Source organism: Streptomyces sp. NPDC047315, assembly GCF_040643215.1.
In the GTDB taxonomy this organism is placed as follows: domain Bacteria; phylum Actinomycetota; class Actinomycetes; order Streptomycetales; family Streptomycetaceae; genus Streptomyces.
Genome location: NZ_JBEYTZ010000005.1, coordinates 230,686 through 287,122 on the forward strand (window position 1 = coordinate 230,686; position 56,437 = coordinate 287,122).

The window sequence follows — 56,437 nt, forward strand, 5'->3', positions numbered from 1 at the left end:
GCGGGTCCTTGACGAAGGTCCGCGACATCGCGGACACGTGCACCAGACCGTCCTGGTGGACGCCGACGTCCACGAACGCGCCGAAGGCGGCCACGTTCGTCACGACGCCCTCCAGCACCATCCCGGCCGCCAGGTCGCCGATCTTCTCGACGCCCTCTTTGAACGTGGCCGTCTTGAACGCCGGCCGCGGGTCCCGGCCCGGCTTCTCCAACTCGCGCAGGATGTCCGTCACCGTCGGCAGGCCGAAGGTCTCGTCCACGTACGCGTCCGGCCGCAGCGAGCGCAGCACGGCCGTGTTCCCGACCAGGGCCGCCACATCCCCACCGGTCGTCTTCACCATCCGACGGACCACCGGATACGCCTCCGGGTGCACGCTGGAGGCGTCCAGCGGGTCGTCGCCGCCGCGGATCCGCAGGAAGCCCGCGCACTGCTCGTACGCCTTCGGGCCGAGCCGCGCCACGTCCTTCAGCGCCCGGCGGGAGCGGAAGGGGCCGTTCGCGTCGCGGTGGGCGACGATGTTCTCCGCGAGCCCGGCGCCGATGCCCGACACCCGCGACAACAGCGGCGCGGACGCCGTGTTCACGTCCACCCCGACGCCGTTCACGCAGTCCTCGACGACCGCGTCCAGCGAGCGGGAGAGCTTCACCTCGGACAGGTCGTGCTGGTACTGGCCGACGCCGATGGACTTCGGGTCGATCTTCACCAGCTCCGCCAACGGGTCCTGGAGACGGCGCGCGATGGAGACGGCGCCGCGCAGCGAAACGTCGAGACCGGGCAGTTCCTGCGAGGCGAACGCGGACGCGGAGTACACCGACGCACCGGCCTCCGACACCATCACCTTGGTGAGGTTCAACTCCGGGTGCCTGCTGATCAGCTCGCCCGCGAGCTTGTCCGTCTCCCGGGACGCGGTGCCGTTGCCGATGGCCACCAGGTCGACCGAGTTCTCCTTCGCCAACCGCGCCAGCTTCGCCAGCGCCTCGTCCCACTTGTTCGCCGGCACGTGCGGATAGATCGTGTCGGTGGCGACGACCTTGCCGGTCGCGTCGACGACGGCCACCTTCACGCCCGTGCGGAACCCGGGGTCGAGCCCCAGCGTGGCCCGCGTCCCGGCCGGCGCCGCCAGCAGCAGATCGCGCAGGTTCGCCGCGAAGACGCGCACCGCCTCGTCCTCCGCCGCCGTGCGCAACCGCAGCCGCAGATCGATCCCGAGGTGCACCAGGATGCGGGTGCGCCACGCCCAGCGGACCGTGTCGGCCAGCCACTTGTCCGCCGGCCGGCCCCGGTCGGCGATCTGGAAGCGCCGTGCGACGCGGTTCTCGTACGTGGTGGGGCCGGGGGCGTCCGATGGCTCCTCCGGCTCCAGGACGAGGTCGAGGACGTCCTCCTTCTCGCCCCGCAGCAGCGCCAGCACGCGGTGCGACGGCAACTGCCCGAAGGGCTCGGCGAAGTCGAAGTAGTCCGCGAACTTCGCGCCCGGGCCCTGCTCGGCGTCGCCCTTGCCCTCGCGCACCTTGGAGACCAGCCGCCCCCGGGTCCACATCGTCTCGCGCAGCTCGCCGATGAGGTCCGCGTCCTCGGAGAACCGCTCGGTGAGGATCGCCCGGGCGCCCTCCAGCGCCGCGGCCGGATCGGCGACGCCCTTGTCCGCGTCGACGAACGCGGCAGCCGCCGCGGCCGGCTCCACCGACGGATCCGTCAACAGGCCGTCGGCCAGCGGTTCGAGCCCGGCCTCCCGGGCGATCTGCGCCTTCGTCCGCCGCTTCGGCTTGAACGGCAGATAGATGTCCTCCAGCCGGGCCTTGGTGTCCGCGGCCCGGATCTGCGCTTCCAGCGCCTTGTCCAGCTTGCCCTGCTCGCGCACCGAATCCAGGATCGCCGTACGACGGTCCTCCAGTTCGCGCAGATACCTCAGCCGCTCCTCCAGGGTGCGCAGCTGGGCGTCGTCGAGCATCTCGGTGGCCTCTTTGCGGTACCGCGCGATGAAAGGCACGGTCGACCCGCCGTCCAGCAGTTCCACGGCGGCCTTGACCTGCCGCTCCCGTACGCCGAGCTCCTCGGCGATCCTGCCTTCGATCGACATCGTCACGGTTCCCCGACTCGCCTTCCATGCTGGCTGTGCTTGCGCCTGCATTGTGCCAAACCGTTCCCCGGGCCGGGCCCGACCACGCGGCCCGCGGCCGGAACCGGCCCGCCGCGCGGACTCGGGCAGACTGGCTCGATGATCGACACCGCCAGGTCCACCGGACCGAACGATCTTCCCGACGCGGCCACCGCGCACGCCTGGGCCGCCCTGGGTGGCGCACCCGAAGCAGCGGCCACCGTGACGTTCCACCCGGCGCCGGGCGCGCTCCAAGCGCGGCTGCCCGTACGGGAGTTGGCGCGCGCCACCGTCGGCGTCTGCTCGCTGGCCGCCGCCGAACTCCTCGCCCGCCGCAGCGGGACGCCGGTGCCCGCCGTGCGGGTGGACGAGGCGGCTGTGGCCACCGCGTTCGTCAGCGAGCGGCACGTGCGCATCGACGGCCGCGCCCCGGCGTCCTTCGCACCGCTGTCCGGCTTCTGGCGCGCGGCGGACGGCTGGGTGCGCACCCACGCGAACTATCCGCACCACCGCGCGCGGTTGCTCGACGCCCTCGGCATGCCCGACCCGGGGGACGACTCGGCGCGGGCGCGCGCCGCCCTCGCCGCCGAGCTGGCCGACCGCTCGTCCCGTGCGGTGCAGGAGGCGGTGTACGCGGCCGGCGGTCTCGCGGTCGCCGTGGCAGCCGCGCCGCCGGGCGTCCTGAGTGCCGGGCTCCCCTTGGTCGAGACCCGCGACCTGGGGGCGGGCGCGCCCCGCGAACTGCCGTCGGCGGCCCTGCCCGCCCAGGGAGTGCGGGTCCTCGACCTGACGCGGGTCATCGCCGGGCCCGTGGCCACCCGCACCCTCGCCCTGCTCGGTGCAGACGTCCTGCGGGTCGATCCGCCCGGCATCCCCGAGGATCCCGACGCGCACGCCGACACCGGCATCGGCAAGCGCTCCACCCTGCTCGACCTCGCCGCCCCCGCGGACCGACGCGCCTTCGACGCCCTCCTCGACGAAGCCGACGTCCTCGTCGGCGGCTACCGCCCCGGCGCCCTCGCCGCGTACGGACTGACCCCCGACGCACTCGCGGCCCGCCGCCCCGGCCTGATCGTCGCCGAGCTGTGCGCCTGGGGCCACGAGGGGCCGTGGGCCGGCCGGCGCGGCTTCGACAGCCTCGTGCAGGCCGCCAGCGGGATCGCCGCCGTGGAAGCGGACGCCGACGGCCACCCAGGCGTGCTGCCCGCGCAAGCCCTGGACCACGGCACCGGACACCTGCTCGCGGCGGCCGTGCTGCGGGCGCTGACGGAGCGCCACGCCACCGGCGGCGGACGGCTGATCCGGCTCTCCCTCGCGGGCACCGCGTCCTGGCTCCTGAACGGCCGCGACACCGCGCAGCCCGCGGGGCCCGCTGCCGCGCCCGACCCCGAACCCTGGCTCACCGAGACCGCGTCGCCGTACGGCACCCTCCGCCACGCCCTGACGCCGGTGCACTACGAGGGCGCGCCCCGCACCTGGCGCCGCCCGCCCACCCGTTGGGGCACCGACCGCCCCGCCTGGGCCTGAGAGGGCCACCGGCGCCCGATGGCAGGAAAGGTGGGGTGCTCGTCATTGCGGCCGTGACCGGGCCGTACGGAGGATGGAGCCATGACCGAACGAGCCGTCCTCGTGGTCCTCTTCGACGGGGTCCAGAGCCTGGACCTGACCGGACCCGTCGAAGTCTTCAGCGGCGCGGACGCGATCGCGGGGCGCACCGCGTACCCGCTCGGCACCGCATCGGTGGACGGCCGGCCCGTACGCACCTCCAGCGGGCTCACCCTGCTGCCCGACACGGACCTGGCGTCCGCTGCCGAGCCGCACACCCTGCTGGTGCCGGGCGGGCCGGGCACCCATGCGCCCGCGCCGGCCCTCGTGGACTGGCTCCGCGAACACGGGCCGCGCGTCCAGCGCCTCGTCTCGGTCTGCACCGGCGCGGAACTGCTCGCGCACGCCGGACTGCTCGACGGCCGGCGCGCCACCAGCCACTGGGCGCACTGCGCCGACCTCGCCCGGGCGCACCCGGCGGTGCAGTTCGACCCCGAGCCCATCTTCGTGCGGGACGGCAAGATCGCCACCTCCGCCGGCGTGACCTCCGGCATCGACCTCGCGCTCGCGCTCGTCGAGGAGGACCTGGGGCGGGACGTGGCGCTCACCATCGCCCGCCACCTGGTCGTCTTCCTGCGCAGGCCCGGGAACCAGGCCCAGTTCAGCGCCCAACTCACGGCCCAGACCGCGCGGCGCGAGCCGCTGCGGGACGTCCAGAGCTGGATCAGCGAGCACCCCGCCGGAGATCTGTCCGTCGAGGCGCTGGCCGCCCGCGCCCGGCTGTCCCCGCGCCACTTCGCCCGCGCCTTCCGCGCCGAGACCGGAGTCACTCCCGGCCGGTACGTGGAGCGGGTACGCCTCGAACACGCCCGCCGGCTCCTGGAGGAGACCTGCGACGGCGTGGAGGAGGTCTCCCGGGCCAGCGGATACGGCACCCCGGAGGCGATGCGCCGGGCGTTCGTCCGTGCGCTCGGCACCGCACCCGCCGAATACCGCCGCCGGTTCCACGTGCCTGCTCCCGCGGGCACCGACTGAACCCCGAACCCAGATCGACGCAAGGAGAACCATGCAGATCGCCGTCCTGCTCTACGACCGCTTCACCACCCTCGACGCCGTCGGCCCCTACGAACTCCTCGGGCGGCTGCCCGGCTCCGAGGTCGTCTTCGTCGGCAAGGAGGAAGGGCCCGTCCGCGGCGACCAGGGCACCCTCGCACTCGTCGCCGACCGGACCCTGGCCGACGTGACCAGCCCCGACATCCTGCTCGTGCCCGGCGGGCCGGGCGACGAGGCGGCGCGGGCCGACGGGGAGGTCACCGAGTGGCTGCGCACCGTGGACGCCACCACGACCTGGACCACGTCCGTGTGCACCGGCTCCCTGCTGCTCGCCGGCGCCGGACTGCTGGACGGCCGGCGCGCCACCAGCCACTGGCTCGCCCTGGAGGAACTGGGGAGCCTGGGCGCCCGGCCGTCCAGGGAACGCGTGGTCTTCGACGGCAAGTACGTGACCGCGGCCGGGGTCTCCTCCGGCATCGACATGGCGCTGCACCTGCTCGGCAAGATCGCCGGCGACGACGTCGCCCAGAGCGTCCAGCTGCTGACCGAGTACGACCCGCAGCCGCCGTACGACGCGGGCTCGCCGGACAAGGCGCCGGCGCACCTCGTCGCCCAGTGGCGCACCGGCGCGGCCGAGATCATGCAGTGACGCTCCGCTAGGTTCGTGCCCGGGGGCCCGTCCGCTGTCCCTTCGGACGTTGCCGCCGTTTCCCTACGGGCCGCAGACGCAACGACACAGGCCGCCGCCCGGCGAAACCGCGCCCGGCGGGGCATCCGCTGACGGGCCGGGGGCGGTCAGGTGGTCCAGGTGAAGCGGGGGGCACGTCGCTCAAGGAACGCGGTGACGCCCTCCGCGGTGTCGCCGCCCGGGCCCGACTGCTCGGTCGCCTGCCGCTCCCAGTGCGCGTCCCGGTCGGTGCGCCCGGTGACGAACTCCTTCGTCGCGACCTGGGTGAGCTGGGAGCGCGCGGTGAGGGTCCGGGCGAAGTCGGCGACCCGCGCGTCCAGTTCGCCGCTCGGCAGCACCTCGTCGACCAGCCCGGTCCGCAGGGCCCGCGCCGAGTCGACCAACTCGCCGGAGAACAGCAGGAACTTCGCCGTCGAGGGGCCCACCAGCGCGGTCAGCCGACGGGTCGGCGCCGACGGGTACACCACTCCCAGCTTGGCGGGGGTGATGCCGAACTGCGCGCCCTCCTCCGCGAACCGCAGGTCGCAGGCGACCGCGAGCTGACAGCCGCCGCCGACGCAGTGCCCGCGCACGGCGGCGAGCGTCGGCTTGGGGAAGGCGGCCAGCGCCTCTTCCGCCCGGCCGGCCAGCTCCTGGAGGCGCTGGCCGGGCTGCTGCAGGGCGGCGACGTCCGCACCCGCGCTGAAGGTGGCTCCCGCGCCCCGTAGCACCAGGACGCGCACCAGCGGATCCCCGGCGAGCCGGTCGAGGAGCGGCGGCAGGGCGCGCCACATCTCCGGGGTGAGCGCGTTGCGCTTGGCGGGGCGGTCGATGACGACCGTCGCGACGCCGTCGGCGACGGTGTGCGAGACCTGGGGCTCCGTGCCGGAGCGGGCTGCCTCCATGCGCCGGATGCTATCCGCAGCGGGGCGACCTACGATCAAGGAGGGGTGAGGAGGCAGAGGGACATGGCCGGTACCACCCGCTCTCCCGGGCCGGAGGAGCCCAGGAAGCTCAAGCGCAACTTCGGCCTGTTGGCCGTGCTCGGCACCATCCTGGTCATCGCCGGAGTGGTGGGTCTGATCTACACCGGGGTCGCGACGCTCACCTCGATGCTGCTGTTCGGCTGGCTGCTGCTGATCGGCGGCCTCGTCGGGCTGGTGCACGCGATCCAGTCCCGGGGCAGCGACTACTTCTGGCTGGCCGTGGTGGTCGCCGCGCTGAACATCGCCGCCGGCATCGTCGTCATCCGCCACCCGTACGGCTCGGCGGAGGCGCTGACGCTGTTCGCCGCGCTGCTCTTCCTCACCGGCGGGCTGTTCCGGCTGGTCGGCAGCCTCGTGGTGCGCGGGCCGCAGTTCGGTTGGACGGTGTTCCAAGGCGCCGTGGGGCTGGTCCTCGGCATCCTCGTGCTGGGCAACTGGCCCGAGAGCAGCCGTTACGTGCTGGGGCTGTTCTTCTCGCTGGCGCTGCTCTTCGACGGTCTCGGCCTGATCGCCATCGGCGTCGGCGGGCGACGGATCGTGCGCATGGTCACCGAACCGGACGCGCCGGGGTGGCCCGCCGACCGGCCGGGGAACGGTCAGGGGCGTTCACCGCTCTGATCGCACCGTGCTCACGCGGTCAAAAACCATCGATTGGCGTTGTTTTCCGGTCCGGTCGGCGGTCCGTACCAGTGCGCCGCCAACACTCTTTACCCGAGGGTCAGTGTCAGTGCCAGTCGAGCCGATCGTGGGGGACTGAATCGTATGGAGAGCCGCGGAAGCGTCCCGGCCTGGCCGTCCACGGGCAACGGCGGGGGGTCGGAGGCCCGCGGCGGCGTCTGGCGCTTCACCGTGCCCACGGCCGACGCGTCCGTGCCCGAGGCCCGGCACGCGGTGCGCGACCTGTTGGGCAGACAGGGACTCGCGGCCGGCGACGACGTCGTGCAGGGGCTGCTGCTGATCCTGACGGAGCTGGTCACCAACGCCGTGAAGCACGCGGCCCTGCTCTCGCCCGAGGTCGCCGTGGAGGTCGCCGTAGGCGGGGGCCGGGTCCGGGTCGCCGTCGAGGACGACCACCCCTACCGCCCCACGGCGCTGGAGACGGACTGGCGGCACACGGGCGGGCGCGGGCTGCTGCTCGTGCGGGAGATCTCCCGGGAGGCGGGCGGGACGTACGACGTCGAGCCCACCGCGGGCGGCGGGAAGGTCGTCTGGGCCGAGCTGCCACTGGCCGCGGTACGGCCGGGCGGCGGCGCCCCGCTCCTTCCGGGGCAGGTGCCGCCGCCCGTACCGAGGTCGGTCACCAGCCGCCGGCCGGACCCGTCAGCTCCCTGATCGCGGGCCGCGCCGCGTCCAGCACCGTCATGAACCAGGCGGAGAACGGCGCCGACGCGTGCCGCTCGGCCAACTCGTCGGGCGTGACGAAGACGGTGTCGTCCACCTCCTCCGGGTCGGGGGCGGGCGCGGCCTGCACCATGCCGACGAAGAGGTGGTTGTACTCCTGCTCCACCAGGCCCGATTCCGGGTCGGGGTGGTTGTAGCGAACCGTTCCCGCTTCGGCGAGCAGCGAGGGGGACACGCCCAGCTCCTCGTGGGTGCGCCGGGCGGCGGCGGCGAAGGGCGCCTCGCCGGGGTAGGGGTGTCCGCAGCAGGTGTTGGACCAGACGCCGGGGGAGTGGTACTTCCCGAGCGCGCGGCGCTGGATCAGCAGCCGCCCCCGCTCGTCGAAGAGGAAAACCGAGAAGGCGCGGTGCAGCCGGCCGGGCGGCTGGTGCGCCGAGAGCTTCTCCGCGGTGCCGATGGTGGTGCCGTGCTCGTCGACCAGTTCGAGCATGATCGCTGGTGGGGCTCCGTTCGACGCGCTGTTCGACGCGTTGTTCGGGGCGGTGGCTGGTGAGGTCGGCATAACCATCCTTCGCATCGGTGCTCGGCCCTGGGGGCCTGCCCAGTCTGCCGCACAAGAGCGGCTTGTCCGCACTTCGGCGGAGCGGGCATGTTCCCTGCGCTACCCTCGCGCGGACCCCCGGGGGCGGCACCGCGCGCCGGACGCCCTGCGGCCCCCCGATACCGGATCGTGCCCCGCTCCGTACGGTCGGAACCGTACGGAGCGGGGTCGAACATGCGATCCGTCCGAAGCCCGCCCGCGGCCGGGGCGGGGCCTGCCCTCAGTGGCAGAGCTTGGCCTCGTGCGCCGCGTGGCCGACCGGCTCCAGTTGGAAGGTGCAGTGCTCCACGTCGAAGTGGTCCCCGAGGCACCCCTGGAGGTCGTGCAGCATCTTCTCGTGCCCCACCGCGTCCAGCACGTCCTGGGCGACCACCACGTGCGCCGACAGCACCGGCATGCCGGACGTGATGGTCCAGGCGTGCAGGTCGTGGACGTCCTCGACGCCCGGCAGCGCCAGTACGTGCGCCCGCACCTCGGCCATGTCGACGTTCTTGGGCGCCGCCTCCAGTAGCACGTTCAGCGTCTCCCGCAGCAGCTTCACGGTCCGCGGCACGATCATCAGGCCGATCAGCAGCGAGGCGATCGGGTCCGCGGCCTGCCAGCCGGTGAGCAGGATGATCACGGCCGAGACCAGCACCGCGACGGAGCCGAGCGCGTCGTTCAGGACCTCCAGGTACGCGCCGCGGACGTTCAGGCTGTCCTTCTGGCCGCGCATCAGCAGCGACAGCGAGATCACGTTCGCCACCAGGCCGACCAGCGCGAACGCGATCGTCAGCCCGCTCTTGGTCTCGGCGGGGGTGATGAACCGCTCCACCGCCTCGAACAGCAGGAACGCACCCACGCCGAGCAGCAGCAGGCTGTTCGCCAGCGCCGCCAGGATCTCCGCCCGGGCCAGCCCGAAGGTGCGGTTGGTGCTGGGCGGACGGTTCGCGAAGTGGATCGCCAGCAGGGCCATAGTGAGCCCGATGCCGTCCGTCGCCATGTGCGCGGCGTCCGCGACGAGGGCGAGCGAGCCGGTGACGACACCGCCGACGATCTCCAGCACCATCACGCTCAGCGTGATCGTCAGCGCGACGCGCAGCCGTCCCTTGTAGGCAGCGGCGGCCGTGCCGGTCGGCGGCCCTCCGTGCGCATGCCCGTGATCGTGCCCAGCCCCCATGAAGAACGCCTCCAGGTCGTCGGGGAAATCTCCCTGCCGAGACCTCAGTGAACTACGGGTGGGGGGTATGTGGCAACACGGCACTGAACACCGTTGTCATTCCCCTGACCTGCGGAAACGAGCCTGCAGGTCAGCCGGGTGCAGATCGTCCGTACGGGCGGCGCCGGCCCGCTTTGGCGTCCCTTTGGAGCCGTGGCGAACCGCGTCGCAAGCCGGCCGGAAACACTCGGGCCCCGACCGAGGAGGCTGCCTCGATCGGGGCCCGGCGATCTCGCCGTACGGTTGGTCAGCGCGCCTGCGGGTGGCGCAGCAGCCAGCCTTCCCACGCGGACTCGACCATCTCCCGCACCCCGCGCCGGGCCCGCCACCCCAGCTCGTCGGCGATCAGGTCCACCGCGGCGACGGCCCGGGCGGCGTCGCCCGGGCGGCGCGGCTCGACGACCGGCTCCACGTCCCGACCGGTGACCTCGGCCACGACCCGCGCCAGCTCCCGCACCGACACCCCGACGCCGCGCCCCACGTTCACCGTCAGGTCCCCGGCGCCGTCCTCCCGGGCCAGCCGGGCGGCCACGGTCAGATGGGCGTCCGCGAGGTCCGCGACGTGGATGTAGTCACGGATGCAGGTGCCGTCCGGCGTCGGATAGTCGTCGCCGAAGATCCGCGGGGCCTCGCCGCGGGTGATCCGGTCGAAGAACATCGGGATGATGTTGAACACCCCGGTGTCCGACAGCTCGGGACTGTCGGCGCCGGCCACGTTGAAGTAGCGCAGACAGGCCGTGGAGATCGAGTGCGCCCGGCCCGTCGCCCGCACCAGCCACTCGCCGGCCAGCTTCGTCTCGCCGTACGGGTTGATCGGCACGCAGGGCGCGGACTCCGGGATCGGGTCCACGTCCGGCACCCCGTACACCGCCGCGGACGACGAGAACAGGAACCTGCGCACCCCGGCCGCGACCACGGCCTCCAGCAGCACGGTCAGCCCGTACACGTTCTCCCGGTAGTAGTGCAGCGGCTGCTCGACCGACTCCCCGACCTGCTTCTTCGCCGCGAAGTGGATCACACCGGAGACACCGTGCTCACGCAGGACCCCGTCCAGCAGCTCCCGGTCGCGCACCGAACCGCGCACAAGCGGAACCCCGGCGGGCAGGCGCTCGACGATCCCGGACGACACGTCGTCCAGGACCACGACCTTCTCACCCGCCTCCGCCAGCGCGCGCGTCACGTGCGCGCCGATGTACCCCGCCCCACCTGTGATCAGCCATGTCATACGAACCACCCTATGACCTGTGGGCCCCCGAACCCCGCGGCGTGACCTGCAAACGGGGCGGCCCGCACCTCGCGGTTTGTGAGGTGAGCCTCTGATCGACAATGATGATCTACCGACGGGTCCTCACCGCGCGTTCCCCGCGTCGAGCGGGTGCAAACAGCCAGTGAACTCCCGCCCGAACACATCCGATAGCCTCTGCCGACGAGCTGCCGCCCGTGCACCGGGCCGAGCCGCCGGCATCCGCACCCTCGGTCCCAAGGAGTGAGTTCGTCTGTCGACCGCCATCCTCACCGGTCCGTCCGTGCCCGGATCGTCGCTTGAGGGCGATCTGCGGTCGTTGGGCTTCGACGTACGGGTCTCGCCCGGCGCCGACGAGACCGCCGCGCTGCTCGCCGCCGCCCCCGCCGCGGACCGCGTCGCCGTCGTGGACTCCCGTTTCGTGGGGCACGTGCACGCCCTGCGTCTCGCGCTCACCGACCCCCGCTTCCCGCTCGCCGCGATCCCGGGCGCGATCACCGCGCAGCCCGCGGCCCGCGACGGGCTGACCCGGGCCCTCGCGGACGCCGCGCCGGCCGCCGGCGGCAACGGCGCCGTCGCGACCTCCGAGCGCACCGACGCCCTGCCCGACTCGCTCGCCGCCGCACTGGAGGCCGAGGGCGCCACCGTGCACCGGCCGGAGCTCGGCTCGCTCGTCGCGACCGTCCCCGACGACCCCCAGGCCCGCAACGAGGCCCGCCAGGCCGTCGCCGCCGTCGACGACGAGGCCGTGCGCCTGCGCTCCGCGGTCAAGGCCCGCGACGGCTTCTTCACCACCTACTGCATCAGCCCGTACTCCCGCTACATCGCCCGCTGGTGCGCCCGGCGCGGACTGACCCCGAACCAGGTCACCACCGCCTCGCTGATCACCGCGCTGATCGCGGCCGGCGCCGCGGCCACCGGCACCCGCGCCGGCTTCGTCGCCGCCGGCCTGCTGCTGCTCTTCTCCTTCGTCCTGGACTGCACCGACGGGCAGCTCGCCCGCTACTCGCTCCAGTACTCGACGATGGGCGCCTGGCTCGACGCCACCTTCGACCGGGCCAAGGAGTACGCGTACTACGCCGGCCTCGCGCTCGGCGCCGCACGCGGCGGCGACGACGTGTGGGCGCTGGCGCTGGCCGCGATGGTCCTGCAGACCTGTCGACACGTCGTGGACTTCTCCTTCAACGAGGCCAACCACGACGCCGTCTCCAACACCAGCCCCACCGCCGCGCTCTCCGACCGCCTCGACAGCGTCGGCTGGACGGTGTGGGTGCGCCGGATGATCGTGCTGCCGATCGGCGAGCGCTGGGCGATGATCGCCGTGCTCACCGCCGTCGCCACGCCCCGGATCGTCTTCTACGCGCTGCTCGTCGGCTGCGCCTTCGCCGCCTGCTACACCACCGCGGGCCGCCTGCTGCGCTCGCTGACCCGCAAGGCGAAGCGGACCGACCGCGCCGCGCAGGCGCTGGCGGACCTCGCCGACTCCGGGCCGCTGGCCGAGGCCGTCGCCCGCGGCGCCCGCTCCCCCGCCGCCAGGCTGCCCGCCTTCGCGGCGCCCGTGATCGCCTTCGTCGGCGGCGCTGCCGTGGTCGCCGCAGCGGCCTTCGCCGACTACGGCTCGTACGTCCCCGTCGGCGCCGCCGCCCTGTACGTCCTCACCTCCGGCCTCGCCGTCGCCCGCCCCCTCAAGGGCGCCCTCGACTGGCTGGTCCCCCCGGTCTTCCGGGCCGCCGAGTACGGCACCGTCCTGGCGATCGCCGTCCGCGCGGACGTCCCCGGCGCCCTGCCCGCGGCCTTCGGCCTGATCGCGGCGGTCGCCTACCATCACTACGACACGGTGTACCGCATCCGCGGCGGCACGGGCGCGCCCCCGCGCCTGCTCGTGCGGCTGATCGGCGGGCACGAGGGCCGCACCCTGGCCGTCGTCCTGCTGGCGGCCCTGCTGAGCGCCACCGACCTCACCATCGCGTTGACGGCGCTCGCGGTCGCCGTCGCCCTCGTGGTGCTGGTGGAGAGCATCCGGTTCTGGGTGTCCTCCGCCGCACCCGCAGTACACGACGAAGGAGAACCCGCATGATCGGCCTCGTACTGGCAGCCGGTGCCGGACGGCGTCTTCGCCCCTACACCGACACCCTTCCGAAGGCCCTCGTGCCGGTCGACGGCGAACGCACCGTCCTCGACCTGACCCTGGCCAACTTCGCCGAGATCGGACTGACCGAGGTCGCCGTCGTCGTCGGCTACCGCAAGGAGGCCGTGTACGAGCGCCAGGCCGAGCTGGAGGCCACGTACGGCCTGAAGCTCACCCTCGTCGAGAACGACAAGGCCGAGGAGTGGAACAACGCCTACTCCCTGTGGTGCGCCCGTGACGTGCTGAAGCGGGGCGTCATCCTCGCCAACGGCGACACCGTCCACCCGGTCTCCGTCGAGCGGACCCTGCTGGCCGCCCGCGGCGAGGGACGGAAGATCATCCTCGCCCTCGACACGGTCAAGCAGCTCGCCGACGAGGAGATGAAGGTGATCACCGAGGACGGACTCGGGGTGCGCCGGATCACCAAGCTGATGGACCCGGCGGACGCGACCGGCGAGTACATCGGCGTCACGCTGATCGAGCCCGAGGCCGCCGCCGAACTCGCCGACGCCCTGAAGGCCACCTTCGAGCGCGACCCCGACCTCTACTACGAGGACGGCTACCAGGAGCTGGTGAACCGCGGGTTCACCGTGGACGTCGCCCCCATCGGCGACGTCCGCTGGGTGGAGATCGACAACCACGACGACCTCGCCAAGGGCCGGGAGATCGCGTGCCAGTACTGACCCGGCTGATCCCCTCGCCGGTCGTCGTCGACATCCGGCCTGGCGCGCTGGACGACCTCGCGGTCATCCTCGCCGACCAGCGGATCTCCTCCTCCGGCACGCTCGCCGTCGCGATCAGCGGCGGCTCGGGCCGCGCCCTGCAAGAGCGGCTGGCGCCCTCGCTGCCCGGCGCCCACTGGTACGAGGTCGCCGGCGGCACCATCGACGCGGCCGTGCAGCTCGCCGACAGCATCAAGGGCAAGCGGTACGACGCCGTCGTGGGGCTGGGCGGCGGGAAGATCCTCGACGTGGCGAAGTACGCCGCCGCGCGCGTGGGGCTGCCCATGGTCGCCGTCGCCACCAACCTGGCGCACGACGGCATCTGCTCCCCGGTCGCCACCCTCGACAACGACAACGGCCGCGGCTCGTACGGACTGCCCACCCCGATCGCCACGGTGATCGACCTCGACGTGATCCGGGACGCCCCGCCGCGCTACATCCGCTCCGGCGTCGGCGACACCGTCTCCAACCTCTCCGCGCTCGCCGACTGGGAGCTGTCGCACCGCGTCAACGGGGAGAAGGTCGACGGGTTGGCCGCCGCCATGGCCCGCACCGCCGGCGAGTCGGTGCTGCGCCACCCCGGCGGAGTCGGTGACGACGCGTTCCTCACCGTCCTCGCCGAGGCCCTGGTCCTCACCGGGATCGCCATCTCCATCAGCGGGGACACCCGGCCGTCGTCCGGCGCCTGCCACGAGATCAGCCACGCCTTCGACCTGCTGTACCCGCAGCGCGCGGCCAGCCACGGCGAACAGGTCGGCCTGGGCGCGGCGTTCGCCATGCACCTGCGGGGGGCCACGGAGCAGTCGGGCCTCTTCGCCGACGTGCTGCGCCGGCACGGGCTTCCGGTGCTGCCGGACGAAATCGGCTTCACCGCCGAGGAGTTCGTCACGGCAGTGGAGTACGCGCCGCAGACCCGTCCCGGCCGCTTCACCATCCTCGAACACCTCGACCTCACCACCGACCAGATCAGGGACGCGTACGCCGACTATGCCAAGACCATCCGTAGCTGAACTCCGCCCGGTCGTTCACCCGGAGGGCGTGAAGGACCGGAGAAGCGGTGAGCACTGGGCCGGACGCCTGTACATGCGGGAGATCTCGCTGCGCGTCGACCCGTATCTGGTGAACACCCGGATCACCCCCAACCAGCTGACCTACCTGATGGTCGTGGTCGGGGTGCTGGGCGGCGCCGCGCTGCTGATCCCCGGACTGACCGGCGCGGTCCTGGCGGCCGTGCTGTTCCAGGTGTACCTGCTGCTCGACTGCGTCGACGGCGAGGTCGCCCGCTGGCGCAAGCAGACCTCCGTCACCGGGGTCTACCTGGACCGCATCGGCCACTACCTTTGCGAGGCGGCCCTGCTGGTCGGGTTCGGCGTCCGCGGCGCGGACGTGTTCGGCGACGGCCGGGCCGAGTGGCTGTGGGCCTTCCTGGGCACGGTCGCGGCCCTCGGCGCGATCCTGATCAAGGCCGAGACCGACCTGGTCGACGTGGCCCGGCAGCGCAGCGGTCTGGCCGCGGTCAAGGACGAGGCGTCGGTGCCCCGCTCGTCCGGGCTGGCGCTGGCCCGTCGTGCCGCCGCCGCGCTGAAGTTCCACCGGCTGGTCGGCGGCATCGAGGCCAGCTTGTTCATCCTGGTCGCGGCGGTGCTGGACATGGTCCAGGGGGACCTGTTCTTCACCCGCCTCGGCATCGCGATCCTCGCCGGGATCGCCGTCGTGCAGACCCTGCTTCACCTGGTCTCCATCCTGGCGTCCAGCAGGCTCAAGTGATACTCCGCCGTGCATCCCGAAGAGAGAGTTCCACTGGTGAGTGACACAACGCAGAACGGCGCGACTGCGACGACCGCCCGGGTGTCCGGGGACGACGCGCTGACCCCGGCCCAGCTCGCCGACAAGTACGGCCTCACGGTCAGCGGCGCCCGGCCGGGCCTCGTGCAGTACGTCCGGCAGCTGTGGGGCCGGCGCCACTTCATCCTGGCGTTCTCGCAGGCCAAGCTGACCGCCCAGTACAGCCAGGCGAAGCTCGGCCAGCTCTGGCAGGTGGTGACGCCGCTGCTGAACGCCGCCGTCTACTACCTCATCTTCGGGCTGATCCTGAACTCCGGGCGGGGGATGAGCAAGGACGTCTTCATCCTCTTCCTGGTGACGGGCGTCTTCGTCTTCACCTTCACCCAGACCACGGTGACCGCGGGCGTGAAGTCCATCTCGGGCAACCTGGGCCTGGTGCGGGCGCTGCACTTCCCGCGTGCCTCGCTGCCGATCTCGCTGGCGCTCCAGCAGCTCCAGCAGCTGCTGGTGTCGATGCTCGTGCTCGGGCTGATCGCGGTCTCCCTGGGGAGCTACCCGGCGCTGTCCTGGCTGCTGATCCTGCCGGCGCTCACCCTCCAGTTCGCGTTCAACACCGGCCTCGCGCTGATCCTGGCCCGGCTCGGCAGCAAGACGCCGGACCTGGCCCAGCTGATGCCGTTCATCATGCGGACCTGGATGTACGCCTCCGGCGTGATGTTCTCCATCCCGGTGATGCTCAAGGACAAGCCGGAGTGGATCGCGAACCTGCTCCAGTGGAACCCGGCGGCGGTCTACATGGACCTGATCCGCTTCGCGCTGATCGACGGCTACGGCTCCGAGAACCTGCCGCCGCACATCTGGGCCTTCGCGGTGGGCTGGGCGGTCCTCTTCGGCGTCCTCGGCTTCGTCTACTTCTGGAAGGCCGAGGAGCGCTACGGACGTGGCTGACCGCACCGCGTGCGGGCGCGCGCGGCGAAGGCGCGGGCGGCAGTAGCCCGCGAGACCACGCGCTCCGCACGCTGTGATGCAGGGCGGCCGGACACCGTGTCCGGCCCCGATCGAGGCCCCCGCGGTGACATCCGGACGGGGGCCTTCTCGCGTCCTGACGGGGGAGGGCCGGTGGTCGGCCCGCACCCGTCGGGCAGGCCCCAGGGCAAGCGGAGGCCAACTCGGCTTGTGGGAGGGAAGGTTGATCATCGATGGTGCGTTCTTGCTATCAGCACAACACCCCCGCCGTTGGGCGAGCGTTGTACAACGTAAGCTGTACCGGTGCCCAATCGCGGCAAGTGGGGCGATACGCCCGCGGTGCCCCGTCGGGCGGACCGTCCCCGCGCGGGAGCCGACACCGGCGGCGTGTCCGAAATAGGATGGATTGGATCAGCAGTGTAGAACGGGAGATGTGCCGGCAATGATCGAAAATCTCCACCTCCGCGAGGCTTTCGCCGTCCCCGCACCGGGCAGTCCCGAATGACCGGCACCCGGCCCGAGCGCACCGCGCTCCCCTCTGGCCCCACGGGCCCCGAGCGGGCCACCCTCGACAAGGCCCCGCACGAGAACTTCCCCGTGGCACCCTTCTTCCTCCCGCGCTCCTGGCGCGCCGACCTGATGGCGCTGTACGGCTACGCCCGTCTCGTCGACGACATCGGCGACGGCGACCTCGCGCCCGGCGGCGCGGACGCCCGCGCGCTCGGCGTGGCGCCCGACGACGCCGACGACCGGCTGCTGCTCCTCGACGCGCTCGAAGCGGACGTGCGGCGCGTCTTCGCCCGCGCGGGCGAAGCCGGCCCGGACGCGACGAACGCGACAGGCGCGACGGACGGGGGCGATGGGGGCGAGTGGGTCGATGGGGCCGAGGGCCCCCGTCACCCGCTGCTGCGGGCGCTTGAGCCCACCGTCCGCCGCCACTCGCTCACCGCCGCCCCCTTCCACGGGCTCATCGCGGCGAACCGCCAGGACCAGCAGGTCCGCCGCTACGAGACGTACGAGGAACTGCTCGCCTACTGCGAGCTGTCCGCCAACCCCGTGGGGAACCTGGTCCTCCAGGTCACCGGCACGACGAGCCCCGAGCGGCTGCGCCGGTCCGACGCGGTGTGCACCGGGCTCCAGATCGTCGAGCACCTCCAGGACGTGAGCGAGGACCTCGCCCGCGACCGGATCTATCTGCCCGCCGAGGACATGCGGCGTTTCCATGTCACCGAGGCCGACCTGTCGGCCCCGACCGGGAGCGCGTCGGTGCGCGCCCTGGTCGCGTACCAGGCCGAGCGCGCCCGTGGGCTGCTGGACGAGGGCCATGCACTCGTGGGCAGCGTCCACGGCAGGCTGCGGCTGCTGCTCGCCGGTTTCGTGGGCGGCGGGCACGCCGCGCTCGACGCGATCACGGCCGCCGGCTTCGACGTACTGCCCGGGCCGCCCAAACCCGCCAAGACGACCCTGCTGCGCCAGGTGGGGGCCGTCTTGCGTAGAGCCCGTAGAGAGGGGTGAGCCGGTCCATGGAGCAACCGGTCAGCGTGTCGGCACCGGTGCAGGCCGCGTACAGCTACTGCGAGGCCGTCACCGGACAGCAGGCACGGAACTTCGCCTACGGGATCAGACTGTTGCCGACCGACAAGCGGCAGGCGATGTCGGCGCTGTACGCGTTCTCGCGCCGGGTCGACGACATCGGCGACGGGCCGCTGGACCCGGAGGCCAAGCGGGACCGCCTGGAGGCCACCCGCGACGTGCTCACGCGCGTCCGCAGCGGCGCCGTCGCCGAGGACGACACCGATCCGGTGGCCGTCGCCCTCAGCGACGCCGCGAGCCGCTTCCCGATCCCGCTCGACGGCCTCGACGAGCTGATCGACGGCGTGCTGATGGACGTGCGCGGCGAGACGTACGAGACCTGGGACGACCTCAAGGCGTACTGCCGCTGCGTGGCCGGCGCCATCGGACGGCTCTCGCTGGGCGTGTTCGGCACCCAGCCCGGCGCACGCGGCACCGAACGCGCCGCCGAGTACGCCGACACGCTCGGCCTCGCCCTGCAACTCACCAACATCCTCCGGGACGTTCGCGAGGACGCGGCCAACGGCCGCACGTACCTGCCCTCCGACGACCTCGCCAAGTTCGGCTGTTCCGCCGGCTTCCACGAGGCCGTGCCGCCGCCCGGCTCGGACTTCACCGGGCTGGTGCACTTCGAAGTCCGCCGCGCCCGGGCGCTCTTCGCCGAGGGCTACCGGCTGCTGCCGATGCTGGACCGGCGCAGCGGCGCCTGCGTGGCCGCGATGGCGGGGATCTACCGCCGCCTCCTGGACCGCATCGAGCGCGACCCCGAGGCCGTGCTGCGCGGCCGGGTCTCGCTGCCCGGTCGGGAGAAGGCGTACGTCGCCGTGCGCGGGCTGTCCGGGATCGACGCCCGGCACATCACCCGCCAGGGACCGAGGGGGCGCGCCTGATGCCCGGTCGGCAGCCGCGCCCGCGAGCAACCACGGACGTCACGGCGGCGTCCCAGAGCCCGACGACCCGAGGGGAGGTCGCATGACGGACGGCCCGCACGACGCCGTGGTGGTCGGCGGCGGCCTCGCCGGGGTCACCGCCGCGCTCCAGCTCGCCGACGCCGGCACCCGCGTCACGCTGCTGGAGGGCCGGCCGCGGCTGGGCGGACTCGCCTTCTCCTTCCAGCGCGGCGAGCTCACCGTGGACAACGGCCAGCACGTCTACCTGCGCTGCTGCACCGCGTACCGCTGGTTCCTGGAGCGGATCGGCGGTGCGCACCTCGCGCCCGTCCAGGACCGGCTGGACGTGCCCGTGCTCGACGTCGGGCGGCCCGGCCGGGCCCGGCTCGGCCGACTGCGCCGCACCGACCTGCCCGTACCCCTGCACCTGGCCGCCAGCCTCGCCACCTATCCGCACCTGTCGCTGGTCGAGCGGGTCTCGGTGGGGCGCGCGGCGCTCGCGCTGGGGAAGCTGGACCCCGCGGACCCGGCGCTCGACGGCATCGACTTCGCGACCTGGCTCGCCCGGCACGGCCAGTCCAAGCGCACGATCGAGGCGCTGTGGGACCTCGTCGGGGTGGCGACCTTGAACGCCACCGCACCCGACGCCTCCATGGGCCTGGCCGCCATGGTCTTCAAGACCGGTCTGCTCTCCGAGCGGGGCGCCGCCGACATCGGGTGGGCCCGGGTGCCGCTCGGCGAGCTCCACGACACCCTCGCCGTCAAGGCGCTGGAAGCCGCGGGCGTGCACGTGCAGACCTCCACCCGGGTCCGGCAGATCGCCCGGGACGGCCTCGGCCGCTGGCAGGTGCGTACGGACACCGACGTGCTGGACGCGGACGCGGTCGTCCTCGCCACGGCACAGCGCGAGACCCACGCCCTGCTGCCGGAGGGCGCCCTGGAGGCCCCCGACCGGCTGCTGGAGATCGGCACGGCGCCGATCCTCAACGTCCACGTGCTGTACGACCGGCCGGTGCTGCGCCGCCCGTTCTTCACCGCGCTGGGCTCCCCGGTGCAGTGGGTCTTCGACCGCACCGAGGCGTCCGGGTATGGCGACGGCCAGTACCTGGCGGTGTCCCAGTCCGCCGCGCAGGCCGAGATCGACGCGCCCGTGGCCGAGCTGCGCGCACGGTACCTGCCCGAGCTCGAACGTCTGCTGCCGCCCGCCCGTCGGGCGAAGGTGCGGGACTTCTTCGTCACCCGGGAGCGCACCGCCACCTTCGCGCCCACGCCCGGCGTCGGCCGGCTCCGCCCCGGGGCGCACACCCGGGTGGCCGGCCTCTACCTGGCCGGCGCGTGGACCGACACCGGCTGGCCCGCCACGATGGAGGGCGCCGTGAGGAGCGGGTTCACCGCCGCGGGCGCCGCGCTCGGCGCCCTCGGCCGGCCCCACGAACATCCGCTCAAGGAGACGGCATGAGCCTCAGCGCCGGAACGACCGGAGCAACGGGCGCGACCGGAGCGACCCGAGCAGTCACACGAGCCTCGGCGGCCGGAAGCGCAGCCGGAAACATCGACGAAAACCGGAAATGGGGAGAGACCGTGCCGACAGTGCCTTCGGCGAACCCGGCAGACCACATCGCCCGCACCGTGGACATCATGGCGTTGCTGGAGCGTGGCAGGGCCATGTCGACGCCGGTGCTGCGCGCCGCCGTGGACCGCCTCGCACCCCCCATGAACACCGTCTCGTCCTACCACTTCGGGTGGATCGACGCCCAGGGCCGGCCCGCCGACGGCGACGGCGGCAAGGCCGTGCGCCCGGCGCTCGCCCTGCTCTCCGCCGAGGTCGCGGGGGCCGCGCCGGAGGTCGGCGTCCCGGGCGCGGTCGCCGTCGAGCTGGTCCACAACTTCTCGCTGCTGCACGACGACCTGATGGACGGCGACGAGCAGCGCCGGCACCGCGACACGGTGTGGAAGGTGCACGGCCCCGCACAGGCCATCTTGGTGGGCGACGCGCTGTTCGCCCTGGCGAACGAGGTGCTGTTGGAGCTGGGGACGGTGGAGGCCGGGCGCGCCACGCGCCGGCTGACCACGGCGACCCGCAAGCTGATCGACGGCCAGGCGCAGGACATCTCCTACGAGCACCGCGAGCGCGTGACCGTCGAGGAGTGCCTGGAGATGGAGGGCAACAAGACCGGTGCGCTGCTGGCGTGCGCGGCCTCCATCGGCGCGGTGCTCGGCGGTGCCGACGACCGCACCGCCGACGCCCTGGAGCGGTACGGCCACCACCTCGGGCTCGCCTTCCAGGCCGTCGACGACATCCTCGGCATCTGGGGCGACCCGGAGTCCACCGGCAAGCAGACCTGGAGCGACCTGCGCCAGCGCAAGAAGTCGCTGCCCGTCGTCGCGGCGCTCGCCGCCGGCGGCCCTGCCTCGCACCGGCTGGGCGAACTGCTCGCGGCCGACGTCAAGAGCAATGACTTCGAGAGCTTCTCCGAGGAGGAGTTCGCCGCCCGGGCGGCGCTGATCGAGGAGGCCGGCGGCCGGGACTGGACCTCGGACGAGGCCCGTCGCCAGCACGCCATCGCCGTCGAGACCCTGACCGCCGTCGACATGCCCGAGCAGGTCAGGGCCCAACTGACCGCCCTCGCCGACTTCGTCGTCGTCCGCAACCGGTGACCGTGCGGCGGCGCCCGTCCCGTCGGACGGGCGCCGCCGTCCACCCGGGCGAGGATCCGTCGCACGCCCCGTATTGCGCGCGATTCCCGCCTTCTCCGGCCAATCCCTCGACAAAGCGTCCCCGGGCAACTAAGACGGGACATCCGTACAAGGAGATGATCGCCATCAGAACGACCTCGATACGCATCGCAGTCGCCGGCAGGTGACCGGATAACCGTTTCACCAGTCGACGGCATACCCCAGCACAGCGCAGACGTAACCGTGCACGGAAGGGGAAGCCATGACAGCGACGACCGACGGGAGCGGCGGGTCCGCGGGGACCCGCGCCGATGCGGCCAGTGAGACACCCTTGCTCGACCTCCCGGCGAACGGCGCCGCCGCCGGGAGCACCCTCGCGGAGGAGACCTCCGCGAGCGATCCACCCGAACTCGCCCGCCGGGCGGTCCAGCGGTCCGTGGACCACCTGCTGAGCAGGCAGGACCCCCAGGGCTGGTGGAAGGGCGACCTGGAGACCAACGTCACCATGGACGCCGAGGACCTGCTGCTACGTCAGTTCCTCGGGATCCAGGAGCAGTCCACCACCGAAGCCGCCGCCCGCTTCATCCGCGGCCAACAGCGCGCCGACGGCACCTGGGCCACCTTCTACGGCGGCCCGGGCGAACTCTCCGCCACCATCGAGGCGTACGTCGCGCTCCGACTGGCCGGCGACCGGCCCGACGACCCGCACATGGCGCGCGCCGCGGCCTGGGTCAGGGAGTCCGGCGGCATCGCGGCGAGCCGGGTCTTCACCCGGATCTGGCTGGCCCTCTTCGGCTGGTGGAAGTGGGAGGACCTGCCGGTCGTCCCGCCCGAGCTGGTCTTCCTGCCGAAGTGGTTCCCGCTCAACATCTACGACTTCGGCTGCTGGGCCCGGCAGACGATCGTGCCGCTGACGATCGTCTCGGCGCGCCGCCCGGTCCGGCCGGCGCCGTTCCCGTTGGACGAACTGCACGTCGACGCGGACGCGACGAACCCGCCGCGCCCCCTCGCCCCCGCCACCACCTGGGAGGGCCTGTTCCAGCGGGCGGACAAGGCGCTGCACCAGTACCACAAGGTCGCCCCCCGGGCGCTGCGCGAGGCCGCGATCAAGACCGCGTCCCGCTGGATCGTCGAGCGCCAGGAGAACGACGGCTGCTGGGGCGGCATCCAGCCGCCGGCGGTGTACTCGATCATCGCCCTGCACCTGCTCGGCTACGACCTGGACCACCCCGTGATGCGCGCCGGCCTGGAGTCGCTGGACCGCTTCGCCGTGTGGAGCGCGACGGAGACGGGCGCCCCGGTGCGGATGGTCGAGGCGTGCCAGTCACCGGTCTGGGACACCTGCCTGGCCACGATCGCGCTGGCCGACGCGGGCGTCCCCGCCGACCACCCCGCGCTGGTGCGGGCCGCCGAGTGGATGCTCGGCGAGGAGATCGACCGCTCGGGCGACTGGGCCGTGCGCCGGCCCCGGCTCGCACCCGGCGGCTGGGCCTTCGAGTTCCACAACGAGACCTACCCCGACATCGACGACACCGCCGAGGTCGTCCTCGCGCTGCGCCGCGTGCGGCACCCCGAGCCGGCACGCGTCGACGGCGCGGTGGCGCGGGCGGGCCGGTGGACGCTCGGGATGCAGTCGAAGGACGGAGCCTGGGGTGCCTTCGACGCCGACAACACCAGCAAGTTCCCCAACCGGCTCCCGTTCTGCGACTTCGGCGAGGTGATCGACCCGCCGTCGTCCGACGTGACCGCGCACGTGGTCGAGATGCTGGCGTACGAGGGCCGGGCCCACCACCCGAGCGCCCGCCGCGGCATCGACTGGCTCCTCGCCGAACAGGAGGAGTGCGGCGCCTGGTTCGGCCGCTGGGGCGTCAACTACCTGTACGGCACAGGATCGGTGGTCCCGGCCCTGGTCGCCGCGGGCATCCCGGCCGCCCACCCGGCGATCCGCCGCGCGGTGCGCTGGCTGATGTCCGTACAGAACCCGGACGGCGGCTGGGGCGAGGACCTGCGGTCCTACCGCGACAAGGGATGGGTGGGCCAGGGCACCTCCACCGCATCCCAGACCGGCTGGGCCCTGATGGCGCTGTTGGCGGCGGGGGAGCGGGAGAGCGCTTCCGTACGGCGCGGCGTGACCTGGCTGGCGCAGACGCAGCGGGCCGACGGCGGCTGGGACGAGCCGTACTTCACCGGCACCGGCTTCCCCTGGGACTTCTCCATCAACTACCACCTGTACCGACAGGTCTTCCCCCTCACCGCACTGGGCCGGTACGTGCACGGCGAACCGCCGGTCGGCGGCGTCCGCGCCCGTGACCGGGAGCGCCCCGACGCCCGCGCGCACGTCGGCAAGGGGAGCTGATGGCCGCGTCCCCGGGGTCGACGGACCCCGCGGCGCCGCTGCTGATCGCCTGTGCACTCGGCATCGAGAAGGTGGCCCTGCGCAGCGGTGATCACAGCGGCGCCCGGGGCCCGGTGACGGTGCTGCGCACCGGGATGGGTCCGTCGAACGCGGAGCGCGCGGTGCGCGCCGCGTTCGACGGCGCCGCGCTGCGCGGCGCCGCGGTCGTCGCGTCCGGGTTCTGCGCGGGGCTGGCCCCCGGCATGCACCCCGGGGACGTGGTGATCGCCGAGGAGACCAGGCTCGGGGGCGACGCCACGGTGTGCACGGAGACCGAGCGGCTGGTCGCGGCCGTGGCGCGGGTCGTCCCCGGCCGTCAGGTGCACACCGGGCCGCTGATCGGCTCCGACCACGTCGTCCGCGGTCCGGAGCGCGCGAAGCTGCTCGACGGCGGGGCGATCGCCGTCGACATGGAGTCGGCCGCCACCTTGCGCAGCGCCCGCTCGTCCGGGCCCCGTCCGGTTGCGGCCGTCCGGGTGGTCGTGGACGCTCCAGAGCATGAACTCGTCCGCATCGGCACGGTGCGCGGTGGAATATCGGCTTTCCGCGTTCTTCGTGCCGTACTTCCCGCTTTTCACGAATGGCACCGTTCTTTGCTGCTCCCCAGGAGGTGAGCCAGATGGCCATGCCGCTCCGTCAGTCCATCCGGGTCGGGACCTATCTCTTCGAACAGAAGCTCCGCAAGCGTGAGAAGTTCCCGCTCATCGTCGAGTTGGAGCCGTTGTACGCCTGCAACCTCAAGTGCGAGGGGTGCGGGAAGATCCAGCACCCGGCCGGGGTGCTCAAGCAGCGGATGCCGGTGGCGCAGGCGGTCGGGGCCGTGCTGGAGTCCGGCGCCCCCATGGTCTCCATCGCCGGTGGCGAGCCCCTGATGCACCCTCAGATCGATGAGATCGTCCGGCAGTTGGTGGAGCGCCGCAAGTACGTCTTCCTGTGCACCAACGCCGTGCTGCTGCGGAAGAAGATCGAGAAGTTCACCCCCTCCCCGTACTTCGCCTTCGCCGTCCACATCGACGGGCTGCGCGAGCGCCACGACGAGTCCGTGGCCAAGGAGGGCGTGTTCGACGAGGCCGTGGCAGCCATCAAGGAGGCCAAGCGGCGCGGCTTCCGGGTGACGACGAACTCCACCTTCTTCAACACCGACACCCCGCAGACCATCATCGAGGTGCTGAACTACCTCAACGACGACCTGCGCGTCGACGAGATGATGATCTCGCCCGCGTACGCCTACGAGAAGGCGCCCGACCAGGAGCACTTCCTCGGCGTCGCACAGACCCGGGAGCTGTTCAAGAAGGCGTTCGCCGGCGGCAACCGACGGCGCTGGCGGCTCAACCACTCGCCCCTCTTCCTGGACTTCCTGGAGGGGAAGGCGGACTTCCCGTGCACGGCGTGGGCGATCCCTAACTACTCCCTCTTCGGCTGGCAGCGCCCCTGCTACTTGATGAGCGACGGCTACGTGCCGACGTACCGCCAACTCATCGAGGAGACCGACTGGGACAAGTACGGCCGGGGCAAGGACCCGCGGTGCGCCAACTGCATGGCCCACTGCGGCTACGAGCCCACCGCCGTGCTCGCCACCATGGGCTCGCTCAAGGAGTCGCTGCGGGCGGCCCGTGAGACCGTCGCGGGAGGGCGCGGATGAGCTGAGGCCGGCGCCGCACCGCCGCACGCACATCGGCCGGAACACCGCCCAGTGAAGGGGGACCGTACGTGACGATTCTGGAGACGATCCGCGGGCCGCAGGACCTCAAGGCACTGGCCGCACCGGACCTCGACCGGCTCGCGGGAGAGATCAGGGACTTCCTGGTCCACGCGGTGGCGAGGACCGGTGGTCACCTCGGTCCCAACCTCGGCGTGGTCGAGTTGACCATCGCCCTCCACCGGGTCTTCGAGTCCCCCAAGGACAGGATCCTGTGGGACACCGGCCACCAGAGCTACGTGCACAAGCTGCTCACCGGCCGCCAGGACTTCTCCAAGCTGCGGGGCAAGGGAGGACTGTCCGGCTACCCCAGCCGGGAGGAGTCCGAGCACGACGTCATCGAGAACTCGCACGCCTCCACCGTGCTGGGGTGGGCGGACGGGTTGGCGAAGGCGAACGAGGTGCTGCGCAAGGACGACCACGTGGTGGCGGTCATCGGTGACGGCGCCCTGACCGGCGGGATGGCCTGGGAGGCGCTGAACAACATCGCCGCCGCCAAGGACCGCCCCCTCGTCATCGTCGTCAACGACAACGAGCGCTCCTACGCGCCCACCATCGGCGGCCTCGCCGACCACCTCGCCACCCTGCGCACCACCGACGGCTACGAGCAGTTCCTCGCCTGGGGCAAGGGCGTCCTCCAGCGCACTCCGGTGGTCGGAAGGCCCCTCTACGGATCGCTGCACGGTGCCAAGAAGGGCTTCAAGGACTTCATCGCGCCGCAGGGCATGTTCGAGGACCTGGGCCTGAAGTACGTCGGCCCCATCGACGGCCACGACATCGAGGCCCTTGAGTCGGCGCTGGCGCGGGCCAAGCGCTTCGGCGGCCCGGTGATCGTGCACTGCCTCACCGAGAAGGGCCGCGGTTACCAGCCCGCCCTACAGGACGAGGCCGACCGCTTCCACGCCGTGGGCGCCATGGACCCGCTGACCTGCGCCCCGCTCGTACCGCCCGGCAGACCGTCCTGGACGGCGGTGTTCGGGGACGAGCTGGCGCAGATCGGGGCCGAGCGGAACGACGTCGTCGCGATCACCGCGGCCATGCTGCATCCGGTGGGGCTGACCCGGTTCGCCGAGCGCTTTCCCGACCGGGTGTGGGACGTGGGGATCGCCGAGCAGCACGGTGCGGTCTCCGCCGCCGGGCTCGCCACCGGCGGTCTGCACCCGGTGTTCGGGGTGTACGCCACCTTCCTGAACCGCGCCTTCGACCAGGTGCTGATGGACGTGGCCCTGCACCGCTGCGGGGTGACCTTCGTCCTCGACCGGGCCGGCGTCACCGGCACCGACGGCGCCTCCCACAACGGCATGTGGGACATGTCCATCCTCCAGGTCGTGCCCGGACTGCGCATCGCCGCACCCCGCGACGCCGAGCGGTTGCGCGAGGAGTTGCGGGAGGCGCTGGACGTGGGGGACGCGCCCACCGTGCTCCGTTTCCCCAAGGAGTCGGTGGGGCCCGAGATCCCGTCCCTGGGACGCATCGGCGGGATGGACGTGCTGGGGGAGCCGGGTGCCGACCGGCCCGACGTGCTGCTGGTGTCGGTCGGGGCGCTGGCGCCGGTCTGCCTCCAGGCCGCGGAGTTGCTGGCGGAGCGCGGGGTCAGCTGCACCGTGGTCGACCCGCGCTGGGTGAAGCCCGTCGACGAACACCTCCCGCCGCTGGCGGCGCTGCACCGTCTGGTGGCCGTCGTGGAGGACAACAGCCGCAGTGCGGGCGTGGGGTCGGCGGTGGGGCAGGCGCTGCGCGACGCCGGCGTGGACCTACCGCTGCGGACCTTCGGCCTTCCGGAACAGTTCCTCGCCCACGCCAAGCGTGCGGAAGTCCTCGCCGACGTGGGCCTGACACCCGTGGAGATCGCCGGGCGGATCAGCGCGGCCCTGGCGGGCAGCCGTACGGCCGCGCCCAAGGGTGCGACGACGGATGTGACCACGAAGGCGGTGCCGGACGCGGTGACGGACGTGACCACGAAAGCGGTGCCGCACGCGGCGACGGTCTCGCCGACGCGTTCAACGACGGGTTCTGCGACTGGTTCTGCAACGGGCAAGGAGTACTGAGGCACATGACCGACTTGCCGACAGGCGTCGAAGCGGCCCCCGGGGCGGCGCCGACGGCCGGCACCAAGGGGTTCGACCTGGCGGCGCTGCTCGCCGAGCGCGGCGCCGAGCGCTACGAACTGCACGCCCGCCACCTCAACCACCAACTCCCGCGGATGCTGCACACCATCGGCTTCGACAAGACCTACGAGCGGGCCGAGGGCGCGTACTTCTGGGACGCCGACGGCAACGACTACCTCGACATGCTCGCCGGCTTCGGCGTGATGGGCCTCGGCCGGCACCACCCCGTCGTCCGCAAGGCGCTGCACGACGTCCTGGACGCCTCGCTGGCCGACCTCACCCGCTTCGACTGCCAGCCCCTGCCCGGGCTGCTCGCGGAGAGGCTGCTCGCGCACACCCCGCACCTGCACCGGGTCTTCTTCTCCAACAGCGGCACGGAAGCGGTGGAGACGGCCCTGAAGTTCGCCCGGTACGCCACCGGCCGCCCCAGGGTGCTCTACTGCGTGCACGCCTTCCACGGGCTGACCTGCGGCTCGCTCTCCGTCAACGGCGAGTCCGGCTTCCGCGACGGCTTCGCGCCGCTGCTGCCGGACACCGCCGTCCCCCTGGGCGACCTGGCGGCCGTGGAGCGGGAGCTGGCCCGCGGGGACGTGGCCGCCCTCGTCGTGGAGCCGATCCAGGGCAAGGGCGTGCACGCGGCGCCGCCGGGCTTCCTGCGCGCCGCGCAGGAACTGCTGCACCGCCACAAGGCCCTGCTGATCGTCGACGAGGTGCAGACCGGTCTCGGCAGGACCGGTGACTTCTACGCGTACCAGCACGAGGAAGGCGTGGAGCCGGACCTCGTGTGCGTCGCCAAGGCCCTGTCCGGCGGCTACGTGCCCGTCGGGGCGACCGTCGGCAAGGACTGGATCTTCAAGAAGGTCTACTCGTCGATGGACCGCGTCCTCGTCCACTCCGCCAGCTTCGGCTCCAACGCCCAGGCGATGGCCGCGGGCCTCGCGGTGCTCTCGGTGATCGAGGACGAGGGGCTGGTGGCCCGCGCCCGGGCGACCGGGGAACTGCTCAGGTCCCGTCTCGGCGCGCTGGTGGACCGCTACGAGTTCCTGCACGAGGTGCGCGGCCGTGGCCTGATGACCGGCATCGAGTTCGGCCGCCCCGACTCGCTCAGGCTGCGCAGCCGCTGGAGCGTGCTCCAGGCGGCCCGCAAGGGGCTCTTCGCGCAGATGGTGGTGGTGCCGCTGCTGCAGAAGCACCGGATCCTGACCCAGGTGTCGGGCGACCACCTGGAAGTGATCAAACTGATTCCGCCGCTGACGATCGGCGAACGCGAGGTGGACCGCTTCGTCACCGCCTTCACGGCGGTCATGGACGAGGCCCACGCAGGCGGCGGGCTGATGTGGGACTTCGGTAAGACGCTGGTCAAACAGGCGGTCGCCAACCGCTGAGCGGAGCGCCCGCCCCGCCCTGCCGACCGGGGCATTCAGCAAATTTTTTGCCTCTGGGGCAAGAAAGTTGCCTCAGAGGCACTTTCCTGGCGCAATGGACACATGCAGAGTCCTCCCGGGGGCCACCCCCCGGACCCTCGAACTCCGGCGGCACCCGCGGCGGCGTCCTCGACGCGGCAGGGCGTCGACTCTCCGGTCGAGCTGCCCGACGTGGCGCCCCGACTGCGCGACCTGCGCCGCCGCCGGGGTCTGACCCTGGAGGCCGCGGCGCAGCGCGCCGGCCTGTCGCCCGCGCACCTGTCCCGGCTGGAGACCGGCCGCAGACAGCCCTCGCTGCCGATGCTGCTCAGCCTCGCCAGGATCTACGGTACGACAGTGGCCGAGCTCCTGGGCGAGCTGGCGCCGGAGCACGACCCCGTCATCCGCGCCGGGCGCCGAGAGCCGTCGGAGGCCGACGGCTGGACGTACCACCAGGTCGGCGGGGCGGGGCGGGCCATGCAGGCGCTGCGGCTGATCGTGCCGTACGGCGCCCAGGGCGACCTCGTGCGGGTGCACCCCGGTGAGGAGTGGCTGTACGTGCTGGACGGACGGGTGCGGCTGAGCCTCGGCGAGACCGTGCACGAACTCGGCCCCGGCGACAGCGCCCACTACGACTCGCTCACCCCGCACCGGATCGCGGCGGCCACCCGCGACGGCGCCGAGATGCTGTTCGTCCACACCCTGCTGCAGAGCCCGGACATCCTCCATCCGCACCTCTGACGCCCGCGGTCCGCACGTCAGCCCAACACCCGCACTTCTGGTCCGGCCCGGTAGGGCCGGGGAAAGCAGAGGCCAGTCATGACCGAGAACCCGACGGCGCCCGAAGGCGCCGCACTGCCCGACTCCGCCGCGACCCAGCGGGAGAAGAAGGAAGAGGGGAAGTTCCCGAAGGGCATCTGGATCCGGCTCTTCGCCTACCTCGTCGCCGGCCACGTCTTCGCCGGCTTCCTCTACCTGCTCTTCGAGGTCGGAGCCAAGTAGTCGCCCGGCGAAAGGGCGCGGGCCGCGCGCGTCAGGCGGCCCCGGCCCCGTCCAACAAGCGCGCCCGCAGCCGCTCGCGCGTCTCGGGGGCGAGGCGCAGCCCGTCGGAGAGGTAGCGCTCGATCCCGCCCCAGGTCTGCTCGATCGCGTCGAACGCGGTGTGCAGATACTCCGCGCGGGCGTCGAAGAGCGGGCTCAGCAGCTCCATGACCTCGGCGGACATCCCCGAGGGCGCCCCCTCGGCGCGGCGCACCAGATAGCGGCGGTGCGGGTCGTTGGACTTCAGGTAGTCCGCCTCGACGGCCTCGCGCTCCACGCCGACCGCCAGCAGCGCCACCGCGACCGAGAGCCCGGCGCGGTCCTTGCCCGCCGCGCAGTGCATCAGCGCCGGCACGCTGTCCTGCGCGAGGGCGTGCAGCACCTGGCTGTGCTCGGCGGTGCGCTGGGTGATGATCATGTGGTACGAGGTGATCATCCGGTTCGCCGCCTGGCCGTCGCCCAGCAGGGCGCGCAGTTGGTCGAGGTCGCCGGAGCGGACCATCTGCCAGAACTCGGCCCCGTCGGCGGGGTCGCTCAGCGGCAGGTTCAGGTTCCGCACGCCCGGCAGCGTCACGTCGGGCCCTTCGAGGCGGATGTCCGCCGCATTGCGGAAGTCGAAGATCGTGTGCAGGCCCAGCGAGGCCAGGAACGACGCGTCCTCGTCCGTCGCGTGGGCCAGGTGCCCGCTGCGGAAGAGCCGGCCGTGCGCCACGGTCCGGCCGTCCGCCGTCGGGAGCCCGCCGACGTCGCGGAAGTTGCGGACCCCGGCCAGTTCGGGTTCGGTCGAGGGGACCTGCGGCACCTGCTGCGTCACGAAGGCTCCTGGAGAAGTCGCTGCCGCCGGCGCTCGTCGCCGACTGTGGCGTGTTCCCGACGATACGACATCGGTACCTGGGGCAATCATCCTCCGCGGCCCCGCTGTCGGCCGCCGAAGGAGTGTTGCCAGGCCGCCGACCAACCGCCGCCGGACCGTTGCCCCGCACCCGACCCCGTTGGATGATGTGCGGGCTTGTTCGAATCTGTCGCGAACCGTGAGCATGAGGGGTCGGGATGATCGAAACCGTGAACGGGGGGCGCACCTGGTTGCTCTCCGGACCGTCGAGCAGTTACGCCGTGCACCTCACCGACGACGACGAACTGCTCCACCTCCACTGGGGCCCGCGGATCACGACCGACGACGCCCGGGCGCTGGCGGCGGTCGGGCTCCCCCCGTACCGGCCGTTCGAGTCCCCGCTGGACGGTCACGAGGAGTACCCGGTCGAGGGCGGCCCCCGCTTCGTCCGCCCGGCGCTCTCCGTGCGCACCCCCCGGGTCCGCGGCATCGAGTGGAGCTCCGCCGGCGCCCGCGTGCACGGCGACGAACTGCGCGTGCGCTGCACCGACGCCGTGACCGGCCTCGGGCTGACCCTCCACTACCGGATGCGGGACGACGCCGACGTCGTCGAACGGTGGACCACCCTCACCCACGAAGGCAGCGGCCCCGCCCTGGAGGTGCTGCGCGCGGACGCCGCCACCTGGACCCTGCCCGAGCGCGACTCCTGGCGGCTGAGCCAACTGCACGGACGGTGGGCCGCCGAGTCCCGGCTCACGCGCACCCCCCTCGCCCACGGCGAGCACGTGCTCGGCAGCCGCCGCGGCCACACCGGCCACCAGCACCTGCCCTGGGTGGCGCTCGACGACGGCAGCGCCACCGAGGAGGGCGGCGAGGTGTACGGCTGCGCCCTCGGCTGGTCCGGGTCCTGGCGGATCTGCACCGCGCGGCTGTCAGACGGGCGGGTCCAGATCACCGGCGGGGCCGGCTACGACGACTCCGGGCTGCTCAGGCTCGCGCCCGGTCAGTCGTACGTCTCGCCCGTCTTCGCCGGGCTGTGGTGCGGGGGCGGCTTCGGGGCCGCGAGCCGGGCGTGGCACTCCTGGCAGCTCGCCCACGTGGTCCCGGACGCCTCCGCCGTACGGCCCGTCCTCTACAACTCCTGGGAGGCCACCGGCTTCGACATCCACGAGGAGCAGCAGCGGGCGCTGGCAGTGCGGGCGGCGGACCTGGGCGTGGAGCTGTTCGTGGTCGACGACGCGTGGTTCGGGCGGCGCACCGGCGACCGCGCCGGGCTCGGCGACTGGACCCCGAACCCCGAGCGCTTCCCGCGCGGCCTCAAGCCGCTCGCCGACGAGGTGCACGCGCTCGGCATGCGCTTCGGCATCTGGATCGAGCCGGAGATGGTCAACCCCGACAGCGACCTGTACCGTGCGCACCCCGACTGGGTGCAGCACCACCCGGGCCGCACCAGGACCGAGTTCCGCAACCAACTGGTGCTCAACCTCGCCCGCGACGACGTGCGCGAGCACCTGTGGCGGCAGTTGGACGCGCTGCTGTCGAGCGCGCCCGTCGACTACGTGAAGTGGGACTTCAACCGGTGCTTCACCGACGCCGGCTGGCCCGGCGACGAGTATCCGCAACGGCTCTGGGTGGAACACGTCCACGCGCTGTACGAACTCGTCGACCGGCTGCGGGCCGCGCACCCCGGGGTGGCCTTCGAGTCCTGCTCCGGGGGCGGGGGCCGGATCGACCTCGGGATCCTCGCGCGTGCGGACCAGGTGTGGACCTCCGACAACACCGACCCCCTGGACCGGCTGGCGATCCAGTACGGCTTCAGCCAGCTCCACCCTGCGCGGGTGATGGCCGCCTGGGTCACCGACAGCCCCAACGTCCAGCTCAACGGCCGACGCAGCTCGTTGCGGTTCCGCTTCGTCAGCGCGATGGCGGGCGTGCTGGGGATCGGCGGGGACCTCACCGAGTGGAGCGAGGCGGAGCTGGCCGCGGCCCGCGGCTGGGTGGAGCTGTACAAGCGGATCCGGCCGGTGGTGCAGCACGGCGAGCTGTACCGGCTCAGGCCGCCGGACGGCGGGCTCAGCGCGGTGCAGTACGTACGGGGCGACGAGACCGTGGTCCTCGCCTGGCTCCAGGCGCAGCACCACGGCGAGCGACCGCCGCTGCTGCGGCTGCGCGGCTTGGACGCGTCGGCCTCCTACGTCTGCCCGGAGAGCGGCGCGGTGTACCGGGGCGCGGTGTTGACCCACCACGGCCTGGCCACGGGACTGGTCGGCGACCTGGACGCGACCGTCATCCGACTCCGCCGCCAGTGAGTCGAGAAGAAAAAGAGCTATCTGTCCGTATTCGTACATTAATGCGCTCTTCGATATAACGTGCCCTGGCTACGGGGGAGATGGGCGTCCCTCATGAGCAGGATCACAATGGTGACGTTGTGTGGCGGGCGTGCGGTGAAGGGATGCGGCGGACGGGCGGGAGTTGGCGGGGCGGCGTCCACGGAGGGTGACCGCCCGCCGCCGGCGCGATGATCCACGCGGTCGGGGCGCGGGCGGTCATGGCTTGTTCCTGGCGATGTGGCCGGTTTACGGTCACGGCACTCCGGACGGACCGCCTCATCCTGCCGCCGCCCGGATCATCACCCACCCACCTGTGGCAGGAGCGGGGGACCCAGGTAGTACGCCGGTCCGGACTCCGGACGGCTCGGGGTGAAGTCGCGCCCAGCGCGCGGCCGGGCATCTCCAGCTCGAACCCGACAGCTCACCTCGCAGGCGTCGGAGAGGAACAGCACCATGTCCGCACAGGGCAAGCACCGCCGTCCCAAGTCGACGGCCTTCACCCGTGGATTCGTCGCCGCCGGCACCGGTGGCGCCGCCATCGCCCTTCCCCTGATGGGCGCCACCGGCGCCCACGCCGCCGAGCAGGCCGCACCGGCGGCCCCCGTCGTCGCCCCGGTCTCGGCCGCCTCCGCGCCGGCCGCCGAGAAGGCCGCCGCCGCGTCGACCACCTACGTCGTGGTCATCGGCGACCACCTGTCCAAGATCGCCGACGAGCACCGGCTCGACGGCGGCTGGCAGCAGCTCTACCAGGACAACCGCGACGCCGTCGGCGAGAACCCCTCGCTGATCCACCCCGGCCTCAAGCTCACCATCGGTGCCAAGGCCGACGGCAAGGGCGCCGCGAAGGCGGAGAAGCCCGCCGAGAGCAAGGCCGAGAAGCCGGCCGAGAAGCCCGCTGAGAAGAAGACCGAGGGCGACAAGGTCGAGAAGAAGGTCGAGTCGAAGGCCGTGCCCGCCGCCCCGGCCGCCCAGAAGCCGGCCGGCGGCAACGACGAGCCCGCCACCTCCGCACCCGCGGAGTCCTCCTCCAGCGGCTCGTCCGCCGGCACCTCCAGCGGCTGGGCCGCCCCGCTCGCCAACGCCCAGGTCTCCACCTCGTACCGAGCCTCCGGCGCCGCCTGGTCCAGCGGCTACCACACCGGTGTCGACTTCGCCGCGCCCACCGGCACCGGCGTCCGCGCCATCGGCCCCGGCTCGGTCGTCTCCGCCGGGTACAACGGCGCGTACGGCAACGAGGTCGTCATCAAGCACACCGACGGCACCTACTCCCAGTACGCCCACCTCTCCTCGCTCTCCGTCTCCGCCGGGCAGAGCGTGACCGGCGGGCAGTCCATCGGCCAGGTCGGCTCCACCGGCAACTCCAGCGGGCCGCACCTGCACCTGGAGGTCCGCACCGGCCCGTCGTACGGCTCGGACATCGACCCGGTTGCCCACCTGCGCAGCCACGGCGTCTCGCTCTGACCCCGACGCACCGCGCCACCGGCCGCTGACCCGGCCACCCCTCGGATCCCCCACGGAGCCCCCCGCTCCGTGGGGGGTCTGCGTGTTCCCGAGCATCTTCCCGCGCGTGTGCCGGGTGGGTGCCGGGCGTATTCCCCATCACCTCGCCATCCCCGGTGTGATAAATCACTGCGCGTCAACCCCTCCCTACGGTCGCGTAGGTCACATCTGTAGGGCGAAGATGAGTTCTTGTGGCAGACGATTCGAGAACAGAGAACAAGGGCGGATTCGGGTCGTACGCAGCCATCGGTGACAGCTTCACCGAGGGTGTGGGGGACCCGGGACCCGACGGGACGTACGTCGGCTGGGCGGACCGGTTCGCGGTCCTGCTCGCCGACCGCAAACCGGAACACAGCTTCCGGTACGCCAATCTCGCGGTGCGCGGCAGGCTCCTCGACCAGATCGTGGAGGAGCAGGTGCCGAGGGCGAAGCAACTCGCCCCGGACCTGGTGTCGTTCTGTGCGGGGGGCAATGACATCATCCGACCGGGCAGCGACCCGGACGACGTTGCGGAGCGCTTCGAACGCGCGGTGGCCGAGCTGACGGCTGCCGTCGGCACGGTCATGGTGACCACCGGATTCGACACCCGGGACGTGCCGGTCCTGCGCCACCTGCGGGGCAAGGTCGCCACGTACACGGCGCACGTGCGGGCCATCGCGGACCGCCACGGCTGCCCGGTGCTGGACCTGTGGTCGCTCAAGTCGGTCCAGGACCGCCGGGCCTGGGACCCCGACCGGCTCCACCTGTCCCCCGAGGGGCACACCAGGGTGGCGCTGCGGGCGGGACAGGTCCTCGGGCTCGACGTGCCGGCCGACCCCGACCAGCCGTGGCCGCCGCAGCCGGTGCGCGGCACCCTGGAAGTACGGCGCGACGACATCCACTGGGCCCGCGAGTACCTGGTGCCGTGGATCGGACGGCGGTTGCGCGGCGAGAGTTCGGGCGACGACATCGTGGCGAAGCGACCGGACCTGCTTCCGCTGTGACGCCGCCCGACGGCCGCCCGGCCGCATGACCCGGTGAGCGGGCGGGCCCCACCGCTGGGACGCGGCGGGGCCCGCCCGACTACCCGGCCGGCTGCGCCGGGATCCGTTCCAACACGCCGCCGGCGAACACGTCGTACAGCGGCAGCGACTCCAGGTGCACATAGCCGATGTGGCAGTCGCACACGGCCAGCGGACAGGCCCGCGGACGCAGCGCCGCGCGGTACGAACCGTCGTAGAGGTTCCCCAACTCGGCCGGGACGAAGTGACAGCGGCGCACCGTGCCCGCACCGTCCACGGAGATCACCGACTCGCCCGTACGACACGGCAGGCCCGCCGACGGGTGCGGCCGGCGGCTGTAGGGGAACAGCGGGTCCAGCGCCGTCCACTGGTCCGCCGCCTCGTCCGCGTACTCGTGCCCCTCCGCCGCGTTCACCCACAGATAGACGTGGTCCGGCAACTCGGCGCGCAGCCGGCGGGCGTGCTCCAGGTGCTCGGGCAGGCCCACGATCCCCACGCTGAAGCGCACCCCGCGCCGGCCCAACTCGTGCGTCTTGGCGAGGAAGCGTTCGTACGGCGTCTGCCCCGGGTGGTACGTGCACCACAGCGCCAGCACGTCCAGGTCGGCGTCCGCGAGCCAGTCCGTGCGGCAGGACAGATTGGTCTGGATGGCGACCCGCCGCACCTGCGGCAGCCGGGACAGCTCCACCATGGCCCGTCGGTACCAGGAGCGGACCAGGCCCTCTCCCCACGGGGTGAACAGCACCGACAGCCGGTCATCGGCCTGCTCCGCCACCCACCAGGCGAACCGCTCCAAAGCCGCCCGGTCCGCGCGCAGTTGCGCCGGGCTGTCGCGGCGCTTGGCGAACGGGCAGTACGGGCAGTCGTAGTCGCAGGACGCCAGCGGCCCCCGGTACAACACCGTCAGATCCATGGCCCGCCCCCTCACTTCGGCTCGTACGCGGCCATGCGGGCGCGCACGGCGGGGGAGAACAGCTCGGGACCGAGGGCGTCCGAGTGCGCCAGGCCCTCGGCGCCGAGCCGCAGCAGGTCGGCCGGCGCGGACGCGTCCAGCCAGCCGCGCGCCGCGAAGCGCGCCAGCTCGGGCCCGAAGTCGTCGTGCACGTCCCCGCCGAAGCGCGTGCGGTACTCGCCCAGCGACATGCCCTCGGCCTGGAGCAGGGACTGCAACAGATGGCGGCGGCGCGCCTCGCCGTCGTCCACCGCGTAGCCGACCTCGGCGCGGGTGAAGTCCTCGGTGCGGGTGTACGCGTCGATGATGCCGCGCACCTCGGCCGTCGCCACCGCGTAGTCGAACGAGTAGTGCAGACGGGAGGTGTACGAGCGGGCGCCGCAGCCCAGGCCGATCATGCCGTCCGTCTGGCAGGCGTGGTCGTCGAAGGCGGCGGCCGGCGCCCCGAGGCGCCGGAACATCCGCATCGACACCTGCTCGTAGCCGTGGGCGACGAGATGGTCCCGGCCCTGTCGGTAGAAGGCGAGGCGGCGGGCGTCCCAGGCGTCGTCGTCGCTGCGGGCCCGACCGCCGAGCCCGGTCAACGGGCGCACGTACAGCGGGTAGAGGTACAGCTCCTCCGGCTGCCAGGACATGGCCGCGTCCAGGGAGTAGCGCCAACTGCGCGGGGTCTGGCCGTCGATGCCGTAGATCAGGTCGATGTTGAGCACCGGGACGCGCGCGGCCCGGATGCGGTCGAGCGCGGCCGTCACCTCGGCGCCGCGCTGGGGCCGCACCGCGGCCTTCGCCTCCTCGGCGACGAAGCTCTGCACGCCGATGCTGACGCGGGTGGCGCCCCGCTCGGCCAGCACCGCCAGCCGGTCGGCGGTGGCGGTGGCCGGGGACGTCTCCACGGAGAGCGGCACGGCCGACAGATCGGCCCCCATGCGCTTCTCGGCGATGTCGCACAGCCGGTCCAATTCGTCGGCCGTCAGGAAGGTGGGGGTGCCGCCGCCGAAGGCCGCCGCGGCGAAGCGCACCGGTTCGTCGTCGCCCAGCGCGTCCCGCACGGCGGTGGCCTGGCGGTCCAGCGCGTCCAGGTAGCGGGTGGTCAGCTCCCCGGGCGCGCCGATGCGGGTGAAGAGGTTGCAGAAGCCGCAGCGCACCTCGCAGAACGGCACGTGCAGATAGAGCGCGAGCGCGTCCTTGCGCTCCTTCGCCCACAGCTCGCTGAGCGGGGGGCGGTCGTCGAGCGGACGGTACGCGGTCTTGTGGGGATACGCGTACACGTAGCTCTGGTACGGGCGGGGGCGGTCCGGGGCGCTCATGCGACAGCCCCCGAGGACGGCAGGGACGGCCGTGACGGCCCGGAGGAGTGGGACGGCTCCAGGAAGAAGTGGGCGTACGGCACCGTCCACACGGTCGGGTGGCCCAGCCGGTGGCCGGTGTAGCCGTCGTCGCCGTAGGCCGTGCCGTGGTCGGAGCAGACGATCGCGAAGCAGCGCCGACGGCTCGCGGCGGCGGCGAACAGCCTGCCGATGTGCCGGTCGACGTACTCCAGCGCGGCGGCGTGGGTCTCGCGCGAGTCACCCGCGGCGGAGCTCGCACCGGGCAGGTGGAACCAGTTCGGCTGGTGCAGCGCGGGGACGTTCACGAAGAGGAACAGCCGGCGCTCGCGCGGCAGCGCGGCCACCACCTCCTCGGCACGCGCCACCTGGGCCTCGAAGGAGGTGGGGGAGGCCACGGAGAACTCCGGCTCCCAGTGGCTCTCCTGGAACAGGCCCGGCAGGACCGAGCCGAGCGGCCCCTGACGGTTGAAGAAGCCGACGCCGCCGATGCACACCGTGCGGTACCCCTCGGCGGCGAGGGCGGAGACGAGGTCGGGGGTGTCGAAGACGTAGGTGCGGCCGGCGGTCGTCTCGCTGCCGGCGAAGCGGGCCGCGAACAGCCGGGGGTGCGGCCCGGCTGCGGCCGGGGTCGGCAGGAAGCCGGCGAACATCGCCTGGTGGGACGCGTAGGTGAAGCTGCCGGGCGCATGGCGCTGCTGCCACCGGCCGTCGGGCAGGTGCCGGGCCAGGTTCGGCAGCCGGCCGGCCGCCGCCAACTCGACCGCGACGTCGTACCGGAGCGTGTCCAGGGTGACGAGCAGCAGGTCGTCGTGGCCGACGACCGCGTTCATGTCCGGGTCCGCGGACGCGTCCGGGCCCGGGCATCGGGGCGGTGCCGGATGCGGGGCGGTCCCCGTCTCGGTGTCGGAGTCAGACTGCGGCGCGGTCATGGGTGGTTCCTCGTTCGTGCGGCCGTACTCGGCGCTGGTTCTCTTGACGGGGTCGATTCCGGTGGTGGGGCTCGGCGGGGGAGCGGCCCGCCCACCGCTCGCGCACGGCGACGATCTGCGCCGCGTACGTGTCACGGCCCTCCGCGCCGCTGCCCGGCAGACCGGTGAGCCCGGGCAGCAGGTCCCCGAAGGCGTTCGCCTCGCCGACGGCGAAGCGCCGCCAGCCCCGGACGGGCAGCAGGTCCACGCCCACCCGAAGGGAGCCGGGGAAGCAGTCGGCCGTCCGCTCGCAGACGTCGAGGGCGCTCGACCAGTCGCCGCCGGCCGCCTCGACGGCCGCCCGCGCCGCCGTCAGGTCGCCGCGGGCGCCGCCGAGGTGGAGGTTGGTCATGGGGTGGCGGCTGGTGCGCACCACTACGTGCGTGGCGCGGCCGGCGGTGACGACGACCCGGAGGTCCGCGGCGCGCCCTTGTTGGGACGCCTTCGGCAGCCACCGCTCGATGTGGAGCCCGTCCGGTGCGAGGGCGTCCACGAGTGCGGCGACCTCGCGCTCGGTGGTGTAGCGGCGCACCCGGAGCGAGTTGAAGAGTCGGCCCTGCGCATCGCGCTCCACGGAGGTGGTGGCGCGCACCCGACCGCCGCCGGCCGTCTCCACGGCGAGCACGCCGGACGCGGACGAGCCGTGCGCCGGTTTGACGAAGATCCGGCGCAGTCCCGCGCCGGCCGCCAGCGCGCGCACGTCCTCCCAACCGCGCACCGGTGGCGCCCCGCTGCCCGACGTCGGCGCATCGGGCACCGGCACCCCGGCCGTGCGCAGCACTCCGTGGCAGAGCCGCTTGTCGAAGAGGACGGCGAGGTCGTCCGGGTCGTCCAGCGGCACGGCGCCCGCCGCGGCCACGGCCGCGGACACCTCGCGAGCGGCCGACACGAACCGCGCGTACCAGCGGGCAGTGCCCTCCACGCGCGCGGGATCGGTCACGTCCCGCAGCGCCCGGTCGACCTCGGGGTCCTCGCCCGGGGAGTCCAGCCGGACCCACTCGCCGGGGTGGAACTCCGCACGGCCGCACAGCACCTCGCGCCAGGGCACCACGCGCACCGGGGGCAGCCCGGCGGCGCGCGCCGCGTCCTGGAACATGGTCACGCGGCGGTGCCCCGGATGGCCGACCACGGCGATCCGGAGGCTGCGGGAGGGGTCCGTCCCGGTCACGGCGTCATTCCCCGACGGAGACGTAACGGCCGTCCCAGTCGCTGTCGGGGTCCCACTCGGAGAACAAGCTCTCGTCGAGGTCGACTTCGACGCCGCTGGCGCCGAGCGTGGTGCGCAGCCGCTCCACCATGGTCTCGGACAGGTAGTGGTGGTGCAGGTCGAGCTTCTTGAGGTGGGTCAGCGGCTGGCCGTTCAGCAGCGCTTCCGCGCCCTCGTCGCTGAGGGTGCCCATCGACAGGTCGAGGACCTCCAGCCGGCCCACGACCGGTGCACCCGCCAGGGACCGGGCGACCACGTCCTGCATCTCGCTGTTGCGCAGGGCCAGGTGCGTCAGCCGCGGCAGCCGTGCGCCGGAGAAGAACGGCTCGAACGCCTCGATCCCGGCGTCCGCGCCGTACCCGGAGGTGCCGAGCCACAGGTCCAGGTGCTCCAGGGCAGGCAGGTCGCTCGCCGCGATGCCTTGGACGGGGCCCTCGCCGAGTCCGCCGGTCTCCACCGTCAGGGACCTCAGCCGCTCGTGGCGCACCGGTTCGAAGACGAGGTCCTGTCCGCCGCGCACCCCGAACTCCTCCAGCAGGGGGAAGGCGTCCAGCAGCGGGTTCACATGGCCCTGGTTGATCCAGGAGATCTCGCACTCGTCGTAGGAGATGTCGCCCAGGAACAGCGCCCGCAGCGCGGGGAACCGCTCGTGGGCCGCCGCGATCGCGGCGATGAGGCTGTCCGGCCCGGAGTCGTACGCCTCCTTCCAGACGCCGACGACCAGCGCCCGCACCTGCGCGGGGTCCACCGCGGCCAGGAAGCGCTCGAACGCCTGCTCCCACTCCTCGTCGTCGGAGTCCCCGTAGCCGTCGACCGCGATCCGCCAGGCGACCGCGGCGGCGTCCGGCAGTTCGACCTTCTCCCCGGAGGAGGGGAAGTCGAAGACGGGCAGGCCGTGAAACTCCTGCAGATTGCTCATGGGAGGCTCCAGACACCGGAGGGTGATCGATCTGGTGATCGGTTCGATTGGCAGAAGTTGTACCAAGACCGACTGACACCCCGGGGGCCGGGGGCGCCGCGAGCGTCGGTGGGGGCGTCGTCCGCGGTGCGTTGTCAGACCCTCCCGTTAGCGTCGTTTCCAGTTCGGCGCACTCGGCGCCGGCCGTCGAGGGGAGAGCTATGTACCGGCAGGGAGACGTGCTGATCGCGCCCGTGGCCGAGGAGTCGGTGCCCCCGCACCTCGCGGACGCCCAGGACGAACCGCGCGACGGGCGGGGGCGGTTGGTGCTCGCCCTCGGGGAGGTCACGGGGCATGCGCACGCGGTGCCCAGCCCCGGCCGTCTGGTCCGCGAGCCGGGCCCGCTCGGGCCCCTGCTGCTGCACCTGCCGGTCGGCGGCCGGGTGGTGCACGAGGAGCACGCGGCCATCGAACTGCCCCGCGGGTGGTACCGGGTGATACGCCAGCGCGAGTACGTGCCCGGTTCGGTGCGGATCGTCGCCGACTGACCACTGACGCACGACGCACGACGTCCAGAGCACGGCGTACGCAGCAGGATGCACCACAGCACGACGCACGATGCACGGCACCAGCACAGGCACAGGCACGACGGAGCAGCGGTCCCGGTCCACAACCGGGCGAGCGGGGACGGGGAATCACATGCAGAACGCAGCGAGCACGGCAGCACGTACGGGAGCGAACACGGACGAGTGGCGGGCCGTCGCCTCGGCGACCGGACCCGCGGACCGGGCGGCGGCCGAGGACGGCGTCCGCCTGGCCTACCGCCGGGCGGGGCTCGCCGAGCCCGAGCGGATCGTCTGGGCGCGCTCGCCCAGAGAAGCGGTGCTCACGGTGCGCTCCCTCGGAGCGGAGGCCGGCGCGTCCGTACGGGAGGAGGTGCGCACCCGCCCCTGGGCGGAGGAGCGCCGCCGGGTGCACGACGAGCTGGGGCCCGGCGGGTGGGTGGAGCTGTGGGCCGGTACGGGCGCCCAGCTCTGGGACGGCACCCGAGAGCTCGCCGAGCGCATCAGGACCGGCGTCGTGGAGCGGCTCGCGCCCCCGGCCGGGCAGGACGCGGCGGCGGATGCGTCCGACGGGGCGGCGGCCACGGCGCCGATCACCGAGTCCGAGGTCCGCCAGATCCTGCTCGACGCGGTGCTCGGACAGCACGACGCCGCCTGGCTCGCCGCCTTCGACGGGCGCAGCCCGCGGCTGGAGGGGCTGGCGAGCGTGGCCGCAAGCGCGGGCTGGTGGTGGCCTTACGAGAAGGTCGCCGTGGTCTGCGAGCGCCCGAGCGAACTCCACCGGGACGAGGCCGGCCGGCTCGACAGCGGCGAGGGCCCCGCGCTGGTCTACCCCGACGGCTTCGCGCTGCACGCCTGGCGGGGGATGCCGGTGCCGCCCGAGTTCGTCGCCTCGCTGTCCACCCTCACCGCCGCGCGCATACGCGACGAGGAGAACGCCGAACTGCGCCGCGTGATGCTGGAGTACTACGGCTACGAGCGCTATCTGGCCGAGTCCGGCGCCGAGCCGCTGCAAAAGGACGAGGCCGGCACGCTGTGGCGGATAGCGCTGCGGGACGACGAGGACGTCGTGATGGTCGAAGTGCTCAACTCCACCGCCGAGCCCGACGGCACCTTCCGCACCTACTGGCTGCGGGTGCCGCCGAGCACGAGCACCGCGAAGGAGGGCGTGGCCTGGACGTTCGGTCTCGACGTCGCGCAGTACGCGCCGCTGCGCCAGACCTGAGGTCCGCCGTCAGCCGGCGCCGCTCGGCGGCCCCTCGATCTCCGCGGGGCCGATCAGCGCGGTGCCGCCCTCCCCCGTACAGGCGTGGGCACCGGCCCTCGCCCCCAACAGGGCGCACTCTCGCGGGGAACGCCCGGACAGCAGCCCGTGCAGGAAGCCGCTGACGTACGCATCGCCCGCGCCGTTGGTGTCCACCACGGGAGCGGGCGGCGTGGCGGCGGGGACCGACAGGGGCGTTCCGTCGCCGTCCCGGGTCAGGACGGACGAGCCGGCCGCGCCCGCGGTGGCGACGACCGCGCGCGCCCGGCCTGCGCGCAGGATCTCCCGCATCACGGCCCCGGTCGCCGAGCCGGCGCCGGCGGAGCTGAGGAAGACGTACTGCGCGCGCAGGGCGAAGTCCCGGTGGTGCTCGTCCACCCCGTTCCAGTCGTGGAGGTCGGTCGAGACGGGTACGCCCAGTGCCTCGGCGTCGTCGAAGAGGTGGCGGGTGAAGTCGGTGATCGTCAGATGGACGTGGCGCGCCCGCCGCAGCAGCGGGAGGTACGCCTCGCGCGGCATCCTCAGCCCGCCGGGGTCACGGGCGTCGAAGAAGGACATCCGGTGTCCTGCGGGGTCGACGAGGTTCACCGCGCGGCGGGTGCCGGCGGGGGAGTGCAGGGCCGCGAAGTGGACGCCGCCCGCGGCCAGTTGCTCCCGCACCAGCCGGCCCGCGCCGTCGTCGCCGACGTAGTCGAGCAGGGTGACGGCGCGGCCGAGGGCGCGGCAGCCGAGCGCGACGTACCCGCCCGTCTGGCCCGCCCGCTCCCGGATCGGGCCGACCCCGACGGAGTCGGCGAGCGGGACCGGCAGCGCCGGGACGCGGACCACGGTGTCCACCCCGGTGCCGCCGACGACGAGCACGTCGATCGGGGCGTCGCGGCCGTCCGCGGACGGGGACCCGGTCAGGTGCGGGGCACGGGACGAAGACGAGCCGTAGGACATGGTCGCCCAGTATGGCCGACGGACGCCGCGCGGGATCCGGCCCTGCGGGGTGCGGAAGGGGCGGGCCGGCGCCCGGCTCAGCGCGCGGTCAGCGCCGCGCGCTCCAGGCCCAGTTCCCGGGCGAGCGCGTCGTCCGCCCACTCCAGCATCGCGGCCCGGGACAGCGAGCCGGCGTACGAGGTCATCTGGACGGCCAGCCCGTCCAGGAAGGCCGTCAGCCGCCAGGCCGCCGCCGCGGGGTCCGCGCAGGGGAACTCGCCCTTCGCCGCGCCCTCGGCGATGACCTCCGTCAGCGCCGCCTTCCACTGCTGGTCGAGGTCGCGGGCGACCTCCCGCAGCGCCGGGTCGCGCAGCGCCACCGCCCAGCTCTCGATCCACAGGCGCCAGCCCTTGGCGGTGCCGGTCGGCGCGTACCAGCGCACCGCGGCCCGCAGCCGGCGCAGCGCCGACGTGCGCCGCCCCAACAGCTTGCGCAGATGGGCCAGGTCGCCGTCCGCGGCGTGCGCGAAGGCCGCCGCGACCAGCTTCTCCTTGGTGGAGAAGTGGTACAGCACCAGTGCGTTGCTCACCCCCAGCGAGGCGGCCACGTCGGCGATCCGCACGGCGGCCACGCCGCGCTGCTCGATCTGCTCGACCGCCGCCCCCAGCAGTTCCTCGCGCCGTTCCGCCACGCTCAACCGGACTCTTGCCACAACATCAGCCTACACAGCGGATCTTGGCATCCCCACCGGTCTGTGACGGCCGTCTCCCGACGGTTTTCCCGCTTGGGCCGTCGGCCGGGCCGAGCGGTCACCCGTACCAACCGAAACGTTCCGTTATCAGCGGCAGCCGGTCGTCCACGATGGCGTGCGCGGCGGCCCGCGGAGTCGTGCCGTCCGCCTCGGCCCGGGCCAGCATCCGCCCCACCAGATCGCGCATGGAGCGGCGGGTGTGCGCGAAGGCCGCCTCCGCGTCCGCGTCGACGTCGCCGAAGAGGGTCCACCACCACCAGGCGTTCGTCCCCGAGTTGACGACGACGTCCGGCAGCACGGTCACACCGCGCCGCGCGAGCAGCTCCTCCGCCTCCGGCAGCACCGGCATGTTGGCGGCCTCCACGACCCACCGTGCGCTGATCGACGCCTGGTTGGCGGCGTCGATCGCGTACGAGACCGCCGCGGGCACCAGCACCTCGGCGTCGGTCGACAGCCAGGCGTCGCCGGGCAGCTCCCGGTCCTCGGGCCGCAGCGCCGCGCGGTCGACCGTGCCGTACGCGTCACGGGCCGCGAGCAGCGCCTCGACGTCCAGCCCCCGCGGGTTGGCGACGGTGCCCTTCACGTCGGCGACGGCCACCACCAGCAGCCCCGCCCGGGACAGGAACCGCGCGGTGGCGCCCCCCATGGTCCCGAAGCCCTGCACGCACACCCGGGTGCCCTCGTGGCGCACCCCCGCCCGGTCCAGCGCGACCAGCACCGACTCCGCGACGCCGCAGCCGCCGACCAACTCGTCCAGCCCGATGCCGTCGACCTCGACGGCGAAGGCCGCCGCGAGCCGGCCCCGGGCCGCGCCCTCGTCGTCGAGGAGCCGGTAGACGGCCTGGACCGTGGAGACGAGCCCGGCCTCGGCCGCCGCGCGGTCCACCACGTCCTGGGTCAGCCCCAGGTCCTCGCCGGTGGTCCACACCGTCTCGACGTACGGGCGCATCGCGCGCAGGTAGCGCACGAGCACGCCGTACGCGTCGGGGTCCCGGGGGTCGCAGTCGATGCCGCCCTTGGCCCCGCCCAGCGGAATGTACTTCCCGGCGGGCCGGTCCGGGTTGTAGTGCAGGGCCTCCTTCATCGTCATACCCCGGGCCAGCCCGGCGACCTCGGCGAGCGAGCAGCCCTCGCGCATCCGCAGCCCGCCGCTGGCGACGCCCCGGACGAGCCGGTCGACGACCAGGTGGCCCTGACGGCCGGTGACGTGGTCGGTCCAGGTGAGCGACAGAGAGGGGGCGGTCATGGCGAGGGCTCCTGGGAGGGCGGGCGCGAGGCCGATGAGGGTGCCGGCCACCGTACGGGACCGCGCAGGGGTGACGGCGACCGGGGTGCCGGGCGGATACAACCACTCCGTCGAACACTCCACCGTACTGAATAACGGTTCAGTATTGAAGCTGCGTCGGCGTGGTGTCAACGCGATCGTCGAGAGCCGCCGGGCAGCTCGCGGCCCCTGCGTGACCTGTGGCGGCGCGGACGGGCGGGGCCACGGCTGACGCGCGGGGCGCGCTCAGGAACTCCCCTCGCCGTCCCGCCGTTGAGTCGAACGCGACGGCGCCGCCGAAGACGGGCGCCCGAGCGGCCGATCTCCACCCCGCGCTGTCGTACCACCCGTCCATAATGAAAAGACCCCCATCCACAGGAGGCGCCGTGACCGGAGCCGGATCACCCCACTCGCCGAGGTCCCGGCTGCGCGCCCTCCGTCCCCCCGCCTTCGGCGCCGATCCCACCGGTGCCCGGCTGGAGCGCATCCGCCGCTCCCCCAACTTCGCGGACGGCTCCTTCCAGAACCCGGTGGGAGCCCGCACCCGGCCTTCCGGCGCCTCCACCGGCGCCATCGCGAAGTCGTACCTCGATGCGGAGTCCCGCGCCCGCCGCGCGCCCACCGGCCGGGTGCCCCTCCATCCCGACGTCCGCACCGACCTGGCCAAGCCGCCCGCGAGCGGACTGCGCCTCACCTGGATGGGCCACTCCAGCGTCCTGACCGAGATCGACGGCCGCCGACTCCTCTTCGACCCGGTCTGGGGCGATCGCTGCTCCCCCTTCGGCTTCGTCGGCCCGAAGCGGCTGCACCCCGTGCCGGTGCGGCTGGCCGCGCTCGGCCCGCTGGACGCCGTCGTCATCTCGCACGACCACTACGACCACCTGGACCTGCCCACGATCAAGGCGCTCGCCACCACGGGCACGGTCTTCGCCGTCCCCCTCGGGGTCGGCGCCCACCTGGAGCGCTGGGGCGTCTTTCCGGACCAGCTGCGCGAGCTGGACTGGCACGAGTCGACCGACGTCGCGGGCGTCCGGCTGACCGCGACCCCGGCCCGCCACTTCTGCGGCCGTGGCCTGCGCAACCAACAGCACGCGCTCTGGGCCTCCTGGTCCGTCGCCGGCCCGGAGCACCGCGTCTTCCACAGCGGCGACACGGGCTACTTCCCCGGCTTCCGCGACATCGGCGCCGAGCACGGCCCCTTCGACGCCACCATGATCCAGATCGGTGCCTACAGCGAGCACTGGCCCGACATCCACATGACCCCCGAAGAGGGCGTCCGCGCCCACCTCGACCTCCAGGCCGGCGCCCCGTCCCACGGAGTGCTGCTGCCGATCCACTGGGCCACGTTCAACCTGGCCCCGCACCCCTGGGCGGAGCCCGGGGAGCTCACGATGTGGGAGACGCACAAGGCCGGCGTGACCATGGCCGCACCCCGCCCCGGACAGCCGTTCGAGCCGGACCGTACGCCCGCGGTGGACCCGTGGTGGCGCGCGATCGCCCGGGCGCCGGTCGAGGGCTGGTCCACCTGGCCGACGGTGGGCGAGCTGGACCTGGTCACCGAGGCCTGAGCCTGCCGCGGGCCCCGTCGGGATTCGTCAGACCTGACCCAAGGGCGTGCGGCGGCGGGCCGTGCGGCGGGGCCCGTCGCGGGGGTCGCCGGCGCGTCCGCCGCCCCCGCCGCGTACCACCCGAACGGATTCGGGCTGGGGTGCGAGACCTCATACCAGAGCGGGACGAATGGCGGTCAAGTTTCACAACTGCCCGTCGCGCCCGACCGTCCGGCGACTACCGTGTGTTGCCGGTGATCAACAACGCGCAGTCATCTCGCGGGCGGTGGAACGCCGTTGGACCGACGAGCGGGACCGGGTCATCACACGCAGTACCCAAGGGCGGCACGCCGGTCCCTGGGACCCCACGCACCGAGGACGTCGATGTCTCAACCACGCGTACCCGTCGAACGGCCCGATCGACGGGAGGGCGGGCGCCACGGCAGGCAGCCGGGCAGGCCGGTGCCCCCGGTGGGCCGCACGCGCGCCGGGCCGCACCCCGACACCCGGCTCAGACCGCGACTGCTGCGCACGGCCGTCCTGCCGACCCTCGCCGCCGCGCTGAGCGGTGCGACGGCGGTGGCCTTCACCGTGCAGACCACGAACCACCAGCCGTCGCCCGTGCTGTGGGCCGTGCTCGCCGCCTTCGCCGGCACGGCCGCCGTCTGCGTCGCCTTCGCGGCCCTCGGCGCCGACCGGCTCGCCACCGCCGTGCTGGCGCGCGCCACCGCCCTCCGCCGCCGCGCCGAACGCGACCGGACGGAACTCGCGGCCGTGGTCGAGGGGATCCGACGCGGCGACGGCCCGCCGCCGATCCGCACCGCCGGCGCCACCGGCGGCCCGCCGCCGGCCGACGAGTTCGAACGGCTCGCCCGGGAGCTCGGACGCTTCCAGGACTCGGCGATCGCCGCCGTCGTCCAGGCGTCCAGGCTCTCCAGCAGCGTCGGCAACGAACAGAAGGTCGAGGTCTTCGTCAACCTCGCCCGCCGGCTCCAGTCGCTGGTGCACCGCGAGATCCAGCTCCTGGACGACCTGGAGAACGAGGTCGAGGACCCCGACCTGCTCAAGGGGCTGTTCCACGTCGACCACCTGGCCACCCGCATCCGCCGCCACGCGGAGAACCTCGCCGTACTCGGCGGCGCGGTCTCCCGACGGCAGTGGTCCCACCCGGTCACCATGACCGAAGTGCTCAGATCCGCCATCGCGGAGGTCGAACAGTACCCCCGGGTCAAGCTGGTCCCCCCGATCGAAGGCACCCTGCGGGGCCACGCCGTCGCCGACGTGATCCACCTGCTCGCCGAACTCGTGGAGAACGCCACCCTGTTCTCCGCCCCGCACACCCAGGTGCTGCTGCGCGCCCAGTACGTCACCGCGGGACTCGCCGTCGAGGTCGAGGACCGCGGACTCGGCATGCCCGCCGCCGAACAGGCCCGGATGAACGCCCTGCTCGCCGACCCCGACCAGGTGAACGTCGCCCACCTCCTCCAAGACGGCCGCATCGGACTCTTCGTCGTCTCCGCGCTGGCCCGCCGCCACGGCATCGCCGTCCGCCTGCAGAACAACATCTACGGCGGAGTGCAGGCCGTGCTCGTCCTGCCGCAGGGCCTCCTCGGCTCCGACCCCGAGGGCCTGGCCGGCGGCGTCATCGCCGCCACCCAGTCCGGACGCACCCGCCGGGCCAAGAGCCACCTCGCCCCCGGCCGGCCGGACCCGGTGCCCGGACCCGCGCCCACCACGATCGCCGAACACCAACCCCACCGGGGCGCCCCTGCCGACATCGGCACCGACACCGGCCCCGACCAGCACCCCGCCCCCGAAGACGCCCCCGTCCCCGCGCACCCGGCCGTACACCCCCCGCAGCCCCGCGGCCCGCTGCCCGTACGCACCGAGCACCCACTGCGCCCCACCCCCGCAGCCGCCCTGCCCGGCACGGGGCACCGCACGCGCGCGGAAGACCCCGCCGATCCGCACGCGGCCCCCGTGCCGCACGCCTACGTACCCCAGCGCACGGCACCGCCCCTGATGCCCCCGCTGGACGCGGACACCGCCCTGCTCCGCCCCCAACTGCCCCAACGGCGCGTCCAGGAACACATCGTGCCGCAACTGCGCACCCCGCCACCGCCCCGCCGCAGCGACGAACACGCCGTGCACGACCCGGGCCTGATGGCCGCCTTCCGACGCGGCTTCGGACTGGCCGAGACCGCCGAACCCCACCCGCGGTACGAGCAGTCCCACCCCGCGCACCCCTCACAGCTCTCGCACACCTCGCACGCCCCCGACGCGGCGCCCGGTGCCCCGCGGCGCCACGACACCACCAGCAAGGAGTAGATGCACCATGGCGAGCGACGTGCCCAACGGCTCCGTTCCCGATCTCGACTGGCTCCTCGGCGGCCTGGTCCAACGCGTTCCCTACACCCTGAACGCGGTACTGCTCTCCTCCGACGGCCTGGTGAAGTCCGTCCACGGCCTCGACCCCGACAGCGCCGACCACATGGCGGCCCTCGCCTCCGGCCTCTACTCCCTCGGCCGCAGCGCCGGAGCGCGCTTCGGCGACGGCGGAGAGGTCCGCCAGGTCGTCGTGGAGCTGGACTCCACGCTGCTCTTCGTCTCCACCGCGGGCTCCGGCACCTGCCTCGCCGTGCTCGCGGGCCGCGAGGCCGACGCCGCCGTCCTCGGCTACGAGATGGCGATGCTGGTCAAGAGCGTACGGCCGTACCTCGTCACCCCCGCCAGGAAGCAGGCCGGGGTCGCCGGCGCCGTGGGACAGTGACGTGCCCGTACCCCTCGACGGCCCCCTGCTCGACGCCGCGGCGGGCCGGCTGATCCGCCCGTACACCGTCAGCGGCGGACGCACCCGCGCCACCGCGGCCCTGGACCTGCTCACCCTGGTCAGGGCCACCGGCAACGTGCCCCGCAGCCCGCTGGGGCCCGAGCACGCCCAGGCGCTCGCGCTCTGTCGCGCCCCGGTGTCGGTCGCCGAGGTCTCGGCCCATCTGCGGTTGCCCGCGGCCGTCGCCAAGGTGCTGCTCTCCGACCTCGTGGAGTGCGGCGCGGTCACCGCGCGGGCGCCGCGCCACCACGACAACCCCGCCGACATCTCCCTGCTGGAGGCAGTGCTCGATGGCTTACGACGACGGCTGTGACCCCGACGGACCCCGGGAGCCGGACCCACCGGCCCGACAGGCGCCGAGCGCCGATCCGTTCCCCACCGCCCTGAAGATCCTCGTCGCGGGCGGCTTCGGGGTCGGCAAGACGACCTTCGTGGGGGCGGTCAGCGAGATCGAGCCGTTGAGCACCGAGGAACTGCTCACCCAGGCCGGGGTGGCCACCGACCACCTCCACGGCGTCGAGGCCAAGACCACGACCACCGTCGCCATGGACTTCGGCCGGATCACCCTCGACGAGCGCCACGTCCTCTACCTCTTCGGCACCCCGGGCCAGGAGCGGTTCTGGTTCATGTGGGACGAGTTGTGCGAGGGCGCGCTCGGCGCGGTCGTGATCGCGGACACCCGACGGCTGGCGGACTCCTTCTCCGCCGTGGACTTCTTCGAGGCCCGCGGCATCCAATTCGCCATCGCCGTCAACGAGTTCGACGGCGCCTACCGCTACGAGCCCGACGAGGTGCGCTCGGCCATGGACCTACGGCCCGGGGTGCCCGTCGTCCTGTGCGACGCCCGGATCGCCAGCTCCGGCATCGGCACCCTCGTCACCCTGGTGCAACACCTGCTCAACACCGCCGCCACCCCGGCCCCAGCGCCGACCCACGGAGCGCCGTCGTGAGGTACGACCCGACCAACAACCTGCTGCTGACCCCCGTCGACCGGGAAGCCCTGAAACGGGGCAAGCGGCTGCGCACACTCGGCTTCTGGGACCGCGCGGACCCGGTCTTCGACGACTTCGCCAAACGGCTGGCCGAAGCCTTCGAAGCCCCGTACTCCCTCGTCAACTTCATCGACGAGAACCGGCAGTTCTTCGCCGGGCTGCACACCCCGACCGGTGTCCACAGCGGTCGGGACCTGGGGGCCACGGCCGCAGCGGCGGCCTCGGCAGGCGCGGCCGACCGGATCATGGGGCGGGACCGCGGCTACTGCCCGCACGTCGTGGTGCGCCGCAAGGCGCTGGTGCTGGAGGACGTCTGCGACTACCCGCGCTTCGCCGGGAACCCGGTCGTCGACGAGATCGGGGTCCGCTCCTACCTCGGGGCTCCGCTGATCGACCGCACGGGCACCGCCCTCGGCACGATCTGCGTCGTCGACACCGAACCGAGGGCCTGGGGGCGCGCCGGCCTGGAGTCCATCAAGGCGATGGCGGGGGAGCTCGTCGAGGAGATCCACCGTCGGGAGGACGGTTTCCTCTGAAGCCCCGCCCGGCTGCGCGCCCTGCCTACCGCCGGCGCTCCAGGACGTCCACCGACAGCTCCCGGACGACCGACTCGTCCACCTCGACCCCGAGCCCCGGCCCGTCCGGAATCAGGGCCGTCCCCCGCTCCACCCGTACGGTCCGCTGCGCGTAGGGGGACTCGATGAACTGACGGCCGTTGAGGTCGACCGGGGTGTCGATGCCGTACGCGGCGAACAGGTGCAAGGACGCGGCGAGCCCCAGGTCCGAGTCGGTCAGGCCCGAGCCCATCAGCCGCACCCCGCAGTCCTCGGCCAGCGAGCACAGCCGCCGCGACAGCGTGAGCCCGCCGCTGCGCTGCACCTTGGCGATGGCCACGTCCACCGCGTCCAACCGGACGAAGGTGGCCAGGTCGGTCGGGTGGCGCAGGCTCTCGTCGAGCGCGATCGGCACCGGCGAACGCTCGCGCAACCGGCGCAGCCCGGCCACGTTGTTGGCGGGCAGCGGCTGCTCGAAGGCGGTCACGCCGAGGGCGTCGAGCCGGCGTGCCACGCGCAGCGCGGCGTCCACGGCGTACGCCTGGTTCGCGTCCACCCACAGCGGTGCCGCGGGGGCGTGTTCGCGCACCGCCGTCACCACGGCGACGTCCTTGTCCTCGTCGTGCAGACCGATCTTGACCTTGAAGGCGCGGTAGCCCGCGGCGGCGCCCTCGGCGACGCTGTCGCCGACCTCGGCGGGGGACTGGCCCGACACCACCCAGCCCAACTCGACCCTCTCCTGACGGCGTTGGCCCCACAGCACGCCCAGCGGCACCCCCGCGGCCCGTGCGAGCAGATCGTGCAGCGCCACGTCGACCGCGCTCTTCGCGAGCGGTGCGCCGATGCTGATGCCCCGGTTCACCGCCCGGTCGAAGGCGCGGTCGACGGCGTCCAGGTGCCAGGCGGGCAGCCCGACGACGGCCGGTGCGAGATAGCGGTCGACGGTGGTGACGATGGACTCCGCGGTCTCGTACGTCCAGGCCGGTATCGGCGTCGCCTCGCCCCAGCCGTAAGCGCCGTCGGACGCCGTCACCTTCACCAGGACGCGGAGCGACGGTTCGCCGGCGACGGCGACCGCGCCGCCCGCGACGCCGAAGGAGCGACGGGTGGGCAGGGCGACGGCGAAGGTCTGGACCCGGTCGACGGTCACGGACGGCGCGGGCGGCACGCTCATGGGCGGATCCCCTCCGGTGCTGCGAGTGCGGCGGAACGCGCGGGGCAGTGCGGGCGCACCCCCCTGAAAGTTCGGGACGCCCTATTGACCGTGCGTCCTGGCAGTCACTAGCGTGGCGACACCCTATCAGAAAGCGCTTTCTGAAAGCGGTTTCCCGTCTGTTCGCCCCATCTCCCCAGCGTCCGAGAAACCTCACTCCCAATCAGACCCGGACAGCCCGGACCGCCTCCAGCGCCCTCGCCGCGGTGGGTGCGTCGACCGGCCCGGGAGACCGGAGGAGCCGACCGTGAGCCAGAGCGCCATCAAGCCGGCACCCCGTCGGGTCGCGGGCGTCGTGCGCCGTGCGAAGCCCGGCGCGGGCGAGCGCCTGGCCCGCGCCGCCGCGACGAGTTGGCGGCCCGCCGCGCTGCTGCTGGTCTGCTTCGCCGGCTGGTGGGCGACGGCCGCCTTCGAGTGGGTCGAGCCGTATCTCGTCCCCTCGCCCGGCGCCACTTTCGACGTGTTCGCGAACAAGGCCGACTACCTCTGGGAACACACCTGGGTGACGACGTACGAGACGCTGCTCGGCTTCGTCATCGCGATCGGCGTCGGCGTCCTGGCCGCCGTCGTGATGGTGTACTCGGCCACGGCGGAGAAGACCCTCTATCCGATCCTGCTCTTCGCCCAGGTCATCCCGAAGATCGCCATCGCGCCCCTGTTCGTCGTGTGGCTCGGCTTCGGCATCGGGCCGAAGGTCCTCATCGCCGTCCTCATCGCCTTCTTCCCAGTCGTCATCTCGATGGTCACCGGGCTCAAGGCGGTCGACCCGGAGATGCTGCAACTCTCGGCGACGATGGGCGCCGGCCCCTGGCAGACCTTCGTCAAGATCCGCCTCCCGGCCTCCCTGCCGCACCTCTTCTCCGGGCTCAAGGTCGCGGTGACCCTCGCCGTGACCGGTGCCGTCGTCGGCGAGTTCGTCGGGGCGAACGAAGGGCTCGGCTACGTCATCCTCCAGGCGAACGGCAACCTCGACACCCCGATGCTGTTCGCCGGACTGCTCGTGATGTCCCTGCTGGGCGTGGTCCTCTTCGTCCTCGTCGAGCTGGCGGAGAAGCTGTTGCTGCCGTGGCACGCCAGCCGTCGCGAGGCCGGGGTCACCACCTCGTACTGACCGCGCCCCCGCACCCGTGCACCGGACCGCACCGGACCCGCACACCGCTTCCGACCGTCCGTCCCACCGACCGCCGCACCGCGACGACAAGGACCAGCCATGACCGCGCGCCGAGTACTGACCGGCCTCGTCCCGCTGCTGCTGCTCGCCGCCACGGCCTGCGGCGACGACGGCGGGGGCGGGGAGTCCACCTCCGAGTCGGGCAAGAAGCTGAACAAGGTGACCCTGACCCTCAACTGGTACCCGTACGGGGAACACGCGCCCTTCTACTACGGCAAGGCGCAGAAGATCTTCGAGAAGCACGGCATCGACCTCGCCATCCGCGCCGGCCAGGGCTCCCAGAAGACCGTCCAGGCCACCGGCGCCGGCCAGAGCGACTTCGGCTGGGCCGACACCCCGGCGCTGCTCGGCGGCGTGGACTCCGGCGTGAAGGTCAAGAGCCTCGGGGTCTTCCTCCAGACCACGCCGTCGTCCGTGCAGTTCTTCACCGCGCAGGACATCAAGACGCCCGCCGACCTCAAGGGCAAGACGATCGCCGGCACTGCGGGCGACGCGCTCTCCAAGACCTTCCCCGTCTTCCTGCGGAAGAACGACGTCGGCCAGTCCGACGTGAAGGTCCAGAACACCGACCCGGCCGGCAAGATCGCGGCGGTGATCTCCGGGAAGACGGACGGACTGCTCGGCTACGCCAGCGACCAGGGCCCGATCATGGCCGACAAGGCGAAGAAGGAGGTCGGCTACCTCCGCTTCGCGGACCACGGCCTCAACTTCTACTCCAACGGCCTGATCACGGGCACCCGCTACCTCGCCGACAACGGCGACGTCGCGACCCGGATGGTGAAGGCGGTCAGCGAGTCCTTCGCCGCGGCGCAGCAGGCGCCCGGCCCCGCCGTCGCCGCGATGGCGGGCGCGAGCGAGCAACTGCCGCCGCAGAAGGTGCTGTCCGAGCAGTTCGCGACCACGGTCACGCTGCTGCACACCCCCGCCACCCGGGGCAAGGCTCCCGGCGTCAACACGGACGGCGACTGGCAGCGCACCATCGACGTCTTCGCCGAAGCCGGGGTCGTCAAGAACCCCAAGAAGGTCTCGGACTACTGGGACGCCGCCGTGGCGGCGAAGGGATGACGGGTCGACGCCGCGGCGACGGCGGTGGCGACGACGACGGATGCGGAGGGGAAGTCGGATGGCGAGGAACGGACGGGGCACGACCGTGACACCTGAAGACGGCGGCCGGGGGGCCGGGCGGGCCGCGGACCGCGTGGACGCCCCACCGACCGACGCGGTCTCCCTCACCGACGTCGCCGTCCGGTTCCGAACGAAGAAACGTGACGTCACCGCCCTCGCGGACGTCTCCCTCACGGTCGCGCCGGGCGAGTTCGTCGCCCTCGTCGGCCCCTCCGGGTGCGGCAAGTCCACCCTGCTCAAGCTGGTCGCGGGCCTGCTCGCGCCCACCACTGGGGAGGTCCACCTCGGCGGCGAACGGGTACGCGGACCGCGCCACGACATCGGATACGTCTTCCAGCGCGCCGCCCTCCTCGAATGGCGCTCCGCCCGCCGCAACATCCTGCTCCAGGCCGAGATGCGGAAGATGCCGGGCGACCTGGCCCGCCGCCGTACCGCCGAACTCATCGCCATGACCGGCCTCGACGGCTTCGAGGACGCCTACCCCCACGAACTGTCCGGCGGCATGCAGCAGCGGGTCGCCCTGTGTCGCGCGCTGCTGCACGCGCCGCCGGTCCTGCTCATGGACGAGCCCTTCGGCGCGCTCGACGCACTGACCCGCGAGCAGATGAACACCGAACTGCACCGCATCTGGCGGGAGACCGGCACCACCGTGCTGCTGGTCACCCACTCCATCGCGGAGGCGTGCTACCTCGCCGACCGGGTCGTGGTGATGAGCCCGAGGCCCGGCACCATCACGGAAGTCATCCACGTCGGACTGCCCGCCGAACGCGACTACACCGACGTCATGGGGCGACGGGAGTTCCGGGACGCGACCGGACACATCCGGGGGCTGTTGGGGGCCGCGCACGGCGACGAGTGAGCGGCCCGCGCCCCACTCGCCCGGCCCGACCGCTCAGAACCGCAGCCGGGACAGGTACCGGTAGCCCGTCAGCGCCGTCGCGAACGGATCGGCGGGGGCGTCGTGCTCCACCAGCCACTGCCGCACCCCGCCGTCCCCCGCCCGGTCGAACATCGACGGGAAGTCCAGCACCCCGGAACCCACGTCCGCGATCGAACCGTCCGACGCCATGTCCTTCACGTGCAGGGCGGGGAACCGCCGGAGGTGCCG

General features: G+C 72.9%; 50 protein-coding genes, 1 pseudogene and 1 riboswitch (2 of these 52 running past the window's edge). Of the genes and pseudogenes, 35 read left to right on the forward strand and 16 right to left on the reverse strand.

What is annotated here, in order from left to right; translation table 11 throughout:
• On the reverse strand, positions 1-2,086 hold the 5' portion of the coding sequence (locus tag ABZ842_RS07525; protein ID WP_361533221.1) for a Tex family protein. 341 nt of this gene lie to the left of the window's left edge; only the first 2,086 of its 2,427 coding nucleotides appear in the window; its start codon is at positions 2,084-2,086; the stop codon falls past the left edge of the window.
• A gap of 132 nt (positions 2,087-2,218) precedes the next feature.
• Between ABZ842_RS07525 and ABZ842_RS07530 the strand changes: the two genes are divergently transcribed.
• The 3 genes from ABZ842_RS07530 to ABZ842_RS07540 all read left to right on the forward strand — a co-directional run bounded on the left by ABZ842_RS07530 (position 2,219) and on the right by ABZ842_RS07540 (position 5,345).
• A complete protein-coding gene (locus ABZ842_RS07530) occupies positions 2,219-3,625 on the forward strand; it encodes a CoA transferase (protein WP_361533224.1) in 1,407 nt (468 codons plus the stop codon).
• An 81-nt stretch (positions 3,626-3,706) separates the two neighbouring features.
• Positions 3,707-4,678: a GlxA family transcriptional regulator gene (locus ABZ842_RS07535; protein WP_361533227.1), complete on the forward strand. Its 972-nt coding sequence runs from the start codon at positions 3,707-3,709 to the stop codon at positions 4,676-4,678.
• A gap of 31 nt (positions 4,679-4,709) precedes the next feature.
• The gene (locus ABZ842_RS07540; RefSeq protein WP_361533230.1) at positions 4,710-5,345 is read left to right on the forward strand and encodes a DJ-1/PfpI family protein; all 636 of its coding nucleotides are present in this window, start codon (positions 4,710-4,712) and stop codon (positions 5,343-5,345) included.
• Positions 5,346-5,491: 146 nt separating this feature from the next.
• Here the strand turns inward: ABZ842_RS07540 and ABZ842_RS07545 are convergent, their stop codons facing one another.
• Positions 5,492-6,268, reverse strand: coding sequence for an enoyl-CoA hydratase/isomerase family protein (locus ABZ842_RS07545; RefSeq protein WP_361533233.1), 777 nt, complete (start codon positions 6,266-6,268; stop codon positions 5,492-5,494).
• 63 nt (positions 6,269-6,331) lie between these two features.
• Here ABZ842_RS07545 and ABZ842_RS07550 point away from each other — a divergent pair, with 63 nt between their 5' ends.
• Both ABZ842_RS07550 and ABZ842_RS07555 read left to right on the forward strand, forming a co-directional pair.
• Positions 6,332-6,967 carry a DUF308 domain-containing protein gene (locus ABZ842_RS07550; protein ID WP_361533236.1) on the forward strand — a complete coding sequence of 212 codons (636 nt, stop codon included), beginning with the start codon at positions 6,332-6,334 and terminating at the stop codon, positions 6,965-6,967.
• A gap of 144 nt (positions 6,968-7,111) precedes the next feature.
• Positions 7,112-7,681, forward strand: a complete 570-nt coding sequence (locus ABZ842_RS07555) for an ATP-binding protein (RefSeq protein WP_361533239.1) — start codon at positions 7,112-7,114, stop codon at positions 7,679-7,681.
• Here the strand turns inward: ABZ842_RS07555 and idi are convergent.
• The 3 genes from idi to galE all read right to left on the reverse strand — a co-directional run bounded on the left by idi (position 7,647) and on the right by galE (position 10,714).
• Positions 7,647-8,252, reverse strand: a complete 606-nt coding sequence (gene idi, locus ABZ842_RS07560; protein ID WP_361533242.1) for an isopentenyl-diphosphate Delta-isomerase — start codon at positions 8,250-8,252, stop codon at positions 7,647-7,649. The two genes, ABZ842_RS07555 and idi, sit on opposite strands and share 35 nt — an antisense overlap.
• 259 nt (positions 8,253-8,511) lie before the next feature.
• On the reverse strand, positions 8,512-9,450 hold the full coding sequence (locus ABZ842_RS07565) for a cation diffusion facilitator family transporter (RefSeq protein WP_361533245.1): 939 nt from the start codon (positions 9,448-9,450) through the stop codon (positions 8,512-8,514).
• A 286-nt stretch (positions 9,451-9,736) separates the two neighbouring features.
• A complete protein-coding gene (galE, locus tag ABZ842_RS07570) occupies positions 9,737-10,714 on the reverse strand; it encodes a UDP-glucose 4-epimerase GalE (protein ID WP_361533248.1) in 978 nt (325 codons plus the stop codon).
• A 271-nt stretch (positions 10,715-10,985) separates the two neighbouring features.
• Here galE and ABZ842_RS07575 point away from each other — a divergent pair, with 271 nt between their 5' ends.
• The 16 genes and pseudogenes from ABZ842_RS07575 to ABZ842_RS07650 all read left to right on the forward strand — a co-directional run bounded on the left by ABZ842_RS07575 (position 10,986) and on the right by ABZ842_RS07650 (position 30,078).
• On the forward strand, positions 10,986-12,809 hold the full coding sequence (locus ABZ842_RS07575) for a DUF5941 domain-containing protein (RefSeq protein ID WP_361533488.1): 1,824 nt from the start codon (positions 10,986-10,988) through the stop codon (positions 12,807-12,809).
• Positions 12,806-13,543: a phosphocholine cytidylyltransferase family protein gene (locus ABZ842_RS07580; protein WP_361533251.1), complete on the forward strand. Its 738-nt coding sequence runs from the start codon at positions 12,806-12,808 to the stop codon at positions 13,541-13,543. The genes ABZ842_RS07575 and ABZ842_RS07580 overlap by 4 nt, the downstream gene beginning before the upstream one ends.
• A complete protein-coding gene (locus ABZ842_RS07585; RefSeq protein ID WP_361533254.1) occupies positions 13,531-14,592 on the forward strand; it encodes an iron-containing alcohol dehydrogenase family protein in 1,062 nt (353 codons plus the stop codon). The genes ABZ842_RS07580 and ABZ842_RS07585 overlap by 13 nt, the downstream gene beginning before the upstream one ends.
• Positions 14,570-15,349: a CDP-alcohol phosphatidyltransferase family protein gene (locus ABZ842_RS07590; RefSeq protein WP_361533257.1), complete on the forward strand. Its 780-nt coding sequence runs from the start codon at positions 14,570-14,572 to the stop codon at positions 15,347-15,349. Before ABZ842_RS07585 ends, ABZ842_RS07590 begins: the two co-directional genes overlap by 23 nt.
• 36 nt (positions 15,350-15,385) lie before the next feature.
• Positions 15,386-16,315: an ABC transporter permease gene (locus ABZ842_RS07595; RefSeq protein ID WP_361533260.1), complete on the forward strand. Its 930-nt coding sequence runs from the start codon at positions 15,386-15,388 to the stop codon at positions 16,313-16,315.
• Positions 16,316-16,834: 519 nt separating this feature from the next.
• Positions 16,835-17,848 (forward strand): squalene synthase HpnC, encoded by a 1,014-nt coding sequence (gene hpnC / locus ABZ842_RS07600; RefSeq protein WP_361533263.1) that lies wholly within the window; start codon positions 16,835-16,837, stop codon positions 17,846-17,848.
• 8 nt (positions 17,849-17,856) lie between these two features.
• Positions 17,857-18,795, forward strand: a complete 939-nt coding sequence (hpnD, locus tag ABZ842_RS07605) for a presqualene diphosphate synthase HpnD (RefSeq protein ID WP_361533266.1) — start codon at positions 17,857-17,859, stop codon at positions 18,793-18,795.
• A gap of 31 nt (positions 18,796-18,826) precedes the next feature.
• A pseudogene (gene hpnE, locus ABZ842_RS07610) lies at positions 18,827-20,254 on the forward strand (hydroxysqualene dehydroxylase HpnE); the annotation flags it as partial.
• Between the two features lie 131 nt (positions 20,255-20,385).
• Complete coding sequence (locus ABZ842_RS07615; RefSeq protein ID WP_361533491.1) at positions 20,386-21,453, forward strand: polyprenyl synthetase family protein; 1,068 nt, start codon at positions 20,386-20,388, stop codon at positions 21,451-21,453.
• Between the two features lie 280 nt (positions 21,454-21,733).
• Entirely contained in the window at positions 21,734-23,827 is a 2,094-nt protein-coding gene (gene shc, locus ABZ842_RS07620) for a squalene--hopene cyclase (RefSeq protein WP_361533269.1), read from the forward strand.
• A complete protein-coding gene (locus tag ABZ842_RS07625; RefSeq protein ID WP_361533272.1) occupies positions 23,827-24,480 on the forward strand; it encodes a 1-hydroxy-2-methyl-2-butenyl 4-diphosphate reductase in 654 nt (217 codons plus the stop codon). The genes shc and ABZ842_RS07625 overlap by 1 nt, the downstream gene beginning before the upstream one ends.
• Positions 24,481-24,485: 5 nt before the next feature.
• Positions 24,486-25,508 carry an adenosyl-hopene transferase HpnH gene (gene hpnH, locus ABZ842_RS07630; protein ID WP_361533275.1) on the forward strand — a complete coding sequence of 341 codons (1,023 nt, stop codon included), beginning with the start codon at positions 24,486-24,488 and terminating at the stop codon, positions 25,506-25,508.
• Positions 25,509-25,576: 68 nt separating this feature from the next.
• Complete coding sequence (gene dxs, locus ABZ842_RS07635) at positions 25,577-27,613, forward strand: 1-deoxy-D-xylulose-5-phosphate synthase (protein WP_361533278.1); 2,037 nt, start codon at positions 25,577-25,579, stop codon at positions 27,611-27,613.
• A gap of 5 nt (positions 27,614-27,618) precedes the next feature.
• Positions 27,619-29,058 carry an aspartate aminotransferase family protein gene (locus ABZ842_RS07640; RefSeq protein ID WP_361533281.1) on the forward strand — a complete coding sequence of 480 codons (1,440 nt, stop codon included), beginning with the start codon at positions 27,619-27,621 and terminating at the stop codon, positions 29,056-29,058.
• Positions 29,059-29,160: 102 nt separating this feature from the next.
• Complete coding sequence (locus tag ABZ842_RS07645) at positions 29,161-29,817, forward strand: XRE family transcriptional regulator (protein ID WP_361533284.1); 657 nt, start codon at positions 29,161-29,163, stop codon at positions 29,815-29,817.
• A 78-nt stretch (positions 29,818-29,895) separates the two neighbouring features.
• Positions 29,896-30,078 carry a DUF6126 family protein gene (locus ABZ842_RS07650; RefSeq protein WP_361533287.1) on the forward strand — a complete coding sequence of 61 codons (183 nt, stop codon included), beginning with the start codon at positions 29,896-29,898 and terminating at the stop codon, positions 30,076-30,078.
• A gap of 31 nt (positions 30,079-30,109) precedes the next feature.
• Here the strand turns inward: ABZ842_RS07650 and ABZ842_RS07655 are convergent, their stop codons facing one another.
• A complete protein-coding gene (locus tag ABZ842_RS07655; protein ID WP_361533290.1) occupies positions 30,110-30,931 on the reverse strand; it encodes a tyrosine-protein phosphatase in 822 nt (273 codons plus the stop codon).
• A gap of 236 nt (positions 30,932-31,167) precedes the next feature.
• Here ABZ842_RS07655 and ABZ842_RS07660 point away from each other — a divergent pair, with 236 nt between their 5' ends.
• From ABZ842_RS07660 to ABZ842_RS07670, 3 genes are all read left to right on the forward strand, one after another.
• The gene (locus ABZ842_RS07660; RefSeq protein ID WP_361533293.1) at positions 31,168-33,258 is read left to right on the forward strand and encodes an alpha-galactosidase; all 2,091 of its coding nucleotides are present in this window, start codon (positions 31,168-31,170) and stop codon (positions 33,256-33,258) included.
• Positions 33,259-33,573: 315 nt separating this feature from the next.
• Positions 33,574-33,727: riboswitch (cyclic di-AMP (ydaO/yuaA leader) on the forward strand.
• A gap of 5 nt (positions 33,728-33,732) precedes the next feature.
• On the forward strand, positions 33,733-34,740 hold the full coding sequence (locus ABZ842_RS07665) for a LysM peptidoglycan-binding domain-containing M23 family metallopeptidase (protein WP_361533296.1): 1,008 nt from the start codon (positions 33,733-33,735) through the stop codon (positions 34,738-34,740).
• 230 nt (positions 34,741-34,970) lie between these two features.
• The gene (locus ABZ842_RS07670; protein ID WP_361533299.1) at positions 34,971-35,762 is read left to right on the forward strand and encodes an SGNH/GDSL hydrolase family protein; all 792 of its coding nucleotides are present in this window, start codon (positions 34,971-34,973) and stop codon (positions 35,760-35,762) included.
• Positions 35,763-35,841: 79 nt separating this feature from the next.
• On the opposite strand, the gene ABZ842_RS07675 is transcribed toward ABZ842_RS07670, so the two are convergent.
• The 5 genes from ABZ842_RS07675 to ABZ842_RS07695 all read right to left on the reverse strand — a co-directional run bounded on the left by ABZ842_RS07675 (position 35,842) and on the right by ABZ842_RS07695 (position 41,154).
• Complete coding sequence (locus ABZ842_RS07675) at positions 35,842-36,693, reverse strand: STM4011 family radical SAM protein (protein ID WP_361533302.1); 852 nt, start codon at positions 36,691-36,693, stop codon at positions 35,842-35,844.
• An 11-nt stretch (positions 36,694-36,704) separates the two neighbouring features.
• Positions 36,705-38,039 (reverse strand): STM4012 family radical SAM protein, encoded by a 1,335-nt coding sequence (locus ABZ842_RS07680; protein WP_361533305.1) that lies wholly within the window; start codon positions 38,037-38,039, stop codon positions 36,705-36,707.
• Positions 38,036-38,890, reverse strand: coding sequence for an STM4013/SEN3800 family hydrolase (locus ABZ842_RS07685; protein WP_361533494.1), 855 nt, complete (start codon positions 38,888-38,890; stop codon positions 38,036-38,038). Before ABZ842_RS07685 ends, ABZ842_RS07680 begins: the two co-directional genes overlap by 4 nt.
• A gap of 79 nt (positions 38,891-38,969) precedes the next feature.
• On the reverse strand, positions 38,970-40,124 hold the full coding sequence (locus ABZ842_RS07690) for an STM4014 family protein (RefSeq protein ID WP_361533497.1): 1,155 nt from the start codon (positions 40,122-40,124) through the stop codon (positions 38,970-38,972).
• Between the two features lie 76 nt (positions 40,125-40,200).
• A complete protein-coding gene (locus ABZ842_RS07695; RefSeq protein ID WP_361533308.1) occupies positions 40,201-41,154 on the reverse strand; it encodes an STM4015 family protein in 954 nt (317 codons plus the stop codon).
• A 200-nt stretch (positions 41,155-41,354) separates the two neighbouring features.
• On the opposite strand from ABZ842_RS07695, the gene ABZ842_RS07700 reads away from it, so the two are divergent.
• Both ABZ842_RS07700 and ABZ842_RS07705 read left to right on the forward strand, forming a co-directional pair.
• Positions 41,355-41,681 carry a hypothetical protein gene (locus tag ABZ842_RS07700; RefSeq protein ID WP_361533311.1) on the forward strand — a complete coding sequence of 109 codons (327 nt, stop codon included), beginning with the start codon at positions 41,355-41,357 and terminating at the stop codon, positions 41,679-41,681.
• A gap of 151 nt (positions 41,682-41,832) precedes the next feature.
• Entirely contained in the window at positions 41,833-42,921 is a 1,089-nt protein-coding gene (locus ABZ842_RS07705; RefSeq protein ID WP_361533314.1) for a DUF6745 domain-containing protein, read from the forward strand.
• 9 nt (positions 42,922-42,930) lie between these two features.
• Here the strand turns inward: ABZ842_RS07705 and ABZ842_RS07710 are convergent, their stop codons facing one another.
• From ABZ842_RS07710 to ABZ842_RS07720, 3 genes are all read right to left on the reverse strand, one after another.
• Positions 42,931-43,902: a PfkB family carbohydrate kinase gene (locus ABZ842_RS07710; RefSeq protein ID WP_361533317.1), complete on the reverse strand. Its 972-nt coding sequence runs from the start codon at positions 43,900-43,902 to the stop codon at positions 42,931-42,933.
• Positions 43,903-43,979: 77 nt separating this feature from the next.
• Positions 43,980-44,594, reverse strand: a complete 615-nt coding sequence (locus tag ABZ842_RS07715; protein WP_361533320.1) for a TetR/AcrR family transcriptional regulator — start codon at positions 44,592-44,594, stop codon at positions 43,980-43,982.
• Positions 44,595-44,691: 97 nt separating this feature from the next.
• A complete protein-coding gene (locus ABZ842_RS07720; protein ID WP_361533323.1) occupies positions 44,692-45,879 on the reverse strand; it encodes a Glu/Leu/Phe/Val dehydrogenase dimerization domain-containing protein in 1,188 nt (395 codons plus the stop codon).
• A gap of 404 nt (positions 45,880-46,283) precedes the next feature.
• On the opposite strand from ABZ842_RS07720, the gene ABZ842_RS07725 reads away from it, so the two are divergent.
• The 6 genes from ABZ842_RS07725 to ABZ842_RS07750 all read left to right on the forward strand — a co-directional run bounded on the left by ABZ842_RS07725 (position 46,284) and on the right by ABZ842_RS07750 (position 51,802).
• Positions 46,284-47,465 carry an MBL fold metallo-hydrolase gene (locus ABZ842_RS07725; protein WP_361533326.1) on the forward strand — a complete coding sequence of 394 codons (1,182 nt, stop codon included), beginning with the start codon at positions 46,284-46,286 and terminating at the stop codon, positions 47,463-47,465.
• Positions 47,466-47,828: 363 nt separating this feature from the next.
• Positions 47,829-49,772, forward strand: coding sequence for an ATP-binding protein (locus ABZ842_RS07730; RefSeq protein WP_361533329.1), 1,944 nt, complete (start codon positions 47,829-47,831; stop codon positions 49,770-49,772).
• 7 nt (positions 49,773-49,779) lie between these two features.
• Positions 49,780-50,214: a roadblock/LC7 domain-containing protein gene (locus tag ABZ842_RS07735; protein ID WP_361533332.1), complete on the forward strand. Its 435-nt coding sequence runs from the start codon at positions 49,780-49,782 to the stop codon at positions 50,212-50,214.
• A gap of 1 nt (position 50,215) precedes the next feature.
• The gene (locus ABZ842_RS07740; protein WP_361533335.1) at positions 50,216-50,587 is read left to right on the forward strand and encodes a DUF742 domain-containing protein; all 372 of its coding nucleotides are present in this window, start codon (positions 50,216-50,218) and stop codon (positions 50,585-50,587) included.
• Positions 50,565-51,224, forward strand: coding sequence for an ATP/GTP-binding protein (locus ABZ842_RS07745; RefSeq protein ID WP_361533338.1), 660 nt, complete (start codon positions 50,565-50,567; stop codon positions 51,222-51,224). Before ABZ842_RS07740 ends, ABZ842_RS07745 begins: the two co-directional genes overlap by 23 nt.
• On the forward strand, positions 51,221-51,802 hold the full coding sequence (locus tag ABZ842_RS07750) for a GAF domain-containing protein (RefSeq protein WP_361533341.1): 582 nt from the start codon (positions 51,221-51,223) through the stop codon (positions 51,800-51,802). The genes ABZ842_RS07745 and ABZ842_RS07750 overlap by 4 nt, the downstream gene beginning before the upstream one ends.
• A gap of 25 nt (positions 51,803-51,827) precedes the next feature.
• Here ABZ842_RS07750 and ABZ842_RS07755 read toward each other — a convergent pair whose 3' ends face one another.
• A complete protein-coding gene (locus ABZ842_RS07755; RefSeq protein ID WP_361533344.1) occupies positions 51,828-52,994 on the reverse strand; it encodes an enolase C-terminal domain-like protein in 1,167 nt (388 codons plus the stop codon).
• A gap of 286 nt (positions 52,995-53,280) precedes the next feature.
• On the opposite strand from ABZ842_RS07755, the gene ABZ842_RS07760 reads away from it, so the two are divergent.
• From ABZ842_RS07760 to ABZ842_RS07770, 3 genes are all read left to right on the forward strand, one after another.
• Positions 53,281-54,144, forward strand: coding sequence for an ABC transporter permease (locus ABZ842_RS07760; protein ID WP_361533347.1), 864 nt, complete (start codon positions 53,281-53,283; stop codon positions 54,142-54,144).
• A 99-nt stretch (positions 54,145-54,243) separates the two neighbouring features.
• Positions 54,244-55,269 (forward strand): ABC transporter substrate-binding protein, encoded by a 1,026-nt coding sequence (locus ABZ842_RS07765; protein WP_361533350.1) that lies wholly within the window; start codon positions 54,244-54,246, stop codon positions 55,267-55,269.
• A gap of 133 nt (positions 55,270-55,402) precedes the next feature.
• Positions 55,403-56,188 carry an ABC transporter ATP-binding protein gene (locus tag ABZ842_RS07770; RefSeq protein ID WP_361533500.1) on the forward strand — a complete coding sequence of 262 codons (786 nt, stop codon included), beginning with the start codon at positions 55,403-55,405 and terminating at the stop codon, positions 56,186-56,188.
• A gap of 33 nt (positions 56,189-56,221) precedes the next feature.
• On the opposite strand, the gene ABZ842_RS07775 is transcribed toward ABZ842_RS07770, so the two are convergent.
• Positions 56,222-56,437, reverse strand: partial view of a sugar phosphate isomerase/epimerase gene (locus tag ABZ842_RS07775; protein ID WP_361533503.1) — the 3' end only. The gene runs 609 nt beyond the window's last position; the window shows 216 of its 825 coding nt (coding positions 610-825); its start codon lies beyond the right edge, outside the window; the stop codon is at positions 56,222-56,224.

What these genes read in the sequence shown, in the direction of transcription:
- shc (WP_361533269.1), top strand. Translation starts at nt 21,734, where the DNA reads ATGACAGCGACGACCGACGGGAGCGGCGGGTCCGCGGGGACCCGCGCC.
- hpnH (WP_361533275.1), top strand. Translation starts at nt 24,486, where the DNA reads ATGGCCATGCCGCTCCGTCAGTCCATCCGGGTCGGGACCTATCTCTTC.
- ABZ842_RS07640 (WP_361533281.1), top strand. Translation starts at nt 27,619, where the DNA reads ATGACCGACTTGCCGACAGGCGTCGAAGCGGCCCCCGGGGCGGCGCCG.
- ABZ842_RS07625 (WP_361533272.1), top strand. Translation starts at nt 23,827, where the DNA reads ATGGCCGCGTCCCCGGGGTCGACGGACCCCGCGGCGCCGCTGCTGATC.
- ABZ842_RS07735 (WP_361533332.1), top strand. Translation starts at nt 49,780, where the DNA reads ATGGCGAGCGACGTGCCCAACGGCTCCGTTCCCGATCTCGACTGGCTC.
- ABZ842_RS07700 (WP_361533311.1), top strand. Translation starts at nt 41,355, where the DNA reads ATGTACCGGCAGGGAGACGTGCTGATCGCGCCCGTGGCCGAGGAGTCG.
- ABZ842_RS07660 (WP_361533293.1), top strand. Translation starts at nt 31,168, where the DNA reads ATGATCGAAACCGTGAACGGGGGGCGCACCTGGTTGCTCTCCGGACCG.
- ABZ842_RS07580 (WP_361533251.1), top strand. Translation starts at nt 12,806, where the DNA reads ATGATCGGCCTCGTACTGGCAGCCGGTGCCGGACGGCGTCTTCGCCCC.
- ABZ842_RS07540 (WP_361533230.1), top strand. Translation starts at nt 4,710, where the DNA reads ATGCAGATCGCCGTCCTGCTCTACGACCGCTTCACCACCCTCGACGCC.
- ABZ842_RS07765 (WP_361533350.1), top strand. Translation starts at nt 54,244, where the DNA reads ATGACCGCGCGCCGAGTACTGACCGGCCTCGTCCCGCTGCTGCTGCTC.
- ABZ842_RS07650 (WP_361533287.1), top strand. Translation starts at nt 29,896, where the DNA reads ATGACCGAGAACCCGACGGCGCCCGAAGGCGCCGCACTGCCCGACTCC.
- ABZ842_RS07535 (WP_361533227.1), top strand. Translation starts at nt 3,707, where the DNA reads ATGACCGAACGAGCCGTCCTCGTGGTCCTCTTCGACGGGGTCCAGAGC.
- idi (WP_361533242.1), bottom strand. Translation starts at nt 8,252, where the DNA reads ATGCCGACCTCACCAGCCACCGCCCCGAACAACGCGTCGAACAGCGCG.
- hpnD (WP_361533266.1), top strand. Translation starts at nt 17,857, where the DNA reads ATGGAGCAACCGGTCAGCGTGTCGGCACCGGTGCAGGCCGCGTACAGC.
- ABZ842_RS07730 (WP_361533329.1), top strand. Translation starts at nt 47,829, where the DNA reads ATGTCTCAACCACGCGTACCCGTCGAACGGCCCGATCGACGGGAGGGC.
- ABZ842_RS07530 (WP_361533224.1), top strand. Translation starts at nt 2,219, where the DNA reads ATGATCGACACCGCCAGGTCCACCGGACCGAACGATCTTCCCGACGCG.
- ABZ842_RS07720 (WP_361533323.1), bottom strand. Translation starts at nt 45,879, where the DNA reads ATGACCGCCCCCTCTCTGTCGCTCACCTGGACCGACCACGTCACCGGC.
- ABZ842_RS07645 (WP_361533284.1), top strand. Translation starts at nt 29,161, where the DNA reads ATGCAGAGTCCTCCCGGGGGCCACCCCCCGGACCCTCGAACTCCGGCG.
- ABZ842_RS07685 (WP_361533494.1), bottom strand. Translation starts at nt 38,890, where the DNA reads ATGAACGCGGTCGTCGGCCACGACGACCTGCTGCTCGTCACCCTGGAC.
- ABZ842_RS07590 (WP_361533257.1), top strand. Translation starts at nt 14,570, where the DNA reads ATGCCAAGACCATCCGTAGCTGAACTCCGCCCGGTCGTTCACCCGGAG.
- ABZ842_RS07665 (WP_361533296.1), top strand. Translation starts at nt 33,733, where the DNA reads ATGTCCGCACAGGGCAAGCACCGCCGTCCCAAGTCGACGGCCTTCACC.
- ABZ842_RS07545 (WP_361533233.1), bottom strand. Translation starts at nt 6,268, where the DNA reads ATGGAGGCAGCCCGCTCCGGCACGGAGCCCCAGGTCTCGCACACCGTC.
- ABZ842_RS07745 (WP_361533338.1), top strand. Translation starts at nt 50,565, where the DNA reads ATGGCTTACGACGACGGCTGTGACCCCGACGGACCCCGGGAGCCGGAC.
- ABZ842_RS07755 (WP_361533344.1), bottom strand. Translation starts at nt 52,994, where the DNA reads ATGAGCGTGCCGCCCGCGCCGTCCGTGACCGTCGACCGGGTCCAGACC.
- galE (WP_361533248.1), bottom strand. Translation starts at nt 10,714, where the DNA reads ATGACATGGCTGATCACAGGTGGGGCGGGGTACATCGGCGCGCACGTG.
- ABZ842_RS07555 (WP_361533239.1), top strand. Translation starts at nt 7,112, where the DNA reads ATGGAGAGCCGCGGAAGCGTCCCGGCCTGGCCGTCCACGGGCAACGGC.
- ABZ842_RS07680 (WP_361533305.1), bottom strand. Translation starts at nt 38,039, where the DNA reads ATGAGCGCCCCGGACCGCCCCCGCCCGTACCAGAGCTACGTGTACGCG.
- ABZ842_RS07710 (WP_361533317.1), bottom strand. Translation starts at nt 43,902, where the DNA reads ATGTCCTACGGCTCGTCTTCGTCCCGTGCCCCGCACCTGACCGGGTCC.
- ABZ842_RS07690 (WP_361533497.1), bottom strand. Translation starts at nt 40,124, where the DNA reads ATGTTCCAGGACGCGGCGCGCGCCGCCGGGCTGCCCCCGGTGCGCGTG.
- ABZ842_RS07675 (WP_361533302.1), bottom strand. Translation starts at nt 36,693, where the DNA reads ATGGATCTGACGGTGTTGTACCGGGGGCCGCTGGCGTCCTGCGACTAC.
- ABZ842_RS07705 (WP_361533314.1), top strand. Translation starts at nt 41,833, where the DNA reads ATGCAGAACGCAGCGAGCACGGCAGCACGTACGGGAGCGAACACGGAC.
- ABZ842_RS07550 (WP_361533236.1), top strand. Translation starts at nt 6,332, where the DNA reads ATGGCCGGTACCACCCGCTCTCCCGGGCCGGAGGAGCCCAGGAAGCTC.
- hpnC (WP_361533263.1), top strand. Translation starts at nt 16,835, where the DNA reads ATGACCGGCACCCGGCCCGAGCGCACCGCGCTCCCCTCTGGCCCCACG.
- ABZ842_RS07565 (WP_361533245.1), bottom strand. Translation starts at nt 9,450, where the DNA reads ATGGGGGCTGGGCACGATCACGGGCATGCGCACGGAGGGCCGCCGACC.
- ABZ842_RS07695 (WP_361533308.1), bottom strand. Translation starts at nt 41,154, where the DNA reads ATGAGCAATCTGCAGGAGTTTCACGGCCTGCCCGTCTTCGACTTCCCC.